The organism is Phaeodactylibacter sp. (assembly GCF_040219495.1).
Lineage (GTDB): Bacteria > Bacteroidota > Bacteroidia > Chitinophagales > Saprospiraceae > Phaeodactylibacter.
In genome coordinates this window covers 57672-110627 of record NZ_JAVJSK010000074.1, presented here as the reverse complement: position 1 = coordinate 110627, position 52956 = coordinate 57672, and the positions used below count along the sequence as shown (strand labels likewise).

43 protein-coding genes, 1 tRNA gene and 1 pseudogene (1 of these 45 cut by a window edge) are annotated in these 52956 nt (G+C 51.3%); 12 read left to right on the top strand and 33 right to left on the bottom strand.

Translation table 11 applies throughout. The annotated features are described in order from the left end of the window. Positions 1-353 precede the first annotated feature (353 nt). Together RIC19_RS11185 and RIC19_RS11180 are read right to left on the bottom strand one after the other, a co-directional pair. A tRNA-Asp gene (locus tag RIC19_RS11185) sits at positions 354-464 on the bottom strand. 262 nt (positions 465-726) lie between these two features. Then, positions 727-2127: a DUF819 family protein gene (locus RIC19_RS11180; RefSeq protein WP_350178403.1), complete on the bottom strand. Its 1401-nt coding sequence runs from the start codon at positions 2125-2127 to the stop codon at positions 727-729. Positions 2128-2209: 82 nt separating this feature from the next. Here RIC19_RS11180 and RIC19_RS11175 point away from each other — a divergent pair, with 82 nt between their 5' ends. After that, positions 2210-2680 carry a nucleoside deaminase gene (locus RIC19_RS11175; RefSeq protein WP_350178402.1) on the top strand — a complete coding sequence of 157 codons (471 nt, stop codon included), beginning with the start codon at positions 2210-2212 and terminating at the stop codon, positions 2678-2680. Further along, a complete protein-coding gene (gene lspA / locus RIC19_RS11170; protein ID WP_350178401.1) occupies positions 2680-3180 on the top strand; it encodes a signal peptidase II in 501 nt (166 codons plus the stop codon). The genes RIC19_RS11175 and lspA overlap by 1 nt, the downstream gene beginning before the upstream one ends. Positions 3181-3200: 20 nt before the next feature. Here lspA and RIC19_RS11165 read toward each other — a convergent pair whose 3' ends face one another. Then, positions 3201-3830: a trimeric intracellular cation channel family protein gene (locus RIC19_RS11165; RefSeq protein ID WP_350178400.1), complete on the bottom strand. Its 630-nt coding sequence runs from the start codon at positions 3828-3830 to the stop codon at positions 3201-3203. 147 nt (positions 3831-3977) lie between these two features. Between RIC19_RS11165 and RIC19_RS11160 the strand changes: the two genes are divergently transcribed. The 3 genes from RIC19_RS11160 (at position 3978) to RIC19_RS11150 (ending at position 5847) form a co-directional block, all read left to right on the top strand. Continuing rightward, entirely contained in the window at positions 3978-4901 is a 924-nt protein-coding gene (locus RIC19_RS11160) for a universal stress protein (protein ID WP_350178399.1), read from the top strand. 152 nt (positions 4902-5053) lie between these two features. Further along, positions 5054-5434 (top strand): hypothetical protein, encoded by a 381-nt coding sequence (locus RIC19_RS11155; RefSeq protein WP_350178398.1) that lies wholly within the window; start codon positions 5054-5056, stop codon positions 5432-5434. After that, positions 5431-5847, top strand: coding sequence for a CBS domain-containing protein (locus RIC19_RS11150; protein ID WP_350178397.1), 417 nt, complete (start codon positions 5431-5433; stop codon positions 5845-5847). The genes RIC19_RS11155 and RIC19_RS11150 overlap by 4 nt, the downstream gene beginning before the upstream one ends. A 91-nt stretch (positions 5848-5938) precedes the next feature. Here the strand turns inward: RIC19_RS11150 and RIC19_RS11145 are convergent, their stop codons facing one another. Further along, on the bottom strand, positions 5939-6280 hold the full coding sequence (locus RIC19_RS11145) for a hypothetical protein (RefSeq protein ID WP_350178396.1): 342 nt from the start codon (positions 6278-6280) through the stop codon (positions 5939-5941). A 113-nt stretch (positions 6281-6393) separates the two neighbouring features. On the opposite strand from RIC19_RS11145, the gene RIC19_RS11140 reads away from it, so the two are divergent. After that, complete coding sequence (locus RIC19_RS11140; protein WP_350178395.1) at positions 6394-7050, top strand: hypothetical protein; 657 nt, start codon at positions 6394-6396, stop codon at positions 7048-7050. Positions 7051-7320: 270 nt separating this feature from the next. On the opposite strand, the gene RIC19_RS11135 is transcribed toward RIC19_RS11140, so the two are convergent. The 14 genes and pseudogenes from RIC19_RS11135 to RIC19_RS11070 form a co-directional block, all read right to left on the bottom strand. Beyond that, complete coding sequence (locus tag RIC19_RS11135) at positions 7321-7764, bottom strand: SgcJ/EcaC family oxidoreductase (protein ID WP_350178394.1); 444 nt, start codon at positions 7762-7764, stop codon at positions 7321-7323. A 58-nt stretch (positions 7765-7822) separates the two neighbouring features. Then, on the bottom strand, positions 7823-8665 hold the full coding sequence (locus RIC19_RS11130) for a nuclear transport factor 2 family protein (RefSeq protein WP_350178393.1): 843 nt from the start codon (positions 8663-8665) through the stop codon (positions 7823-7825). Positions 8666-8780: 115 nt separating this feature from the next. Beyond that, the gene (locus RIC19_RS11125; protein WP_350178392.1) at positions 8781-9884 is read right to left on the bottom strand and encodes an NAD(P)H-dependent flavin oxidoreductase; all 1104 of its coding nucleotides are present in this window, start codon (positions 9882-9884) and stop codon (positions 8781-8783) included. 356 nt (positions 9885-10240) lie between these two features. After that, positions 10241-11200 (bottom strand): NAD-dependent epimerase/dehydratase family protein, encoded by a 960-nt coding sequence (locus RIC19_RS11120; protein ID WP_350178391.1) that lies wholly within the window; start codon positions 11198-11200, stop codon positions 10241-10243. 134 nt (positions 11201-11334) lie between these two features. Continuing rightward, a complete protein-coding gene (locus RIC19_RS11115; RefSeq protein WP_350178390.1) occupies positions 11335-11979 on the bottom strand; it encodes a sulfotransferase family protein in 645 nt (214 codons plus the stop codon). A gap of 91 nt (positions 11980-12070) precedes the next feature. After that, positions 12071-12847 (bottom strand): tetratricopeptide repeat protein, encoded by a 777-nt coding sequence (locus RIC19_RS11110; protein WP_350178389.1) that lies wholly within the window; start codon positions 12845-12847, stop codon positions 12071-12073. A gap of 47 nt (positions 12848-12894) precedes the next feature. Next, the gene (locus tag RIC19_RS11105) at positions 12895-13236 is read right to left on the bottom strand and encodes a hypothetical protein (RefSeq protein WP_350178388.1); all 342 of its coding nucleotides are present in this window, start codon (positions 13234-13236) and stop codon (positions 12895-12897) included. Between the two features lie 181 nt (positions 13237-13417). Then, a pseudogene (locus tag RIC19_RS11100) lies at positions 13418-13672 on the bottom strand (IS66 family transposase); the annotation flags it as partial. Between the two features lie 1119 nt (positions 13673-14791). Next, positions 14792-15916 (bottom strand): 4-hydroxyphenylpyruvate dioxygenase, encoded by a 1125-nt coding sequence (gene hppD / locus RIC19_RS11095; RefSeq protein ID WP_350178387.1) that lies wholly within the window; start codon positions 15914-15916, stop codon positions 14792-14794. 16 nt (positions 15917-15932) lie between these two features. Next, the gene (locus RIC19_RS11090) at positions 15933-16328 is read right to left on the bottom strand and encodes a GxxExxY protein (protein WP_350178386.1); all 396 of its coding nucleotides are present in this window, start codon (positions 16326-16328) and stop codon (positions 15933-15935) included. A gap of 816 nt (positions 16329-17144) precedes the next feature. Continuing rightward, on the bottom strand, positions 17145-18317 hold the full coding sequence (locus RIC19_RS11085) for a homogentisate 1,2-dioxygenase (protein ID WP_350178385.1): 1173 nt from the start codon (positions 18315-18317) through the stop codon (positions 17145-17147). A gap of 81 nt (positions 18318-18398) precedes the next feature. Continuing rightward, a complete protein-coding gene (locus tag RIC19_RS11080; protein WP_350178384.1) occupies positions 18399-18872 on the bottom strand; it encodes a MarR family winged helix-turn-helix transcriptional regulator in 474 nt (157 codons plus the stop codon). A 98-nt stretch (positions 18873-18970) separates the two neighbouring features. Continuing rightward, the gene (locus RIC19_RS11075) at positions 18971-20371 is read right to left on the bottom strand and encodes a patatin-like phospholipase family protein (protein WP_350178383.1); all 1401 of its coding nucleotides are present in this window, start codon (positions 20369-20371) and stop codon (positions 18971-18973) included. Positions 20372-20382: 11 nt separating this feature from the next. Beyond that, positions 20383-22470, bottom strand: coding sequence for an ArnT family glycosyltransferase (locus RIC19_RS11070; protein ID WP_350178382.1), 2088 nt, complete (start codon positions 22468-22470; stop codon positions 20383-20385). Positions 22471-22641: 171 nt separating this feature from the next. Here RIC19_RS11070 and RIC19_RS11065 point away from each other — a divergent pair, with 171 nt between their 5' ends. Together RIC19_RS11065 and RIC19_RS11060 are read left to right on the top strand one after the other, a co-directional pair. Next, positions 22642-26151, top strand: coding sequence for a T9SS-dependent M36 family metallopeptidase (locus RIC19_RS11065; protein ID WP_350178381.1), 3510 nt, complete (start codon positions 22642-22644; stop codon positions 26149-26151). Between the two features lie 154 nt (positions 26152-26305). Continuing rightward, a complete protein-coding gene (locus tag RIC19_RS11060) occupies positions 26306-29467 on the top strand; it encodes an ATP-dependent helicase (protein WP_350178380.1) in 3162 nt (1053 codons plus the stop codon). A gap of 88 nt (positions 29468-29555) precedes the next feature. Here RIC19_RS11060 and RIC19_RS11055 read toward each other — a convergent pair whose 3' ends face one another. Next, positions 29556-30086, bottom strand: coding sequence for a hypothetical protein (locus tag RIC19_RS11055; protein ID WP_350178379.1), 531 nt, complete (start codon positions 30084-30086; stop codon positions 29556-29558). A gap of 159 nt (positions 30087-30245) precedes the next feature. Here RIC19_RS11055 and RIC19_RS11050 point away from each other — a divergent pair, with 159 nt between their 5' ends. Next, a complete protein-coding gene (locus RIC19_RS11050) occupies positions 30246-31460 on the top strand; it encodes a BaiN/RdsA family NAD(P)/FAD-dependent oxidoreductase (protein ID WP_350178378.1) in 1215 nt (404 codons plus the stop codon). A 30-nt stretch (positions 31461-31490) separates the two neighbouring features. After that, complete coding sequence (locus RIC19_RS11045) at positions 31491-31733, top strand: GlsB/YeaQ/YmgE family stress response membrane protein (RefSeq protein WP_350178377.1); 243 nt, start codon at positions 31491-31493, stop codon at positions 31731-31733. Between the two features lie 583 nt (positions 31734-32316). Here the strand turns inward: RIC19_RS11045 and RIC19_RS11040 are convergent. The 5 genes from RIC19_RS11040 to RIC19_RS11020 form a co-directional block, all read right to left on the bottom strand. Then, the gene (locus tag RIC19_RS11040) at positions 32317-34380 is read right to left on the bottom strand and encodes a hypothetical protein (protein ID WP_350178376.1); all 2064 of its coding nucleotides are present in this window, start codon (positions 34378-34380) and stop codon (positions 32317-32319) included. A gap of 137 nt (positions 34381-34517) precedes the next feature. Further along, positions 34518-35267: a LytR/AlgR family response regulator transcription factor gene (locus tag RIC19_RS11035; protein WP_350178375.1), complete on the bottom strand. Its 750-nt coding sequence runs from the start codon at positions 35265-35267 to the stop codon at positions 34518-34520. Continuing rightward, on the bottom strand, positions 35267-37234 hold the full coding sequence (locus RIC19_RS11030; protein WP_350178374.1) for a sensor histidine kinase: 1968 nt from the start codon (positions 37232-37234) through the stop codon (positions 35267-35269). Before RIC19_RS11030 ends, RIC19_RS11035 begins: the two co-directional genes overlap by 1 nt. Before the next feature lie 127 nt (positions 37235-37361). Then, complete coding sequence (locus RIC19_RS11025) at positions 37362-37955, bottom strand: gluconate 2-dehydrogenase subunit 3 family protein (protein WP_350178373.1); 594 nt, start codon at positions 37953-37955, stop codon at positions 37362-37364. Positions 37956-37957: 2 nt separating this feature from the next. Then, positions 37958-39664 (bottom strand): GMC oxidoreductase, encoded by a 1707-nt coding sequence (locus RIC19_RS11020; RefSeq protein WP_350178372.1) that lies wholly within the window; start codon positions 39662-39664, stop codon positions 37958-37960. Positions 39665-40043: 379 nt separating this feature from the next. On the opposite strand from RIC19_RS11020, the gene RIC19_RS11015 reads away from it, so the two are divergent. Together RIC19_RS11015 and RIC19_RS11010 are read left to right on the top strand one after the other, a co-directional pair. Beyond that, complete coding sequence (locus RIC19_RS11015; RefSeq protein ID WP_350178371.1) at positions 40044-42911, top strand: T9SS type B sorting domain-containing protein; 2868 nt, start codon at positions 40044-40046, stop codon at positions 42909-42911. A gap of 12 nt (positions 42912-42923) precedes the next feature. Next, positions 42924-44003: an aromatic ring-hydroxylating oxygenase subunit alpha gene (locus RIC19_RS11010; RefSeq protein WP_350178370.1), complete on the top strand. Its 1080-nt coding sequence runs from the start codon at positions 42924-42926 to the stop codon at positions 44001-44003. Between the two features lie 45 nt (positions 44004-44048). Here RIC19_RS11010 and RIC19_RS11005 read toward each other — a convergent pair whose 3' ends face one another. From RIC19_RS11005 to RIC19_RS10965, 9 genes are all read right to left on the bottom strand, one after another. Further along, the gene (locus tag RIC19_RS11005; protein ID WP_350178369.1) at positions 44049-44672 is read right to left on the bottom strand and encodes an urease accessory protein; all 624 of its coding nucleotides are present in this window, start codon (positions 44670-44672) and stop codon (positions 44049-44051) included. A gap of 2 nt (positions 44673-44674) precedes the next feature. Further along, positions 44675-45802 (bottom strand): NHL repeat-containing protein, encoded by a 1128-nt coding sequence (locus RIC19_RS11000; protein ID WP_350178368.1) that lies wholly within the window; start codon positions 45800-45802, stop codon positions 44675-44677. Further along, positions 45796-46815 carry a hydrogenase expression/formation protein HypE gene (gene hypE / locus RIC19_RS10995; RefSeq protein WP_350178367.1) on the bottom strand — a complete coding sequence of 340 codons (1020 nt, stop codon included), beginning with the start codon at positions 46813-46815 and terminating at the stop codon, positions 45796-45798. Before hypE ends, RIC19_RS11000 begins: the two co-directional genes overlap by 7 nt. A 23-nt stretch (positions 46816-46838) precedes the next feature. Continuing rightward, the gene (gene hypD / locus RIC19_RS10990; protein WP_350178366.1) at positions 46839-47942 is read right to left on the bottom strand and encodes a hydrogenase formation protein HypD; all 1104 of its coding nucleotides are present in this window, start codon (positions 47940-47942) and stop codon (positions 46839-46841) included. 186 nt (positions 47943-48128) lie between these two features. Beyond that, positions 48129-48425 (bottom strand): HypC/HybG/HupF family hydrogenase formation chaperone, encoded by a 297-nt coding sequence (locus RIC19_RS10985; protein ID WP_350178365.1) that lies wholly within the window; start codon positions 48423-48425, stop codon positions 48129-48131. After that, positions 48403-50715 (bottom strand): carbamoyltransferase HypF, encoded by a 2313-nt coding sequence (hypF, locus tag RIC19_RS10980; protein WP_350178364.1) that lies wholly within the window; start codon positions 50713-50715, stop codon positions 48403-48405. The genes RIC19_RS10985 and hypF overlap by 23 nt, the downstream gene beginning before the upstream one ends. Before the next feature lies 1 nt (position 50716). Then, entirely contained in the window at positions 50717-51436 is a 720-nt protein-coding gene (hypB, locus tag RIC19_RS10975) for a hydrogenase nickel incorporation protein HypB (protein WP_350178363.1), read from the bottom strand. A 38-nt stretch (positions 51437-51474) separates the two neighbouring features. Further along, a complete protein-coding gene (locus RIC19_RS10970) occupies positions 51475-51846 on the bottom strand; it encodes a hydrogenase maturation nickel metallochaperone HypA/HybF (protein ID WP_350178362.1) in 372 nt (123 codons plus the stop codon). 4 nt (positions 51847-51850) lie between these two features. Beyond that, positions 51851-52956, bottom strand: partial view of a hypothetical protein gene (locus tag RIC19_RS10965; RefSeq protein ID WP_350178361.1) — the 3' portion only. It continues 403 nt past the right edge of the window; only the last 1106 of its 1509 coding nucleotides appear in the window; its start codon lies off the right edge, out of view — the gene reads right to left on this strand; the stop codon is at positions 51851-51853.

Here is a 52956-nt window from a genome sequence, read left to right as displayed (position 1 = left end):
CAAGCCATAAATCCTTGACACCCCAAGTTTCGTTCTTTTCCGCCTACTCTTCGTTGAAGAACCGCTCCTTTAGCTCGGGCTAAAGTCGCGAACCTTCGCCTTGATTAGTCGAAAAATAACTTCAACTTAAGTATCAGAGATTTATGACTTGAGGCACTAGCGATTTTTTCTTTAGCCAAAGCCTGCCCTGCAGCATGGCGGGATTCCCGACCTTAGTGGCGCTAAGGCAGGCGGTTCTTCAACGCCGGATAAAGGAAAAAGCGCTCTTGGGAAACCGACAGTTATTGATTGCTCGTCGCTTAGCATAAGAAATGGTGTTGACTATACCTGGACTAACACCATCCTGTAAACTGCTGTAAGGGCAGGACTCGAACCTGCACGGAGTGGTTTCACTGGTTAAAGCTAATCCCAAAATCTCCACCCCCGAGACGGGAGGGCGCGGCTGCCAATTTCGCCACCTCACAGTATTTTTAGAAATTTGCAACACTTTTGCTGCTTTCGATATTACAAATCTAAAACAAGCCTTGTTTTTTTGCAAACTTATCAATGAAAAATAAAAATAAATAGAAGGTGGTTAAAATAAAGCAGACTTCATTGACATATTCGCAATAAAGTCTGCTTCGAAAGATGGGTTTTTGATAATTTTAAAAAGAAGGTATTTTAGCTGTATTATATTTATAAGAAGGGGTTGTGTTTTGAATAGATAGCAATAAAAAACCTCTTTTGTTAGCCAACGGCTACCGCTTGCATGAGGAAGGCACAAATCAGGGCGCCATAGGTGCCTAAAGCATAGCCCAGTACCGCCATCAATACCCCCACCGGTGCCAGAGCCGGGCTAAAGGCTGATGCCACGATAGGAGCGGAAGCTGCACCGCCTATATTCGCCTGACTGCCCACTGCTACAAAGAAGAAAGGCGCCCGGATGAGCTTAGCCGTAATCAGCAAGGTGGTGATGTGAATCAGCATCCAAACGATGCCAATGGCAAACAGGCCAAGGTTTTGTAGGACCTCGCCCAGGTTCATCTTCATACCGATGGTAGCAACCAAGATGTAAATAAAGACACTGCCCCAGCGCGAAGCGCCCACACCTTCCAGCTGCTTTGCTTTAGAAAAGGACAGGCCTAACCCCATAGTTGTGGCAATGACGATCAGCCAGAAGAAACCAGACATCAGCGAATTGAGGCGGGCAGCTTCCAGTGCGGCTTTAAATTGGCTTACCATCGGCACGATTACGTCGGCTCCCCAGTGGGCGAGGGCCACACCGCCAAACGCTACGGCGAGCAGTATGAAGGTCTCCGTTGTGGTGGGGATCTTCGCTACACTGGCCTGATAGTCGGAGACCCGCTGCTTGAGGTCAGTAATGGCACTGTTGTCAGCTTTGAGGCTCAGGTCAAGCCGGTCGGAAATGCTGGCCCCGTAGAGCAGAAAGCCCATCCAGATATTGGCCACCACCACATCCACCACAATCATGGAGGCAAAGAGGTTATCCTTCACCTCAAAAATTTCTTTCATAGCGGTCTGATTGGCACCGCCTCCGATCCAGCTACCGGCCACAGTAGACAGTCCGCGCCAGAGCTCGTCATGAGTCACCGGGATGAGGTCGGGAAAAACATTGACAACGACCAACAGAGCGATTGGCCCACCAAGGATGATGCCCAGCGTAGCAGCAAAAAACATAATCAGGGCTTTAGGCCCCAGGTTGAGGATGCCTTTGAAGTCGATGCCCAGACAGAGGAGCAATAAACTGGCTGGCAGCAGGTAGCGGGAAGCTACAAAGTACAACTGCGACTTGACCACAAACCCTTTGAGCTCTTCTTTGGGGATATTCTGATCCATAATGATCTGCTTCAGCGTGCTCCAGGAAGCATGATCGGGCAGATTAGGGGCTATGCCGCTTTCGCGGAAGTGCTCCGCCAGTGTGCCGAGGTCGTACCAGCTGGGCGCGATGAGCCCCAGAGGCCAGTGCAGCAGGGCTGGCAGGAAGTAACAAAGCAGCAGGGGCGGAACATAAGTGTAGAATTTCTTCCAGCCGGGCTTATCGCTGCTGGAGGTCACAAAAACCAGGGCGAGCACAACAATGAGCAGCCCGAGAATGATGGCATCGTTGGTAAATAAAGGTTGTGTCATTTTGTTGTTGGATGTTCGTTGGCCTAAATATACCAATTTCCATCTCCCTGCGTAAATTGTATCTTGCAGGCAAAAATCCAGTATGTCAGATCAGGATTTTATGAGTGTGGCGATTGAGCTGGCTAAGGCAGGCGTGGAAGAAGGGCTGGGCGGCCCCTTCGGAGCCGTTGTGGTTAAGGACGGTATCATCATCGGGCGCGGGCAAAACCGGGTACTGGCAGATACCGACCCGACTGCCCACGCTGAGGTGGTCGCCATTCGGGCTGCCTGTACGCATTTAGGGAGCTTTCAGCTGGACGATTGTACGCTGTACACCTCCTGTGAGCCCTGCCCAATGTGCCTGGGTGCCATCTACTGGGCCCGCCCTGCCCGCATGGTCTACGCCTGCACCCGGGATGATGCAAGTGCAGTCGGCTTTGATGATGGAATGATTTATGAGGAGATCAATCGCTCCATAGAAGACCGGCGTATTCCTACCCAACAGTGCATGCGCACAGAAAGCCTGAAAGTAATGGCACTTTGGGCTAAAAAAACAGACAAAACTGAATATTAATGATGGATATCACGATCAATGGAAAGCGTATAGCACTGGTACTAGGCGTTGTTATTGCCAATATTGTGCTCGACCAGGTCACCAAAAGTATGGCCCGGGAGCAGCTTATGAGCGCCGGGCAGATTTCCTACCTGGGTGATTTCTTCCGCCTGTCCTTTGTTGAAAACCGGGGGGCGTTCCTCAGCTTAGGCGCTGATATGTCAGAACAGCTCAGGTACTGGGGCCTGAAGGTATTGCCGGTCCTGCTGTTGATTGGCTTGCTTGGGTACACCCTTTTTTCGCCAAACCTGAGCAAGCTGCAAATCCTGGCCTTCGCCTTCATTCTGGGTGGGGGTATCAGTAACGTATACGACCGATTGCTTTACAATCAGGTAGTAGACTTTATGAATATGGGTTTCCCCAGCCTCCGTACCGGCATCTTCAATTTTGCCGATGTCTCTATAATGGTAGGGCTGGGGTTGATGCTGCCCGAGCTGTTCCGGCGGCCGGCAAAGCAATAGCGGGCAGCCCCTGCTATGGATTAGCTGCCAGATGACGGGTTGGCACTGCGCCCGGCTTCGGGCAGGCCCCAGTGATAGCGTACGGCCCCGATGCGCAAGGCAATGATGAACAGGACGGTGCTCATCACACTGTAGTCGTACGCCAGTCCGGTTTGTTGCAAGATCAGAAAAAGCACTGCACCAGCAAGACAAGCCGTGGCATAAATTTCACTTCTGAAAATCAGGGGTTCTATATTGCAGAGGGTATCGCGTATAACGCCCCCGAATACCGCCGATACGGTGCCCATCATGACCGCGATAATTGGGGAAACCCCAAAATCGAGCGTCTTGGTGAGCCCCAGAATGGTAAACAAGCCAATCCCGATCGTATCGAATAGAAACATCGTACGCCTAAGCTTGTAGATATAAGGCTGGAAAAGATAACCAAAGGAAGCCCCGCAACCGATGGCGATCAGGTAGTTGAGGTCCTGCATCCAGCCCACAGGTGTCGCCCCGATGAGCATGTCCCTGACGCTTCCACCACCCACAGCTGTGATGAAGGCAATGACAAATCCCCCGAAGAGATCAAACCGCTTATTGGCTGCCGTTAGCATTCCGCTAATGGCAAATACGAACGTCCCCGCGATGTCTAAAGCGTAAATAAGCTCCATGCTGCCTGCTTTTATCGCAAAGGTACAGCCATTTGATAAAAGTCATCCTGCTGCTTTGATTATTGTCATTACAACTGATATGGACTAAGCCTACATTTGGCATAGAGAAAATTCCTAACCATTATGATGTCCTTAAGCCAAGCCACAATGAGTACAAGCAAAAGCCAAAGAATCGAACCTTTCCAGATTCGGCAGGGGATGCTTGCCCTGGAGCTGGGAAGCACCGACAACAAAACCCTGGAGTACCTGGACTTTCTGACCAATCAGGTGCCTACCGGGGCCATTTATTTCCTGCATGTGTTGCCTCGTTTTGATATCATCAACTCTGTGCTCGGCCGCGAAGCGGACGGCGTGGTCAGTAATTATGAGATTAACGATGAGGTCGTCACTAAGATGGACCGTGAAATCCGTGCTCGTATGAGTACGCATGAAGGTATGCATGTTGAATTTGACGTCAAAGAAGGCTCTCCACTGGAGCAACTGCTGGAAGATGCCAAAGACGTAGATTCCGACCTGGTCATCATTGGGCAGAAGAGCGGAGTAAGCCGTCACGGTATTTTGGCCAAGAACCTGGCCCGCCGTGCACCTGGCAATACCCTGATCGTACCCGACCGTTCCAAGGTGCAACTCAAGCGCATCCTGGTACCGATTGATTTCTCGCCGCATTCCATCAATACCATGCGCACGGCCTTGTCTCTAAACGAAAGCCTGGAGACGCCCGCTGAGATTATTGCGGTCAATATCTACGAGATGCCCAACCTCAGCGTGTACAAGATACAGCGTACCCGGGCTCAGTTTGAGGCTATGCTGCGGAAAGACCATGAAGAAGCCTTTGAGGCCTTCCTGAATACGCATTTCCCGGACCATAAGGATAAAATCCGCATCGAGCTCATCATGCAGGAATCACCGGGCATTGCCCAGTACCTGATGGAGTTCGCCACAGAAGAAAAAGCTGACATGATTGTCATGGGGGCCAAGGGGCATTCCAAAGTAGAGCTACTGCTCCTGGGCAGTGTAACGGAAAAGCTGCTTGCGATCAACGAGCATATCCCGACCCTTGTGATCAAATGATACAATACCTTAACCGGGTATAAAGACTCTATTTAGTGAGGTTAGTTTTTCGGGAGGCCGCCAAATTTTATTTTGGCGGCCCTTTCCTCAGCCTTTGCCAAGTTTAACCAAATCAGGTGCAGTCCAGGCGCTGCGCAGCAAAAGTCAATGCCATGATTATTTCAGATAGCAAAACCATACGGGACATCCAGGCCGAATTTCACCGGGAATTCCCCGGGTTAAAGATCGAATTTTATAAACAAGCGCACCAATCTGGTGAAGGCTCTCCGGTCAAAGAGCGCATTGATACCAACTTACAGCTCAAGTTTGTGCGGGAGGTCCACAATAAGGAAGATTTTGAAATCGACTCTTCCATGACCGTAGCTTCTTTTGAGCAATTGATGGCCGAGCGCTTTGGGCTCAACGTGCAAGTCTTCCGCAAGTCCGGCAACATTTGGATGCAAACCACTTCCACGGACCACTGGGCACTACGTGAACAGAACCGCAAAGGTGCTTCCTCCGAAAGCCACTACAACGAAAAACATAACGTATGACCACCTCCACGGTCGCTGTAAGCGATATCATGACCAGGAATGTCCTCTTTGCGAAGCCGGAACAAGGTTTCGCTGAAATCGCCCGGCTCTTCGCCGAGATGGATATTCATCACTTGCCGGTCACGGATAAGGCTGGCAAGCTGATCGGCATCATCAGTGCCAATGACGTGATGCGTGGTTTTAGCCGGCGGCTATTCAATAGTGCCGACGGCTCGATTCCTCTTGATCAGTCTCTGACGGTTGCTGACCTGATGACAAGCAGCCCTGTTTACCTGTGCCCGGCCAATTCTATTCAAAAGGCTGCAGAGCTGTTTGCGCGCCACCGTATTCAGTGCCTCCCTGTAGTGGAAGGTACTAAGGTGGTGGGCATCATCACTACGCGCGACTTGGTGAAACACTTCGCCGACATCTAAGATTAAATTGGCTTTTGCGACTAGGATGAGGGGCGGCTGCCAGTAATTGGTGGCTGCCCTTTTCTATTGGGGGCACTCCACAGCGATATGCTCACAACTCCAGCCCGCCCAAGTCCCCCAAATCCGGCTGCTGAAAGTGTTTTTTGGTATAGGCACGCTGCTTTTGGCGCTCCAGCACAAGGCGTGCAAGGGCCACATTGGCTGGTTCCGGACATTGGGGGGAAAGGGCGTAGTTGACCTTGGCTTCTTTTACGTCGAGGCGGTAAAGGTTACTGAGCAGCACCTCCAGGTTATACTCAATCATTCCGGCTATCTGATCGGCCAGCAGGCGCAGGAGGTCTTCTTCGGTGGCAATGGGCTCTTCGCCTTCCTGCAGGTCAAAATCGCGCAGGATGAGTTCCTTGGTTCCTTCCAGGTCTTCCGGTATCGTCATTAGGTTTAATCTTTGTACCCTGCAAGGTAGCACCATTTGGAATTTGTGCAAAAGACCAGCGACTTTATCCTCAAAACCGTTATCTTCAAGGAAACTAACCAAAAATCAAAGCCATGAAAAACTTACTATTTCTGGTTATGCTGTCTGGTCTCCTATTGGGCTGCAATGCCCAGGAAACGCAGGAAGTTGAAGCCAACGCAGAAGCTGAACCGGAAGACAGCCTTGTAGCTTACCAACCTATCGATTCTGATGAGGCGCTGATGGCCACCGCCCTGATGGCTGCCCCCGAAGCCAGCCGGGAAGGTGTGAAGGTAATTGGCTACAATATGGCTGGCGAATTCGTCACGTTCAAAGAAGGGAATAACGAATTCATCTGCCTGGTCGATAACCCCAAACAGAAAGGGTTCAATGCGGCCTGCTACCACCATAGCCTTGAGCCCTTCATGGCGCGGGGAAGGGAACTGCGGGAGGCAGGTAAGAATGCCAATGAAATTTTTGATATGCGGGAGGAGGAAGTAAAGGCGGGCAAGCTCGAAATGGGGGAGACGGGAGCCACCTTGCACCTTTACTACGGCCCGGAATCCAATTACGACCCGGCTACGGGCGAGGTGGATCAGGCGCAGTACCGCTACGTGGTTTATATGCCCTTCGCCACTGCTGCATCTACCGGACTGCCAGAGCGCCCTGTGGAGCCTCATCACCCCTGGATCATGAACCCGGGCACGCACCGGGCGCATATTATGATTACCCCTTTGACGGAGGGGGAGTGATTTGATTCGGGATGCCGCTAATGAAAAAGTATCTAGAGTAGGAAAACGACTTGCTAATACATGAAATTCAGCTAAATTCTATGTAGTAGGATACGAGAATTCCGCGTTTTTCTAAGCTTGGGCCTGGGCAGTGATGCCTGGAGAAGTGATAGGATTACTAGAGAGCGTGGTTGAAAACAGCCCTTTTTTCCGCTACACTGACCCTGGTATCTCAATTTATTGATGGCCGCCGTGCAGTTCCCTGTGAGTACTCCAACGGCGGCATTGGGCTTACTGCGGGCTCACCTTTAGGCGGCTCAACAGCCATCGGCCATCAACCTTTACAGCATGGTGGTCGAAATGGCCCTTGAAGGTCGTAGTCTCGCCGGTCTCCTTGTTGGTCATTGTTTGCGTGAAACTGCCTTTGGTGTTCGCTTTGCCGTCGGAAAGCAGGGTGGCGGCCATATCGTCAGCAAACTCAATAGTGCCTGTGTTGCCGGCAAAGGTTTTTGCCCAATTCGCTTCTATATCGGCACGGGTGACCGTACTAAGGCTGCCATCGGCGTTGACAATCTCCACCTTTTCAGCGTGTACTGCGGCCAGGGCGGCTGCGTCGCCGCGCTCGTAGGCGGCTTCCCAGGCGCTGCCTAGGGCGGCTATCTCAGTGTCGATAGTTTGGGCTTGCATGCTGACCGCGGTCAGGAGCAATGCGGTAAGCAAAATGAAATTATTCATAAGTTGAAAATTATTTGGTTTGAAAATGTGTGTTTTGTTGTGAAGCCGGGCCTAGGGATTACCGCACCGCTGCGGCGGCTTGTTTTGTATCCGTAAACTGCTGGAAGGCGATGATCTTGCCATCCCGCAGCGTCCACAGGTGGGCTGTTTGCGAGTCGATCGTCTTGCCCGTTGCTTTGTGCTTGGCATTGTAGCGCAGGGTGGCCAGCACTTTATTGCCAGACACGTCGTGCAGTTCGATGTCGGTCAGGTTCCAGTATTCCCACTCGGCGCCGATGCGGGCGAAGACGCCGTTCAGCACAGCTTCGGGGCCGACGTAGGGATTCTTATCCGCGTAGGGAAAACTCTCGGCTTCGTTCCAGACGATATCCGCGTCCATCGGTTCCAGGGCGGCGGGGATATCCCCCTTGGCGAAGGCTTGGTACAGCCCGTCGATGACCGCCACGTTTTCCGTTGCGGGATCCATCAGTACGGATTTGGCGATCTTCCACTCGCCGTCCTCTTTTAGCATGGTGTTGGCGTATTGGCCAGTGACATCAATCGCTATGTTGTAGACATTTGGGGTACCGTAAACTTCGTAAGTGCCTTCAGCGACAAATGCGTACTCCGCATCCGACCAGCGCAGCCTGTTCTGACGGACCAGTAGGGTGGCGTTATTTGCCCGTAGCTGTTCGGCCAAGGCGGCAGCGATGCTTTCGGGCCCCTCAATCCGCTTGCCTTCCGTATCGATGCGTACGGCGTCGTCCGTGTACATCTCTTGGAGGGCGGCGTGGTCGCCTGCATTGTAAGCAGCCATGTACTGGCGGGTGAGGCTATGCATCGCGGCTTCGTCCGTCGGGGATTGCGCTTGCAGCAGCGTGGTGCAGCCCAGCAGGGTGGCGCAGAATAATAGCTTTTTCATAGTTGTAAAGTGTTTTTGTTAAGTAATGGCACACCCAAGTTCCAGCGCGGACAGGTGCGCGTATTTCGCGGTGTTAAGAATATTGGCGGCCAGGACTTTGACCCGGTAGCCTTTTCTATTTATTTTCAAATTCTTTCCAAAGCCGTTCTATTAATTCAGCTGCAGTAGGAATATCGTTTATTTTACTTACGCCTTCACCCGCATACATACACATGCTTTCTAAATCGCCAGTATCACCTTCCACAGGCCTACGTCCCGAATACATTTTAATATCACCTCCCCAAGGTGTTTTTCCTATCACTTCTCCTTCTCTTGGCTTTTTTCCATTTAGAGGGCAACCTTCGGCTTCCCAATTGAGAAATGTGCTCGTTCTCAACACTCTATGCATGGCATTCCATTCCAAGTTGAAGCAATGGGTATAAACCGTACTATTCTCTCCGGCTTCAAGCAACTTTTGTCTGTAACCATCAGTTAGGTTACTTTCTTTAGTGGAGATAAATCGAGTACCCATAACAACTCCGGCGGCGCCATTATAGATAGCCGCCCTAATATCCTCTCCTGTACTGATACCTCCAGAAACTAACACAGGTACTTCTCCAGCTACTTCCAATACTTGAGGCAAAGCATATTTGTTGTATTGTGTTGCTTGTATGTGCCCACCAGCCTCTAGACCCTGACAAATCAGAAAATCCGGGCTTAATTTCAGGGCATTTTCAGCATTCTTTTTGCTTGAAACCTGTATGCCTAATTTTCCCCCTGCATTCCTGATTTGTGAAACAATTTCGGCGCTGGGAACCCCCCATGAAAACTGAAAATTCTTACAACCTGCTTCCAGAGCTTTATCCAATGATTTTGGCTCAAAATGGAGGACATAATTCGCGTAGTAATTCCCATCTGTTGCTTCATTCAGGCGTTTGGCCGTTTCGAAGGCATCCTCGGGGGACGTCCATGTGAATTGAATGCAACCCATTCCTCCTGCATTGGCAATCGCAATAGCCAAATTTTCACCACCAGGTGCTGCCTGGAAAAATGGATATTTTAAATCAAAAAGCGATAAAAGCTTTTTGCTGCTTTCGTTTAGGGCCCCGGACTCCTTTTCTTCGATTGGTTTTGATGCGGTACACGAAGACACTAACGCGGTGGACAACCCTAGTGCACCAACAGCGCTTGTTTTAATGAAATCCCTTCGGGAAGGTGTGTTAAGGTTCTTTTTTTTCATTTTGAGTGTTATTTGATTTCGGTTGCACCTAACTCAATGGTATCCGAAAACGGGCGCAAACCGGATTGTCGCATTAGCTCTTATTTTCTTGGTAAGTTTGACACCTGCGGCGTCAATTAAAAGAGGAGGCCTGTTTTTTACTAATGGTCGACCCCTATCGGGGGTCGTACATCAGTAAAACTTAAGCTTGAAATGTAGCGCCGACTCCAGCGGAGTCGCACTTTACAATCTTCACTTACCACTTGCGACAATTTGGTTTACGCCCCCGAAAACTACAGTGAAAAAGTTCAGTTCCCGGCTTTTTCGGTGCCCGCCTTCAGGCCTTCCATGCCCAGTCGTTTTCAGCATCCGGCCGATTAAGTGCTCGCCGCTTTCATAGCTTGCACATAGCGGGCAAAAGTCGTGCTCAATGGTTTGAACTGTACGCCCAGCTCCCGGGTAGCCATCGCGTTGCTGTACACCTGACGGGCTGTACCGGCGGGTGCCGACCCGTTCAACATCAATGAGATGTCGGATATGCGGTAACTCTCGCTGGAAATCAGATAGTTCTTGCCATGCAGTTTGCTGCGGGTAGCTGCCTGGTAGACCGATTCGGCCACGTCCGCTACGTCCACGTTCGCCCAGTACACATCCTGCTCGTAGAGCTTCTCGAGGAAGGGGTTCGGAGCGATGTTGTTTTTGAATAAATACTGCAAGCCCATAGAGGTGGAGTCTTCCCGCTGTGACAGCGCCACGCCCATGACGCCCACGGGCGAGACCGTGGTGATTTCAAAACCTGCATCGGGATTGTCGGCGATGAACTGCTCGACGGCCCGGTTGGCGAGAAACTTGGCTTGCGCGTATGGGTGATCTTCTTCTCTGAAATGGAAAGGATCCGCTTCACTGACCGTGTCCCCCTCGGATTTGCCAGCGGGCAACATCGGGAAGCTGGTATTCATAGCCGCTACCGAAGCGATGAACACTACTTTCGTTACACTTGGTGTTTCGCTGACCACCCGCAGGAAGTTCTCCGTACCTTTGATGGTGGGGTCGAACAGGTCCCGCTGCGGATCTTCCACATCCAACTGAAACGGCGTGCCCCCGTGCACGAGGATGTCGCAGCCGTTGGCAAAGGCCTTCAACTGGTCCAGGTGTTGAACGTCAAGCGGTACGAGCTCCATGTTCTCCGAATGGGGCAGCGCAGACAGATGCGCGTATTTCGCGCTGTTGGAAATGTCCGTGGCCGATACTTTAACTAGGAACCCATTTTCTAAAAATTGCTTGGTGACGTAACTGCCGATGAAGCCGGCGCCACCGATGATACCTACGGTTTGCATGATGTTGTGTTTTGGTGTAAGTAGCCGGGTACCATATTGGCACCCGGCTACTATGGTGATAAATTTTAATCTTCTGCTTCCTCTGAAGCGGCTTGAGCTTTTTAGGTGCCTGCCGACCAAACAAGCTTAAGGTACTACTCTGCCGCGGGGGTTGGCTTGGTGGCAGCGTTCACCAACTCCCAGAACTCCTCCCGGTTATTGGTGCGGGGAAAAGCTGTGGCAGGGGTCGCTACGCCCAAAAATTCGCATAACGGATCCCATCCTTCCTTTACCTGATATACCAGTAGTTGCTCAGATGGGATAAAACTCCGGACTGCCTGGTTGTGTGCTTCATACCGCTCTGCCAGCCCCTCGAAATCAAGGTTCATGGGGAAACCTGATTTACCAATCGCTTTCACCACCATATTGAGCCATTCCTGTACGGGCGCGGGAGCTTTTTCCCGCTCGGCAAGCAATTTGTAGATGGTAGAGCCAAAGCTTTCTGCCCATGACTTTTTGCTTCGGTGGGTTAAAATAAACCTGGCCTTCGGATAGGCTGCATACAGCTCCTTGTAAAAGGCAGCCGTAGGCCAATCAACGGCGCTTTGCATGCCTTCATAAATGGCCTCAAAGTTGGGCATATCATTCAATGCCGCATTCCACAGTGGCAGTTGCACGGGCATGTTTTGAGCCACGCGCTCCATGTGGTGGCAAGGCCCGAGTTGCAGGCTTTCCAGTGCCGTTTTTAGGGAATAGGTCCCGGTTCTGCCAAGGCCTAGTCCAATGACTTTCAAATCCATGATCTTAATTTTTGGTACCTGTTGTAATCGGTTTTCGGCTTTCCCGTTTTGCGCTGATCGGACGAGTTTACAGCGCCCGACCAGCGCTACTTTAATTTCCGGCTGCCTTCATAGCTTCCCGTGCCTTCTCCGCCCGTTCTTCAGCAAGTTCCATTCCCATTTTAGCGGCTTTATCGTAGTATTCCGCCGACCTGGCATAGTCCTTAGCTACCATGTAATACTCGCCCATGCTGTCGTAGGCATTGGGTTCGTTCGGGGACAGTTCGAGGTATTTGTCAAAAGCGGCTTTGGCTTTTTCCATCTCACCGAGTGCCATGTAGTTGTAGCCCAGCGTGTTATAGCTGCCTCCGAATTCAGGGCGTAGCTCAATGACCTGCTGTGTATACTTCACTGAAGCCTGCGGGTCTTTGCTAATCCAGGAAGCGGAAATAGCGGCGAGCCCATAGGCTTGCGCATTGTTGGGGTAGGCGTCGGTCAGGGAAGCCATAAATTTGGCCACATCGGCTTTTGGGTCTTTGTCCAATGTTTGCAAAGCCTTGCGCAGGATCAGTTCGCCTTTGTTGAGTCCGGTAGCATCAATGGCCAGAGCCGACTTGATGTGGGGGGCTGCTTTTTCGTATTGCGTAAAGGAGGTCTCCGCTATCGCCAGATAAGCGTAGGCCATGAAGAAGTCCGGATCTGACTTTAACGCGGTATTCATGGCTTCATAAAAAGTAGGCAGATCCGCGCTGTCGGTCGCCTGTATGCCCTTTATATACGCCGCTTTGGCCGCTTTGGAAGTGGTGGAGACGGGCAGGTACATATCCTGTGCAGACAGGAAGGACAGGCTGCCCAAAATCAGGGCAATGGAAAGGATTCGAATTTTCATAAAAGATGATATTTGATTGAAATGAATGAGTGAATGTCGGACAGGTACTACCTGAAGCGTGGGACTTCTACCAGGCGAGTAAGCTCTTCTTTAGTAAAGGTCAGATCGGCTCCGTGTAAGTACCACATCTCTTCGGTGTACTTATTCGGGCAACAGGCGTGCAGTTCAGCTAAATGCTGCAGGTAATTAGCGAATGCATCCTGAGCTATCTTTTTGGTCAGCCCGGAGAATTCTGCCTCAGCAGATGGTACCGGTGGTGCTACCCGATGCTTGAGTTCCAGAAGAAGGTCAGGGTTGTCAATGCACATTACCGGTTGGTTTCCGGCTTGTGGTTGAGCAGCAGCCGTAGTGGCCAGCAGGAGGGCTATGCCCCAGAATAGATTTTTCATTGCAGTGTGGTTTTCAGGTTGATTTGGGCCATGTAAAAAAGGTTACTCGCTCCGGGCACATTTTTTTATTTAGGGGCGGGTCCGAAAGAACTGATGGGTTTTTTAGAATTGAAGCATTGCTGTTGCTGAGCCTTTTAATGATCAGGTACTTATGTGTCCATTCAGGCTAAGACAGTGTAGCTTAGAGTTCTAAAAAAAACCACTTCAATGCCTTGAAGGAATTGACATTTTGTTTTCGAGCGGTGACGATAAAGCTGCGGGTTCTCGTGAAGAATTTTGCGCCATCGAAACTTCTGAAACAACCCGAGATTTTCTTATTGGCTTTCATCATTCGGATATCCCGTTCGGAGAGATTGTTGTCAAATGGCATTTTAAAACCGTAGAAGAACCTCAAAATATCGTCAGCGTAATCTTTAAAGTGTTCTATGAGGTTTCGAGGCTTTGTTTTTTGTCCATATTACCCCTCAGCAAGGGTAAATCTCGGTGAAACCAAGCTCATTCGCCTGCACTATTTTCCGAAGCGGGGGGGCTTTACCGAAGGAGCATCGGGTTTCCGCTTTTATCCCGGCTTTTTGGTTGCCGAGCTATCAGATAGGCGTATCTTTAAGGGGGGGAGTGGGCCCAAAAAACCGAAGGAATGCCTGGTCAAAGCAGGGGTATTGTCCCCCATGCTGCAGGTATAGCCCATGCTGCCAGTCGCCCATATACATTCATCGTTCTCGTTGTATGAAAAAAATCATCCACACCTTTTGTTGCCTCCTCCTCGTCCTGCCCCTCGCAGCACTACAGTCCACGCCAAACGCACATTTTCCATTTAGCCATAATCATAAAACACTGATTTTCAAAGATGAATTACCTCCAAACATACTCTTAACCGGATCAGAAGATCTTCTTTATCAAAGGGTTGGTGAGGTATAGGCATCAGCCCCGCATATTGGAACCATCTAATTTGTCTGACTATGTAGCCTGGGTAGTCAGTAAAAGGATTGGGATATGGCTGGACCGCTCGTCGCTTTTCAGGGGTTCGCAGGCCTCGATAGCCACTTTTTTGGGGCATCATGACGTTGCTGATGATGATGTCAGGGATGATCTCGAGTGCTTTTTGATACCTAATGCTCTGTTCTCAGCCGTATAGACTTTATAGATTTCGCTTATAATCGTGTGAATGCAGGTGATAATATTCTGGCCTCTTTGCTGTTGTCGGTTTGGCCTACCTGATAAAACCAGTCAAAAATACGGTCGAGGTCTGCTGCAGGGATGCCAATACGATTATCACAGTTACCTCTTCCGAATGGAAAAGGAGCCGATAGTTTTTTCTGTGTGGCAGCCGGGTAGAAAGACGCTGTGAGGTGCCGCAATAGGGAATGATACCCTATAATTCATCGTGTGGCAATGAGATAGTATCGGCTTGTAACAAGTCTGTTATTATGCGTTAGCGCTCCGGGGTAGATGTGTGTGGGGCGTTTGTTCACAGCTGTAGCGTAGTAAGCACCCGTACGGCAATTCCCGCCTTTGTAGTATGGGCGAAAAGCCGTACGGGGCATTTTAGGTTTTTTTACAATGTCCCTCTCAGTTCCTGCTCCCGCTCGATGGCTTCGAACAAGGCTTTAAAGTTGCCCTTGCCGAATGAACGGGCGCCTTCCCGCTGAATGATCTCGTAGAATACTGTTGGGCGGTCCTGTACAGGCTTGGTGAAGATTTGCAACAGGTAGCCTTCTTCGTCCCGGTCTATGAGTATATTCAGGCGCTTGAGTTCCTGCAGGCTTTCGTTGATTTTGCCTACCCGATCCAGTACCGTTTCGTAGTAAGTGTCCGGCACACGCAGGAAGTCTACGCCCCGGCGGCGTAGTTCGTCTACCGTATGGATGATATCGTCAGTAGCGATGGCGATGTGCTGTACGCCGGCACTTCGGTAATAATCCAGGTATTCTTCAATCTGAGACTTCTTCAGCCCCTGAGCGGGCTCATTGATAGGAAATTTGATGTAGCCATTGCCATTGGAGACCACCTTGCTCATCAGGGCGGTGTATTTGGTGGAGATATCCTTGTCATCAAAAGTAACGAGTAGTTTGAAGCCCATTACATCCTGGTAGAACTTTACCCACTCGTTCATCTGCCCGAGCTCGACGTTGCCTACACAGTGGTCGACATATTTAAGCCCAATCGGCTCAACTTCCATAGGGCTTTCCATCGCTATGAAACCCGGCAGAAAAGGGCCTTCATAGCTGCTGCGCTCCACGAAAGTGTGGATGGTCTCCCCATAAGTATGAATGGAGGCCGTAACGACGTGCCCGTTTTTATCCTCAATGCGCTGAGGCTCAGCGAAGGATTTAGCGCCGCGTTCTACCGCTATACGGTGTGCTTCTTCGGCATCATCCACCCACAGCGCCAGGACCTTTACGCCATCTCCGTGCTTGAGTACGTGTTTGGCCACCTCGTGGTCGGGCGTCATCGCAGCGGTAAGGACAAAGCGGATTTTATCCTGCTGCAGCACGTAGGAGGCGGTATCTTTCACGCCGGTCTCTGGTCCGCGGTAGGCAATCAGCTTGAAGCCGAAAGCCGTTTGGTAGTAATGGGCGGCCTGCTTGGCGTTGCCTACGTAAAACTCGATATAGTCCGTCCCATTGATGGGGAAGGTATCCTGAATCGTTTCAGTGGTTGATTTGGTTAGTGCATCCATGAATTACAGTTTTTTGTTAAAATACTTTTTTGTCGTTTGTCATAATCAGACGCCGGTGTTTGGGCTCCTCTCCAAAGTTCAGTAGTAACCCTACCTCTATGTCGGTGGCCCTCAGGTAGTTTAAGAGCTGAGCTTCGTGTTCGGGAGCTAAGGTTTTACAAGCTTTTAGCTCAACAATGACTTTATTTTCAACCAGCAAATCCGCATAATATTTACCGATTACCTGCTCTTCATAAAACACCTTGATGGGTTGCTGCTGAACAACGTGAAAAAACATATTATCAAGCTCAATCATCATGGCATTTTCATATACCTTTTCCAGAAAACCATAGCCCAGGGTATTGTAGACCTTGTAAAAGGCTTTGAGAATAGCTCCTGTCAGGGCGGAGTGGAGAAAGTTTTCATTGACCATTCCTTTTGTTTTTTGGGTGTTGAATTAGTTGGCAAAGTTATTTCCTGTAGATAGTACACTGATGACACTGATCCTGGCAATCCGGTACAGCCACACTAGCATGCCACCGCTCGCAATCCGTGAAAATCTGCGCAATCAGTCCAATCTGTGTTCCTACCCTCAACGTAACGCAATAGTACACTGATGACGCTGATCTGGCTGATGATACTGATCCTGCAATCCGGTGCCGCCACACTAGCATGACCCTGCTCGCAATCAGCGAAAATCCGCGCAATCAGTCTAATCCGTGTTCCTACCCTCAACGTAACGCAATAGTACACTGATGACGCTGATCTGACTGATGATACTGATCCTGGCAATCCGGTGCCGCCACACTAGCATGACCCTGCTCGCAATCAGCGAAAATCCGCGCAATCAGTCCAATCTGTGTTCCCCTCTCTCCACATACGGCAATAGTATACTGATGACGCTGATCTGACTGATGACGCTGATCCTGCAATCCGGTACCGCCACACTAGCATGCCACCGCTCGCAATCAGCGAAAATCCGCGCAATCAGTCCAATCTGTGTTCCCCTCTCTCATAGTACACTGATGACGCTGATCTGACTGATGATACTGATCCTGCAATCCGGTGCCGCCACACTAGCATGCCACCGCTCACAATCCGTGGAAATCCGCGCAATCAGTCTAATCTGTGTTCCCCTCTCTCCACGTACGGCAATAGTATACTGATGACGCTGATCTGGCTGATGATACTGATCCTGCAATCCGGTGCCGCCATACTAGCATGCCACCGCTTCCAATCAGTGTCCCACCTACTGGCTCTTCACCTCTTCCGGCAGCCAACTCTTATAATAATCCCGGTCCTCAATACCCACTGCATGCTCCGTCAACTGTAACGGCTTGAAGGTATCCACCATCACCGCCAACTCCTGCGTACCTTTTTTGCCGATGCTCTTCTCGACAGTGCCCGGGTGTGGACCGTGCGGAATACCACCGGGGTGTAGAGTAATCATCCCTTTTTCCACATGCTTGCGGCTCATGAAGTCACCATCTACATAGTAGAGCACCTCGTCACTGTCAATATTGCTGTGGTTGTAAGGCGCAGGGATAGCCAGCGGATGGTAGTCGTACAACCTCGGCACAAAGGAACAAATGACAAAATTGCGGGCAGCAAAGGTCTGATGCACGGGCGGCGGCTGATGCACCCGTCCTGTGATAGGCTCAAAGTTATGAATGCTAAAGGCATAAGGGTACACATAGCCGTCCCAGCCCACTAAGTCGAAAGGGTGGCTGAGGTAGGTGTAAGGGTAAATCTGATCCTGCTTTTTGATATAAAACAGAAATTCGCCCTGCTCGTCGTGGGTTTCCAGTAACTCAGGCTTTCGGATATCGCGCTCACAAAAAGGCGCATGCTCCATCAACTGGCCGTAGTCGTTGCGGTAGCGCTTAGGGGTCACAATAGGGCTCGAGGACTCCACTATTAGGAGGCGGTTGTCTTCCTGATCAAACTCAAACTGGTAAACAGTACCCCGGGGAACGACCACGTAGTCGCCGTATTCAAACTCCACGACGCCATACATCGTCTTCAGCCGGCCTGTACCTTTGTGGATGAAGATGCACTCGTCCGCATCCGCATTTTTGAAGAAATATTCCGTCATACTTTGACGGGGTGCTGCCAGGATGATCTTGCAATCGTCATTAACGAGCACTGGCTTGCGGCTTTTGAGGTAGTCGTCCTCGGGCGCTACTTCGAACCCCTTCAGGCTGCGGTGCTTGAGCTGCTTGTCCGACACCACTTTAGGGGCAACAGAGTAGGGCTCGCCCACCTGTACAATTTGGGTGGGAGCGTTGAGATGGTAAAGCAGGGAATGCAGATCGCTGAAGCCTTCGGTGGAAAATAGCTCCTCTTGGTAGAGCTCACCGTTGGGCTTACGGAACTGCGTATGCCGCTTGGGCGGTACTTGTCCTAAGCTGTGGTAATGCATGTTAATTCAGTTTTTTCAATGCATAAGGTGGAGCAGCTGGTAAAGCCAGGCTGCTCCTGTCCTTATGTGGGCAATGTGGTTCTATTTGGTATCCTCAGAGCTGAGGTTGTTGAATACGGTATTGAGCATGTCCATCAACTGATCAATTTGTTGATTTTCAAGGTTGCACCAGGCTTTGCGGCGCGCCCGGTGAATGATGGGCAGCACTTCGTCAATCTTCTGGTAGCCGCCGTCAGTCAGCTGAATGCGGAAGCGCCGCCGGTCGCTGGGGTCGGTCACCCGCTCCGTAAGCCCTTTCTGGCAAAGCAAGTCGATGATCCGGGTGATGGTGGGCGGGTCCTTAAAGGTCGCCCGGGCAATCTCCAGCTGGCTCAGCCCGTTTTGCTGGTTCAACGTCTGCAGGACCACCCATTGATCGATGGTGATCTCGGTGCCGGCCCCGGCCAGGGTTTGCTGGAAAAACTGCTTCATCCGCTTAGCGGTGCGCTCCAGCGTGAAGCCCGGCATATCGGGCCGTTCCGTGATGGATTCTGAGTGGGTTTGCGTACTGGACAAAGCTTCGGAATTAGTTTCTGTAAAAATAGTTGTTATACGAACTAATTCCAACTTTTATGCCCCTTTTCTGATAAGGCCGCACCGATATGGCCTGATGCTTACCGCAGTACGCTCTCAAGTTGGGGCTGCCGCAAGCGCACAATGAGCTGTCCGCCCAGTAACAACAACTCCTGCTCAGCGGGCTCGATGGTGTATTTTGTCCCGATATAAGTCAGCAATTCGTAGAGGGTTTGCTTATCCTGGTCCGATATCTCAGCGCCGGATTTCAAGAGCTGAATCAGCCGGGTCTGCTCAGCCTTGATTTTAATGACAGTGGGTGGCTCTGCGTCATTGTCTTCAAGCAGCACATTGAAGCCCAAAAAAACCGGCTCAATCCGAGCGGGCATACAAACATCCAGAATATCCCGGATCAGGGTAGCCCGGCGGGCATCGAGGCCACTGGAGGGCAAGCGGGCAGCAACACCAAGGGAAAACAGGGCGCCTTCCTTCTCTGAGAAGGTGTAGCGATTGCCAACAGCATCGGCATCAATGATGATTAATATTTTTTGCGGGGCAGCTTCTTGCTTGAGTACCTGCAGGGCCGTATAGTACCCGGTGTTGTCTGTCATCGCTCCATCAAAGAGGTGCAAAAAGGGGCGCTCGCTACTAAGGTTGCTGATGAGGGTAGTGTTCGAGATGAGCACCGGGAAGCTGCCGCTGGATTTGATGCCTACGGAGAGGGGCACGGTATAGGAAGCCAGGAATTCATGGACTTGTTTTTGCATGCGGTGGGTGTAGCCAACAACACCATAGGTTTCCAGCACATCAGGTGTGAAGGGGAGGATCTGCATGGTATTGACCGTAGAGCTATTGGTGATGTGCATGGGCAACTGTACGGGCAAATCTGAGCCCTGAGGGATGAACATATCCCCCAACTGTATACTTGGTGTTTCCGACCCCAGTTCTTTACGCCGGTTCTTGTAGCCCAGTACCTGATCGTCAATGGCGCGCTCCAGGGCGTCCCCATCGTCTACGTGCGTAAACCAAAGCCGGGGGTTGAAGTTGGCCCTCAACAAGGCACCGGCATAGGAATAAGCCAGGGCTTCCTGTATGCGTTCGTTTACATAGTCTTCAAAACTAAAAGGCTCATTCGGCCGGAAGCGGTTGTGGTCATAGAGGGTGGTAACGTAAGCCCCCCCTGCAAACCCGCCACCAGACACCGTGGAAAGATAATCGACTTCTTTAAGCAGGTTCTGGTAGCCTTGCCCTTCGAAGTCTTCCAGCCCAAGCATGATGCCAACACCAAGGTTAGCAGCCCGGGAGCCACCGCCGGAAATGGCAATCGCGACGGCTAGGTCTGGGTTTTGCCCAGGGCGTAACTGTACGCTCTTGTAGGTACTAAGGTCTACCGTAGGCGCCAGTTCTCCATCCTTGATAAATTGACTGCGGTCCGGGTACAGGGTTTTGCTGCAGCTGCTGAGCATAAGGCTGCCAAGAAGCAGCATGAGGGTAATTCGCATGAGGTTAACTTTTAGCGGGGTGAGCTTTTTTTCCAAATGACCTGAAAGTCATCGATAAAGATAGTATCCTGTGGGCGTTTCCAGAAATAGAAGGCAAGGGTGTCAGAAGGGAAAGAAGGGGGGATGCGAAAGCTTCCTTCATGGCGCTGCCAGCCTTTCCCGGTTGCTGAAGAAGGGTGGATTTGATGAGTGAAGTGGAACTGACCGGCATCGGGGGCTGAAAAAACGAGCCTGGTCGTGCCTCCATCCTGCCTGTCCTGTAAGCGGTATTCGAACTCGTCAAAGGGTGCTACCGGAAACACCCGGTGCGTAAGCCCGTACTCTTGCCCCGGAGCCATACCGTAGGCGAATGTACCGTTGTAACTGTTTGGATAAAGGCTTGTTTTTTCAGTGCTCCTCAACTGGACAAAGCCGGGCCCTTCCGGCCATCCGTCAGGCTCCATTTCGTAAACCATTGTATCACGGGCAGCCCATTCCGGTCTTTGCAGGAGGAATATGGTATCCTTTCCTGGTGGTAAAAGGCGCTGAAACGGATAAACCGCAACCGGGGTGTAATTGTGGTAAGGCCCAAAGCTAACTACGTAGGTATCCTCTCCGACAAACCACCAGCTTTGAGCATAGGGCAGTTTGGGCCGCAGGGGGCCTGTTCGGTACCAGCCGTTAAATTCAAAACCGCCATCAATTTTTTCAGCTGGAATACCTCTTTCCAAAGCCTCATTCAGCGCTGCCCACCGGGCCCGGTTCCAAGCAAAATAATCATGAGTACCGGCTGTAGAGAAGCCAAACAACAGCAATAACAATACTGTCGTTGTTGTCCTTTCCCAGGGATGGATATGGCTTTTAGGGCGAATAATCAGCAGGCCGCTCAAAAGTACAGGCAGCAGGTAGCGGTCAAAGTGTACATAATTAACCAGTAGGAACAAAACATAAGGCAGCAGGAAACCACAAAGCCCAAGGCGCAGGGCCTGCCCAGGATTTAATCCCGGCCATCCGTTGTTTCGAAACAGGATAAACTTCCGCATCAAATGGATTATCCGGGTGCTTCCATGGCTGATGAGGAGGAGCAGGCCGGAAACTCCCAGCAACCTCGCTGGAAAACCCAGCCAGGCAGGAAGAGAGGGCCAGTGGCCGTTATGATGGACGCCCTGCAGAGGGATCGTCCCCAATCCACGGTGGTGGAGCGTGTTGCCAAGCAGCCCTTCTTCCCACGATAGGGCGATAAGGGCTAAACCGATAGCACTCAGCAGGCCGGTGAGAGCCCATGCGCTTTTTTGACGGGGGCGGCAGCAGCTGAGCAGCAATACCGGGAGCAGCATAAAGCCTGCATACATCAGGTACAAGCCGCCATAATTCTGTATACTGGCTACCAAATGCTCCGGAGTAAGCATATGCCGTATGCTGCCAGGCTGACTGAAAGCACCGGGAAGACCGGAAGGCGTACTCTGTTGCCAGAGGATATAACCTTGCAGGCACAGGTATACAATGGCAGTGCTCAGGAATGCCAGTCCAAGTCTCCGCCAGCCGGGCCTGCCCACGAATCCGGCAATGCCCATTGCGAGGGGAAGGAGCAATGCGGGTTGGCGCAACAGGATGGCAAGGCTGCTGAAAAGAGTGGCCGCGCCCCACCATCGCCATTGGTCTTTCTCAAACGCCCGCAGATAGGCATATAGGCTCATGGCCATCAGGCTAAGGAAAGGGATGTCCGTCATAAAGGTGAGAGACAGCTCAAAAAAGACCGGGTTGAAAACCAGGGTGAGCAGTGCTACTAACTGCCACCAACCGGGCAACTCCAACCGGGCCATGGTTTTCTGAAAAGCAAGAATGCCCAGTGTGCCGAGGACGAGCGTGGATAAGCGCAGGCTGTAAAAAGAAAAACCAAAAACTTTGGCAAACAGCCCGCCCCATATCACCTGTGTGAATAACGTCATGGCTGGCCAGTCGCTGACCCAGTACTCGCCCGTATCCACCCAGTGCTTTACCGCTTCAGCGTAAGACCAATCGTCATCAAGCGGAAAATCACCAACGGGCCATACCATAAGTACAGCCAACAGCCAGAAGATAGCGAGCGCCCGCAGGGGCTTTTGAGAGAAATTAGGCATAGCCGTAAAGATACAGTATACTGATAGTTCGAGTAAAGAAAGAGAATGGTAAAATAAGCCTAAAGTGTCAGCCGCCTTTCAACAAAATTAGACTTGGATTGTCCTCCAACCGTATTCTCCGTAGTATCTTTTGGCATTTCCAACCTTTTACATTATTAACCTTGTGATTGTATGAAAAACATCTATTTGCCCATCTTCTTATGGGTTTGCCTAATGGGCACCGCTTTGACTGCCCAAGTGGCAGAGCCTGGCCAAATTACCGCTCGCTATCTTACACAAGCGCGCGAAAACTTAAAACTTGATCCGGCGGATGTAGCGGATTACAGTATTGCTAACACCGTAGTCAGCCGGCACAACAAAGTGACCCATGTGTACCTGCAACAACAACATGCAGGCATCCCGGTGCGCAACGCCATTATGAACCTCAATATCCTGGAGTCCGGTGAGGTCTTCAGTGTGGGCAATCGCTTTGTTTCTGGCCTGGCCAGGCAGGTGAATACCACACAGCCACAGATTGATATGGAGACCGCCGTGCGCAAGTTGATGGCATTTGCAAAAGTCAGTAATAGTGCGCCACTCTACATGGACCGGGAGCTGGGGCCCAATCATGCCGTTTTCAGCCCTACCGGACTTGCCCTGGAGCCCATTGAAGTACACCTGGCGTATCAGCCGGTGCGTGGAGCTGTGCGCCTGGCGTGGAATGTTACGTTTTATGAACTCAGCGGACAGCATTGGTGGGACGCCCGCATTGATGCGCTGACCGGCGATGTGCTGGATGCCTTCGATCAGGTGTTGCACTGCGAATTTGGCCCGCATGCCTCAGCCGACGCACACCTGGAGACGGGTTATACCGCACCAGTCCTGCCACAAAGCCCACTCCTGTCGCCTCTGCCGCCCTCTACTCCCGAAGATGGCAGTCAGTACCGGGTTTTCCCACTTACCGTGGAAAGCCCTAATCACGGCGACCGTATACTGAAGACCAGCCCGGGCGATTCTCTGGCCTCCCCTTTTGGCTGGCATGATGAAGATGGAGTGCCGGGGCCGGAGTACACCATTACCCGCGGTAACAACGTACATGCCTACCACGATATCTTCGACCTGAACAGCTCCATTGGTGATGAGCCGGATGGTGGGGATTCCCTCAACTTTGATTTCCCACTCGACTTGTCCACCAACCGGCCCTTCACCCAGATCGACCCACTGGTTACAAACCTGTTTTACTGGAACAACATCATGCACGATGTCTGGTACTATTATGGCTTTGACGAGGCAGCCGGCAATTTCCAAACAACGAATTACACTGGGTTTGGGCAAGCCGGTGATTATGTACGTGCAGAAGCTCTTGACGGCAGTGGCACCAATAATGCCAACTTCGCTACCCCTGCTGATGGCAACCGCCCCCGTATGCAGATGTACCTCTGGGGTGGTGCATTGCCCAACCTGAATACTGATGCACGACTGACCGTGACAGATACAGCCGGGAACGCTTCAGATTACACTTTCTTACAGGCTGGCTTTGGTGGTGCATTACCGTCTGCGAGCGAGCCACTAATAAGTGAAATAGTACTGGTGGAAGACGAAGCAGCTCCAACTACAGATGCCTGTGAAGACCTGGTCAATGGCAGTGCCCTGGCAGGTAAAATTGCTGTGATCGACCGGGGAAGTTGTGAGTTTGGCGTTAAAATCCTAAGTGCAGAGAATGCTGGTGCCATCGGCGCAATTATCTGCAATAACGTAGCCGGCGACCCTATCACCATGGGTGCGGGTGCTGTAGGCGATCAGGTCACAATACCCTCTGTAATGATTACTCAGGGCGACTGTGCAATTCTGAAAACACTACTGCCTGGCGCTACGGTCACCCTTTCTGCTCCTGAATTTCAGGTCCCCAACCCGGGCCCTTCCGGCCTGAGCAGCGACCTGGATAACGGCGTGATTGTGCACGAGTACACCCACGGTATTTCCATCCGCCTTACCGGTGGCGCGGGCAACAGCGGCTGTCTGGGCAATTTCGAACAGGCCGGCGAAGGCTGGAGCGACTGGTATGCACTGGCTATGACAACGACTTCCGAAAACACGGCAGACCAGGTACGGGGCATTGGCACCTACGTAGTCAATGAACCAACTAACGGCGGCGGTATCAGAACCTATCCCTATACTCGTAATATGGACGTCAATCCTCATACTTACGCTAATATCAATGGGGAATCTGTTCCGCACGGCGTAGGCTCGATATGGTGTGCCATGATTTGGGATATGTACTGGAACCTGGTCGATGAATACGGCTTTGATGACAACCTTTACACCGGCACCGGTGGCAACAATATGGCAATGCAACTGGTCACCGATGGGCTGAAACTACAGCCCTGTAGTCCGACCTTCCTTGAGGCACGTGATGCCATACTTGAGGCCGATATGCTCAACTACGATGGCGCCAACCAATGCCTGATCTGGGAAACCTTCGCCCGCCGGGGGCTGGGCGCGAGTGCCATAGCCGGGGGCGTGGAAGCCTTTGATGTACCGGATGCCTGTAACTTTACTTTCCGGGTGAACAAAACCGGGGTGACAGAGGCCGATGCTGGTGATGTCATCACTTATAACCTCGAAATTATCAACGGCCGTACCGTAGCCGTGGAGGACGGTATCGTTACGGACCTTTTGCCGGAAGGCACCACTTTCGTGGAAGGCAGCTCCAGTTGTCCGGCTACTGTGGAGGATGGCGTGCTGACCTTCGACCTCGGTGCAGTGGAAAGCGGTGCAACTATCAACTGCAGCTATCAGGTGGCACTGGATGACGACAAAGGCACCTATGCGGTCTTTGAAGATGGAGCGGAAGAAGGGCTGGATAACTGGACTCTGGAAGCACCGGTGGGTACGAATAACTGGCAGGTCACTACCGTAGATGCCAATACGGATAATTCGTCCTTTTTTGCAAGAAACCTGGCTTCTGCTACCGAACAGCGTATGACTATCGAAGTGCCAATGCCCAGCAACGGGCAGCAGCGCGGTATTTCCTTCTGGCACCGTTACGATACCGAAGATGGCTGGGACGGTGGTATCGTCGAAATCTCTCCAAATGGTATCTTCTGGCTCAATGCCAGTGGCTATATCCTCGAGAATAACTACAACGGGTCATTGAACCCCGCTGCTGATCATGCCCTGCCCGGGGAACAGGCCTTCACCGGTGATAGCGATGGCTGGATACAAACTACTCTTGACTTGGAAAACATCGACTGGAGCAATATCATTGTCCGTTTCCGCTTCGTCTCTGATGGAGAAATTGGTGGCAATGGCTGGTATGTTGACGATGTTCGCATTCTGGGCGAGTTGTACAGCATTACCAACGTAGCCTGTGCAGGCGAGGGCGAAGAAGCCCTCTGCGATGAAACCACAACAATCGTCAATATTGAAAATCCGGTAGCTACGCGCGAGCCGGAGCTGCAAGTAGCCATGAAGCTGTCACCCAACCCGACCAAGGGCAAAGTGGTGCTTGCGCTTGACGAGCCTTTGACCACAAGAGTTGACCTGGAAGTGCTGTCCGCCGATGGCCGTCAGCTTCGTTCCGAACAATTCGATAGCCTGGAGAACCACACCCTTGATTTCTCGGGGTACAGTGCCGGGGTTTACCTGGTCCGTTTGCGCACCAAAGACGGCGTAACTACCCGTAAGGTGATTGTGCAATAAATCCAGGCAAAGGGATAACTTTAGCAAAGTGTGGCTGCCCTGAATGTGTTTGGGGCAGCCACACTTGTTTTTGGATGGCTTGCGGGGTGATCCATTTTGCAACCCAGAGAATGCTCAAAAAGCCTTACCTTTCTCCAAACCACTGGATAGACACATGGCAGGTACCCAACAGCAGCGGGAAAAATATAACGAAGCATTTCAACAAATCCTGGAGCAGCTGAATCCTCAGCAGCGACAGGCGGTAGACCAAATCGAAGGGCCGGTGATGGTCATTGCCGGCCCGGGGACGGGCAAAACCCATATTCTTTCTTCCCGTATTGGCCGTATTCTGCTGGAAACGGACGCACAGGCGCATAACATCCTTTGCCTTACCTTTACTGATGCAGGGGTGAATGCCATGCGGGAGCGCCTGTTGCAGTTCATCGGGCCGGAAGCCCACCGCATTCCCATTTACACCTTCCACTCCTTTTGCAATAGCATCATTCAGGACAATCTGGAGCGTTTTGGCCGGCAGGAGCTTGAGCCGCTCAGTGACTTGGAACGCGTGGAGCTGGTGCGTAAAGTGCTGGATACCCTTCCGCCTGATCACCGCCTGCGGCGGGGGCGCAGCGATGCCTACGCTTACGAAACGCAGTTACAAAACCTTTTTCAGCAGATGAAAGCCGAGCGTTGGACCGTAACGCTCATGGAAGAGGCCATCGATGCCTACCTGGAAGACCTGCCCAACCGGGAGGAATACATCTACAAAGTCAGCCGAAAGGGGCAATACCAAAAAGGAGACCTCAAAACCAGTCAGATCGAAGAAGAAGTGGAGCGTATGGAACGCCTGCGGGCGGCAGCACAACTGTACCCGGGCTATCAGAAAGCCATGCAGCGCGCCAACCGCTACGATTACGACGATATGATCCTCTGGGTGCTCGACGCCTTTGAGCGTTTCCCCAACCTCCTGCGGTCGTATCAGGAGCGCTTCCTCTACATTTTGGTAGACGAATACCAGGATACCAACGGGGCACAAAATGAGGTCATCCGTAAGCTGGTGGCCTATTGGGAAATGCCCAACCTGTTCATTGTAGGGGATGACGATCAGTCCATTTATGAATTTCAGGGCGCCCGGTTGAAGAACCTTACGGATATCTATGAAGCTTACCGCAATGGCATTGAACTGGTGGTACTCGAAAACAACTACCGTTCTGCACAGCCTATTCTGGATGCCGCCCGGGAAGTGATCGGGCACAATGACATCCGCATCGTCAACCGCCTGCAGGAGTTGGGCATTCAAAAGGTGTTGAAAGCGAGCCACCCGGCAGTACAAGACCTGCCGGCAGTGCCCGAGGTCAGCGTCTTTCCCAATCCTATGCAGGAAGAAGTCTGGCTGGCTGGCGAGCTGCAACGCCTGCGCGGGGAAGGGGTGGCGCTCAATGAAGTAGCCATTATCTATGCGAAGCACAAGCAGGTGGAAAGCCTGATGGAGTTGCTGGAAAAGCAGCACATCCCGTACCAAACCCGCCGCCGGGTGAATGTGCTGAACCTGCCCCTGATCCGCAATCTGCGGCAGATGCTGGAGTACTTTGCCGCCGAATTTCACCGCCCGACGAGCGGAGAATACCTGTTGTTCCCGATCATGCACTTTGTCTTTATTGGGTTGCACCCCGATGATCTCTCGGCGATTAGTCAGCATCTGGGCAGGCAATCGGGAACCGGCCGGACCTCCTGGCGGGATTTCCTGGCAAACGAAGCGAACTGGCAGCCCCTGCACCTAAAGGATGAGGCAGCCCTGCAGCGCTTTATGGCGTTTCATCATCACATGATCCGTCACTACAACAGCCTGAGTGCCCCCGCCTTTGTCGAGCAGATGATCAACCGCAGTGGATTGCTGGGGTACGCATTGGAGCAAAATAATAAAGCCTGGCTGCTGCAGGTGCTCCGGTCTTTTCTGGACTTTGTACACCGGGAGGCCGCCCGCAACCCCCGCCTGACTATTGGGGGGCTCCTCGACTTGCTGCGCAGTATGGATGCCAACCGCCTGCCGGTAGGGGCGAGCGAGGCGGTCTACGCGCAGGAGGGCGTACAGTTGCTGACGGCTCACAGCGCAAAGGGCCTGGAATTCCGGCAAGTCTTTCTGCTGGATGTCACGCAGAAGCCCTGGGAGCCCGGTTCGAGAGGCAGCAGCTTCCGCTTCAAATTGCCCGATACGCTGACCTATTCCGGCGAAGAAGACCCGCTTGAAGCCCGGCGCAGGCTCTTCTACGTGGCTATTACCCGCGCACAAGAGCGTTTGCACTTGTCCTATGCGGTCAATGATATGGAGGGCAAAGCGACACCGCGTGCGCAGTTTGTAGACGAGCTGCTGGCGCAGGGGCTTGCAGAGGTGGAGGAACGAAGTTTGCCCCAAGCCCTCTTGTTAGAAGCAGAAGCCCTGCGCCTGACGGAGCAACAGGCGCCTCGTATCCCTGCCCCGGATCATGCTACCGTAGCTGCCCTGCTGGAAGGGTTTCAGCTTAGTGTTTCAGCGCTTAACCGGTACCTGAAGTGCCCACTTGGATTTTACTACGAAAATGTACTCCGAGCACCGGTCCTGATGCGAGAGGCTGCTCACTACGGTACTGCTATGCACTATGCCCTGGAGCGTTACTTCGAGCGTATGCGCGCTCACAAAGAACTTGAATTTCCGGCAGCGGACGTTCTGCTGGAAGGCTTTGAGCAGGAGATGGAGCGCCGCCGTGGCTTTTTTGCCCGCCGGGAGTTTGAGCGCCGCTTGGAGGTCGGACGGTACAATTTGCAAAAGTACTACGAAGCCCACCGCAGCAGTTGGAAAACAGAAGTGCTGATGGAGTACCGCCCCCGCAATGTGGAGATTGATGGCGTGCCGGTCACAGGGAGTATTGATCAGCTGATTCAACTGAGCAGAGAGCAGGCAAGGGTCGTCGACTTCAAAACTGGCAGCCAGCAAAAGAGCAAACTCAGCCGGCCGACTAAGAAAAACCCGATTGGCGGGAACTACTGGCGGCAGTTGGTCTTCTACAAATTGCTGTATGAAAACTACCCCGGCAATACCCGCACGGTAGTTTCCGGAGCTATTTCCTACCTCGAGCCCGACAAATCAGGAGAGATGCCGGTATCCGAAATCAGCTACCGGCCTCAGGATACTGACACGGTCCGCAAGTTGGTCCGGGAAGTCTACGCTGCGATTCAGGCACACAACTTCTACACTGGGTGCGGGGAAGCAGATTGCCCCTGGTGCAACTTTGCCCGCGAACACATCATACCGGATACCTTTGCACAAGCGGATATCGAGGCGCTGGACGATGAGGGGTGATTTGGAATGAGTTTGGAAGTGTTTTTGTACAACGTAAAGGGTGCTCCGGGCAAACGCTTACTCCAAACCTGTACTCTGGCTCCCAGAACTAACTATACTGCGCAATGAGCGCTCTGACCTCCTGCTCCTGATTTTCAAAATACCGGCTGATAGCCTCCTTGGTGGGGTCGATGATGTAGCGTGTTTGATCTCCTTTCAAGCGGAAAGCCACTTTTCGTTCGACGTATACGACGATCCCGGATTCTTTGTCGACTGAGCGGATTTGCCCCGCTTTTTCCATTTCTTTATAGCCTTTAGAGTTGAGGCGGTTGATAATGCGGCGGTTTTTTTCGTGCACCTCCACCTGATAAACGATAAGCTCTGCCGTGCTACCAATGGGCTGGCTTTCAATCACCCGTACTTGCCCGTATATGGCACGGGCGGAGCCGTTGTTAGCCAGTGGGTAGGTGGTAAGGGCATTTTCTGAAACCAGCTTTTCGTTGACCTCTTCCAGGTTGCCGTCAGAAATGCCTGAATAGATACGTTGAAGTTCAGATTGTACCTTGCCGCTATCGGTACTATTGCAATTGTGCAGTAGTAGGGCGGTCAACAGAAAGAAAAAGTACTTAGTGTATTGCATCGGAAAAATGGATTAACAATGGGCAGCCTGCTTGTGCAAGCTTACTCAATAGACAAGTAAAAACGTAATTGGGTTGGCTTTAGTGTAGAGCAGCGGCAAAAGTAGCATTATCTTAGCAAATGCCTACCTTTGCGCTGACTGAGTTCATAAAACAATTTGATGAAAGTAGCCGTTATTGGCGGTGGTGCCGCTGGTTTTTTCGCAGCCATTGAGGCTAAGCGCAATCATCCGGAAGCTGCCGTAGTTATTTTTGAGAAGTCCCGAAAACTGCTGTCCAAGGTGAAGGTCTCGGGCGGCGGGCGCTGTAATGTTACCAATGGTTGCACCTCTATTGCCGAGCTATCGAGGGCGTACCCCCGGGGCAGCAGGCAGCTGAAGAAAGCCTTCCGCACCTTCAATACGGTGCACACGATGGACTGGTTCGAAAGCCGGGGCGTTGCCCTGATGACGCAGCCGGATAATTGCGTGTTTCCGGTCTCTCAGGACTCCCAGAGTATTATCGATTGCTTTCTGAAAGAAGCCCGGCAGCTGGGAGTACAGATTGAAATGGGGGTGGGGATTTCTAATCTGGAACCGGTGGGGGAGGGGTTGAAACTACATTTCCTTAAAGCGGCTCACCCGCCCATTTTTTTCGATAAAGTTATTGTTGCCACCGGCGGTTCCCCAAAACGCAAAGGGCTGGAGTGGCTGGAAACTCTGGGGCATCAGATTGAAGACCCGGTCCCTTCCCTTTTTACTTTCAATATGCCAGAGGAGCCCGTAACGGAGCTCATGGGCGTGGTGGTGGAACCGGTGCAAGCCAGCATTCAGGGCACCAAACTCAAATCTGACGGACCGCTGCTCATCACCCACTGGGGTATGAGCGGGCCGGCTATCCTCAAACTGTCTGCTTTTGGTGCGCGGGTGCTGAGTGAGCTGGGATACGCCTTCAACGTACAAGTGAACTGGGCTAATGAGCAGAATGCAGAGCTTGTAGCAGACCACCTTCGCCGCATCGCCGGGGAGCACTCCAGAAAAGACCTGAATAACGAGCGCCCCTACGCGCTGCCTAAGCGCCTGTGGGCTTACCTGCTGGCGAAAGCCGATCTCCGGGAAGATAAAAAATGGGGCGACCTGGGCAAAAAGGGGTTACATAAACTCACCCATTTACTGACCAATGATGTGTATCAGGTACAGGGCAAAACGACCTTCAAGGAAGAATTCGTAACCTGCGGTGGCGTGAGCCTGCAAAGTGTAGATTTTAAGACAATGCAGAGTAAAGCGTTTAAAAATCTGTACTTTGCAGGAGAAGTCCTCGATATTGACGGTATCACAGGCGGCTATAATTTTCAGGCGGCCTGGACGACTGCGTATATTGCAGGGCAACTTAACTAAGATTCTATTACCAAACGAAAAATTGAAATTATGGACTTACTCTACACTTTAATCGTAGGCGCCGTCGCAGGATGGCTGGCAGGAAACATTATGAAAGGAGCTGGCTTTGGTCTGCTGATCAATATCGTTTTGGGTATTGTTGGGGCTTACGTCGGTAGCTGGCTGTTCGGTCAACTGGATATTAATATCGGTACTGGTATTTTTAACACCATCATCACAGCCACCGCCGGTTCTGTAGTGGTACTGTTTATTGCAGGACTGTTTAAGAAGTAGGTATGTGGCTGCTATAAGCGGGCGAAGCCGCCTGCATTATAAGCTTACAATACATTCTGATAGCATATACAGGCCTGGCTCCTTTCGAAAGGAGCCGGGCCTGTTGTGCTAAGAGCGTGTTGGGACTTTAGTAATCGGTCTGCAAACTACACTTTTTTGCTTATACTTCGTCCCGAAAATCCTCATTTAGCTAAGGATAAACTCCGGTTTTCGTGCCTCGTCTAATCAAAAAAGTGTTAGTTTTCGACTAGAAGACAAAAGTCCCAACACGCTCTAAGTGCAGCGGAGTTTGGTGTGGCTAATCCGGAATAGTGTATCGTGTTTCAGGCTTTGAAGTTTTGGGTTTGCTGAACTCTTACGTTCAATGACTTCCGGAATACGCTCTAATGCTTTGTCAAGCATGAAACAACGGGTAATCTGTGGCATCTTTTTGCCCAGTTCTACGTAGGAGGACCGCTCATGGGGCCTACGAGGGAAAGGGATTAAAAAAACGCCTTTCTGGAGTTGCTCGCGAACCGCCGCCGCCGTTATTAAGCGGGTCAGGCTTTGATCTGAACATAAACCTGCCAATTGCGCAGGAGGGCTAGTGCGCTTCAGAAATTGTGTATATCGAAAATGGTGACGTAGTATTAGCGTCGCTATACAGAACCTCTTGGCGATTCAGCTCCAGGCAAATAGCTACTTTACGGCTCGTATCGTACAGATGAATGGCACTGTCTTCTTTTTTAATTTCCTCGTAGGTGAACTTGGTTTCCCCCTCCGTATCCGTTTCTATCCAACTGCTGGTACCATCTTTCAGGTCCAGGAAGTAGCCCACCAAAGTTCCGTTATTATCTACGCATGTTACCACCGTCACCCCGGTATTAGAGGAGTCATCGTGGTCCGCCTCTCCCTGATGCTTATCTTCTGTTGCTGCCTCTACCCGACTGTCGTCGCCGGTATTGGTAGGAGCAGATATATCCGAGATAGTGTAAAAGAAACCTTGATTTCCTCCGGTAACACCAATGTTCGGACCTTTTTTAAAGTTGGATTGATCTTGCTGCACCGGCACTGCGAACCGTCCGTCTGCCATCCTTCCGTAAGCCCAAACGTTAAGCGCTTTTTGCTGAAAAGCAGCTTCCACCTCTGAGCTGGATGCCATTTCCCAGCCATTCTGCTTAGCCATGGCCTGCGCCTCCGCCAGGGACAAGCTATTTTGAGAATGGAACAGCACTTCTTTGACAGCTGCCGCATCACTTGCATTGGAATTATTACTTGTTGTTTTCCCACCACTTTGCGCAACTGACGCTACATGGGGGCAATCGGGGTCACCGGCCAGATAGTTGGTTTGAATCGAAAAGTCATAGAAGTCTTCTATTATCAGCGTGCTTTCGACTACTTCTTCTTTAGGCTTTCCGTCAAATAGGACAGGTACCAACTTACCAGCGGCCGTAATGGAGTCTATTTTGACGAATGTTTTAGTAACCCGATAGTACTTGGTTTGGGGGATACCTAATATTTCGATTACGATCGTACAATTATGAGGCTTAGGGACAGCTGCGCTCGCTTTAACAGCGGTGGTAATCGTTTCTTCGGTGGCTTTCCCGGTGGTTATCGTATTTTGGACCATGGCTTCAATCTCTACCGTCCACGTGACATCAGTAATCAGGTAATTTGCTGCAGTTTCAAAAGAGTTGGTCACGCTCAGGCCAAGCGTCGTACTGTTACTTACGGTTTCCGTCACACTCGCGGTATACGATACGTTGGATTCTGCTGTGATTAGACCGTCCGTTGTTCCCTCAGTCACGGTTTTACTACCTAACGACCTTCTTCTACTTTCACTTTGGCCGTCATTCCTCGCTTCCACCTCTTCGATCAGAACTTCCTTCAGACCCCATTTGGTTTCCATCACTCTAACCGAGCTGATGTTCTCGCCAAACCCATAGTCTTTCAGGTTCCACAGGGTGCCTCTACCTTCGTGCTTGTCATAAAACACGGTTCCCCGATCGAAGTTATTCGCCCCACTAAAATTCACGCCACCCCAAACGTAGACGCGGACATCACCTTTTACAAAAAGGTAGTTATAAGAATCCGCAGCACTTAGCTCCTGGGCTGAAGAGTACTCCCCATACCTTAAGCCTTCGTAAGATTGATAAGCAGACTCTTTATTATCTTTAGAACCGTAGAAGTAGGCGCAGTTCTCCAGTCCCTTGTCTGGATTGTAATTAGGCATCGGAATGATTTTTATAGAGGATGCCATGTCCTTAGCGTGCCACAGGTTGACGTAAAGCCCTTCGGTAAATACGTATTTCTTACCTTGATATCCTTTTGACTGATAGAGCTCTACGTAATAGCCTTTGGGGACGTACATCCCGTGCGCTTTATCTCCTATAGCAGGCTTCAGGTTATTAAGGTTAGGAATCTCTTTCTTAGCACCAGGCGCTACTTTGATATAGGCCACCGGATAATCATTGCGGCCATACCAGTCCCACAGGATAACGGTGTTCGCGTGCTTATTATCTAAGCCTTTCTTGGCGGCAGGCCAGATATCGTCGAAAGCATAAGCCTCTTGAGCCGTGAGACTCAGGCTAGCCAGGAAAAATAGCGGGAGCAGCACAAGGCGTTGAGCCAGACCGGAATAAGGGAGGTGCTTAATATTCGTTTGCATAGTACCTATATTTTGTAGTTTATAATTAATGAATACTACAAAACTAGGGCTGCTGAGGGTAGTCTCCCGGATTAGTCTCTAAACGGCGGGCTACACTTTCTAAACGGTAAATTTTAGCATTTAAGCGGGGGGGATGGCTAAAAAAGCCGCAGTCGCCTCAGTAATTCCGCCTTAAAACGACGACTGACAGGAATATGCTTGTTGCCGCCCAGGGTGAGCGTTTCCTGATTGTCGTCTAGTGTTTCGATTTTGGTGAGGTTGACTACATACGAACGGTGAGTACGCATAAAAGCATTATCTGGCAGGCTCGCTTCAAGGGTCTTTAGCGGTACTGTGAGAATGTACTCCTTGTCTGGCGTCGTGATGAGGCAATAGCTACCGTCGGCCTTGACAAATAAGATATCTTCAATAACTACTTTGACCATCTGGTCTTTGTAGCGTACAAAAATACGGTCGCTTAGGATATAAGAGAAGTCGGTGTTTTTTTCTGTTGGTTTTTGACTTTTGTCTTTGTTGAGTCGGCTCACTACTAATTCTAACGCTCTTTGCAAATCCAGTTTTTTATACGGCTTAGTCAGGAAGGCATAAGGCAGGGTGCCTTTAGCTCGGTTAAAGGTAGCCTCATCCGCATTAGCAGTAAGGAATATGATAGGGATGCTTGCCTCTTCATTCAGGAGATGTGCCAGTTCCACTCCATCCATTTTTCCTTTGAGGTTAATATCCAAAAGTACCACATCAGGAGGCGTTTGTTGGCAGTGCACAAGCGCCTGTTCCGCTCTGCCGACCATGCCCGTCACTTCGTAGCCCAGTTCATCGAGCTCTACCGATATCCTGGCCGCAATCACCATTTCGTCTTCGACGATTAACACTTTAATCGGACTTTCCATTAATTCAAATTTGCTTTTTCCAGGCAGAAAGACCACTGCGTACCATGCTTAAAGTCAGTTTTTAGCGTTCCCTGCAATTGGGCGGTTAACAGTTTAATCAACTGCGTTCCAAACCCCGTTCCTTTCGCTTTGACGTCTGTTGGGATACCGATACCGTTATCAGCAACCAATAAATGCAACTGCTGATTATCCATTTCTTTCAAGCTCAAAGTTACGGTACCTTTTCCTTCTCCGGGGAAGGCATACTTCAGGGTATTCGTTAGTAACTCATTTACAATCAAGCCAATTGGGATAGCGGTGTCCACGTCCAGTTCTACGGGGGGCATATCGTAAACAACTTCGACCTGCTCATTGGCCCCAAAAGCATCTAAAGTGTTTTCACCAAGGTTTTTAAAGTAGTCCAACATCTCAATGGTAGCCAGATTCTTGCCCTGATACAGTTTCTGGTGGATGATCCCCATCGACTGAACCCTGCTTTGACTGGCCAGCATCACGTCTTTAGCAGCGGCATCATTGGTCTTGACCGATTGAAGTTTCAAAAGGCTGGAAACCATTTCGAGGTTGTTCTTTACCCGGTGGTGGACTTCTTTCAGCAGGAGCTCGTTTTCCTGATTCTTTATATTGAGTGCCGTATTTGTTTGCTGATTCTTCCTGAAATAATAGAACAAGGTCAGTAGCAGTACCGCCATTACACTAGTTCCAGCAATCGTCAGCTTTTGGACATATGCTTTTTGCGCCAAATCCGCTTCCTGAGAAGCAAGGAGCTGATCTTTTTTTTCTGTTTCATATTTAGCAAACGTTTCTTCTTCCAGGGTAGCTACTTTTTCTGCGTAGACTTTATCTTTCAGGGCGATTACTTCATCCTGGTATGCTAATGCCTTTTCATAATCACCTAATGCTTTATAGCATATTGCCATTTCCTGATAGTAGCCGGTCGTGGCTTCACTCTGTTGCTCTAAGTCTTTAGTTAATTGAGTAGCGGCGAGTAAATGCTCCAGGGCTTCTTCGTATCTTCCTAAATACCGACAGGCAATACCCATTTCGCCCCGCCAACCGGCTGATATATACTCGCCATAGTCCGCTACGCTCATTTCCCAGGTTTTGGTATAGTCTTCCAGCGCACGTTCATAATCCTGCCTGGCAATAGATATATTCCCACGAAAAGAGTAAGCCCTGCCCGCTATATCTCTTCCCGAAAAACCGCGTTCCATCGCATCAGCGGGGACCTTGGTTTCGCACAATTTAATACACTCGGTTGCTGCTTGGTAGGCCTTGTCGTACTGCTCAAGTAGCGTATAACTACGTATGTGTCTCAAATAAGTCATTGCCATGGCGATATAATCATCTGCCTTTTTGAATAAAGCCATAGCTTGGTCTGCATACTGAATGGATCGTTCAGGTTCTTGCATACCAAGAGAAAAAAGAGAAAGACTTTGATAAGCCCTCGCTATTCCCGCTTCGTCTCCTAATGTTTCGTAAATAGCTAGTGCGCGGAACAAAGCCTCTTCTCCCTTTTTAAATTCACTCATGCCTAAATAATCCATCGATAGGGTATTATTCAACTGAGCTACTTTTTGCAGATTATCGATTTTCGCATAGTATTCAATTGCCTTTAGGCCATGATAGATAATGGAGTCAAACGTAAACGCTTTCGTGGCGTCATGGAAGTTTCTAAGCAGCTCGTGTGCCTTTGCTATTGTCGCATCGTCTTTAGTAAAGTAGGCTCTGTTGATCGCTTGTACGCCTATCGCATGGGCCCTGAGATTGTAAGCTTTGTTGTCCTGGTAATCGTAATTTTCAATCCAGACAAAGGAAGAATCCAGCGGTAAATCCTGAAACGAGGCTTCAGTGGGCATTTTCACTAATCCCACCTGCGCAAAAAGCGGAACGAGCAATAACTGAAAAAACAGGCTAGAGACAATCCGGAAGGTTTTGTTTTTCCGCATAGGTTGAACTCGTTTGGGCATGAGTGAGTTGTTTTTGAAGGCAATAGGGTTAGAAGCCCGGGAAAACCAAGAGCCCAAAGTGTAAAATCCAAACAAGCTCTCCGTTCAAAACATGTTTGTAGCGGAGGGCTTAGGTAGGGCCTCCAGCCTAATACGTCCACGCCGGCTGCCCGGCCTCGTAGGGCATGCAAGGCTTGTACTGCCCCGGTAAGGGCAGGAAAGCGGTTACTTCTGTGCCGACTTTCTCAGAAGTGAAGTAGCCCAGTAAAATGAGTTGTTTCAGTTTGAGAAAACCGGAGAGCTCCTGCTCTTCTTCAATATCGGAATAGACGATTTCAGCTTCTCTCGCTTCAGTATCGATGTGGTTGAGCAGCGACAGGCGCGCTTCGGGAGGGAGGTCCGGAAAGGCTTTGCCATGTTCAGCTTGTGCACGGCCTTGAATATCAGCCAGGCTCTGAGTAAGGGTTTCCTGTTCCTCTTTCTTAAGGCAGGTGGCAGTCAGGCGGTCTATGAACTCCGGCACACCCACGTCTTTTGCCCCCGGCGTATCGGTAGCCGGGAGGATGGTTTCGGCTACCTCAGACAGGGTGGCTGCCTGATCGGCATCAAAAAATTGGGGCACCCAGGCTGCTTTGGTTGAAGCTTCTGCCTGACAACCCTGCATTACGGCGGTAATGGTAGATGCAGAAAGCGCCGCACCGGTCAGTAATACTGTTCTTTTTATAGCTGCTCTTCTGTCCATGATCAAAGGTTCAGTTTTTTGAGTTCCTGCACGGCGTGGTCAGCAGCGCGTGCTGTTAGTGCCATGTAGGTTAAAGAGGGGTTTTGGCAACCTGCAGAAGTCATACAGGCTCCATCGGTAACAAAAACATTCGGGCAGTCCCAAACCTGATTGGTGCCGTTCAGGACGGAGGTTTTGGGGTTGCGGCCCATACGGGCGGTGCCCATCTCGTGTATGCCCAGTCCCGGGTAAGAGCCTGCATCATAGGTTTGCACATCGCGGAAGCCCGCCGCGTCCAGCATCTCCGCTGCTGAGTCCATCATATCCTGCCGCATGATACGCTCGTTTTCTTTAAACTCACAGTCGATAGTCAGGGTGGGCAGCCCGTGCTTATCCGTCACCTCCTTGTTGAGTTTGACGTGGTTTTCGTAGTAGGGCAGGCATTCGCCAAAAGCGCCCATGCCGACTTGCCAGGGCCCGGGGGTAATGAGTTGGGCTTTGTATTCGGCACCGAGCCCTTTTTCCATCTCCTGAATACCCCGCACCCAGTTTTGGCGGCTGCCTGCACCCTGATAGCCAAAGCCCCGGATGTAGTCCTTGCGCTCGGTACGCTTGTCGAGGTTGCGGAACCGGGCAATGTAAAAGCCAACCGGCCGCCGGCCTTCGTAGTAGCGGTCGCCAAAGTCATCATGTATGCCCTGCGCACCGGCGCGGAAGTGGTGGTCCATCAGGTTGTGCCCCAGTTGGCCGGAGCTGTTGCCCAGCCCGTCCGGATTGTACTCATCAGCGGAGTTCATTAAAATAAAAGTAGAGCCCAAAGCTGAGGCGCAGAGGAAGACAATCTTGGCGTAGAACTCCATAGCTTCTCCGGTTTCTGCATCGAGCACCCGTACGCCCTTGGCTTTTTTCGTTTCGGGGTCGTAAATGACGGAGTGCACCACAGAATTCGGGCGCAGGGTCATATTGCCGGTAGCCTCCGCTGCCGGCAGCGTAGCTGCATTACTGCTAAAGTAAGCCCCGTAAGGACAGCCACGGATACATCGGTTGCGAAACTGACAAGCTCCCCGGCCGTGAATGGCCTTGGTTAGGTTGGCGGTGCGGCCGATCGTCAGGGTACGGCCAAAATTCGCCTTCATGCTGTCCCGCAGGTGCTCTTCAATACAGTTGAGTGGAATGCCCGGCTGAAATTGCCCGTCGGGCAGGTGGGGCAGCCCTTCAGCGGTACCCTGAATACCGGCAAAGCGTTCCACGTAGTCGTACCAGGGTGCCAGGTCTTTATAACGCACCGGCCAGTCCACCCCGTAACCGTCTTTGGTATTGGCTTCAAAATCCAAGTCGCTAAGGCGGTAAGAGTGGCGGCCCCACATGATGGAACGCCCGCCTACGTGGTAGCCCCTGATCCAGTCAAAGCGCTTTTTCTCCGTATAAGGGTGCTCCGTATCTTTGACCCACCAATGCTGTGTGGAAGGAGCCATCGTGTAGCCCGTCCGCTGTTGTTTGGGGTAGTCCCGGAGTTCTTCCTGTGTGAGGTGGTTACGATTGGGCAGCTCCCAAACTTCCTTCATAGCGGTCGGATAGTCGCCGTGGCGCACCATACGGCCGCGTTCCAGCACAATCGTTTTGAGCCCTTTTTCGCAAAGCTCTTTGGCGGCCCAGCCACCGCTGATACCGGAGCCTACCACGATGGCATCGTAGGTGTTCCCGGCGTTCCCTTTACTGTTAAAATACATGTGTTGTTTCTGGTTATTTAGTAAGGCCCTCTGAGGCAGTTGGCTAATTTATCAAAAAATAGTTGTTAACTATCCAGCATCAATTGAAAAACGCATTTTCTGTCTTTGTTTGCTCCAATCCTGAAGGGCGAAAAGACAGAAAATGATCCGCCACCTTTCGGTACCGGTTTGTCACCGGGCATTTTCTGCCATTGGCTTAGCAAAAGGAAGGGCCGAGACAGGTACAGTCACCTGCAAAAGCGTTAAAAACAGCCCCGGAGGGCGAAACTGATTTTCAAATCGTTATATTTTGATCGGACCAAGTTCCTGTTTTTCCACAACCCTGCCTGCAACCGGTAAGTGAACGGCCGGTGGGCCACTATAATTGAAGTTCTGGCATATGAATGCAAACCTAACTCGACGGCCACTGAGGGCCTTGCTGCCACTGTTGTTTTTGTTGGTGCCCGGCACGAATGCCTGGTCGCAGGACTTCACGATTATCGCCGAGAACCAGAATCTGTACTCGGTGGATATTGATGCCTGTGAAGTGACCTTTCTGTCCTCAATCTCACCTCCTTCGGTGAGTTTTACCGATATCACCTACACGCCGGATGGCCAGCTTTGGGGCATCTCTGCCGATGGCCGGTTGTACCGGGTAAGCCCTAATACGGGCGCCACGGTCCTGATGACTACGATCCCACAGGGCAGTTTCTCTTTTTACACGAGCCTGGTCGCTGACCAAAACGGCTTGATCTATACCGTGGGCTCCAATGGTAATGTGTATACCTACAATCCGGCTACGGATACAGCCGAGTTTCTGGGACAGTCGAATTATGGCTCCGCAGGCGACCTCACGTTTGTTGACGGGCAGCTGGTGATGGCGGGTATCTCTAATCAGATGATCGAAATAGACCTCGATAACCCCGGGAACAGTACGCCGGTCCTTAACTTTAGTGTAGGGGGCTCTATTTTTGGTGTGGTTACCTTTGTAGAAGATTGCGAGAATACGGTTACCTACGCCAGTAACGACAGCTGGCAGGGGGCCATCTTTTCTATCGACTTCGTCAACGGCGACCTGATTCCGGTTTGTAATGCCGGTGTGGTCATCTACGGTGCGGCCAGCGAGCTGGAGTTTTTGGCCGCAGCACCTTTGGAACTGGAGACCCTGCAAATAGTGCCGACCTCCTGTGCAGTGCCTTTGGGCGCGGTTACCGTCGAGATATCTGGTGGCAACGGCGGGTTAATGTACAGCCTGGACGGGCAGGGGGCGCAGTCTTCAAACGTTTTTGATAGCCTCCTGCCGGGGACTTACACCATTTTGGTGGAAGATGACTTCGGGTGTACACTGGAAGTGGAAGCAGAGGTGGAAGCGATTGGCAGTGCACCGGTAATTGAGAGCGTGGAAGTGGAGGGGACGACCTGCGGGGATACCAATGGCAGCCTGGCCATACTGGCAGAGGGAGGAGAAACACCCTACGAGTTCAGTATCGATGGGGCCACTTTTGGGAACGCAAACCTGTTTAGCGATTTGCCCTCCGGGACCTATCTCGCTACCGTCAGCGATGCTCAGGGCTGCACCGATGAAGTAGAAATCGAGATTGACAGCAGCTCTGCCCCCCTGATTAACGGGATTGATATAGACCCCTGCGAGGCAGCAGGCGTGCGCCTGACCATTTCGGTCCTCAATGGCATAGCACCTTATACATACAGTATCAATGGGGTGGATTTTCAGTCCGGGCCGGTCTTCAATAATATCCCCAGCGGTACATTGACAGTGACCGTAAGGGATGAAGCAGAGTGTGAAAGTATGCTCGATATTGAGGTGCCGGAGGCAACGCCCCTCCCTACGCTTTCTACCACCACCACTCCCGTGAGCTGTACCAATGACGGAGGCACGGTCACCGTCAATACCGGGTCGGCAACGGGGTTAGCCTTCAGCTTGGATGGCAGTACATTTGCAGATAACCCGGTGTTCGCAGCCCTGCCTGCCGGTACTTATACGGTGACTGTGCAGAACGAATTGGGCTGCACCGAAAACTTCGAAGTCACCGTAGAAGACTTGGAAGATGGGCCTCAGGTAGCTGAATTAGAGATTGAAAACACGACTTGCGGGGCAGGCAATGGCCGCCTGGAGTTGTCAATCAGTAGTGGCACGCCCCCGTTTACCTATCAGTTAGGCACAGGCGCACCGCAGCCTTCCCCGGTCTTCGAAAACCTGAGCCCCGGCACCTATCAGCTGAACGTGGAAGACGGGCAAGGCTGTACCTTGGAGGTCGCCGCCGCTATTGGCGAAAGCCTGCCCCTAAGCATCAATGTTGCGGCAGCGCCCTGTGGTGCCGGTGCAAGCACCTTGTCCATCGAAACCACCGGAGGCAGCAGTATGGGGCTGGAATATCGCCTTAATCAGGGGATATGGCAACCCGATCCCCTGTTTGACAGCCTGGACCCCGGTTTGTATACGGTAGAAGCCAGAGACAGTGGGGGCTGCATGGATAGCCGGGAGGTAGAAATTGCAGCAGTGCCCGCGTTGACCCTTGATCTTGATTTTGTGCGGGGCTGCGGGCCCGGCGAAAGCGCCCTTAAGGTCAGCGGTAGCGGTGGCAATGGCGGCTTACGCTATCAGCTCAATAGCGGCGCGGTGCAGACGAGCGGGGTGTTCACCGGGCTTTCTGCCGGGAGCTATCAGTTGTCGGTGGTGGATTCGGCGGGGTGTAGCTCAGAAGACCTGCAGGTAGACGTGCCCGGCGCTCAACCACTGCAGCTTAGCGTTCAAAGCACGCAACCTGCTCGCTGTGCGGAACCTAATGGTACGCTCACGCTAGCAGGCAACGGCGGCACACCACCCTATGCGTACGCCGTAAACGGGCAAGTTCAAAACGGCTCGTTCTTCGAGGGGTTGCCCACCGGTATAGCCTCACTACTCCTTACCGATGCTGAAGGCTGCACCCGCGCAGACAGCCTGGAACTGGTTTCGGAATGCCCGGTTTATGCCCCTTCCGCCTTTTCTCCGAATGGCGATGGCCGCAACGACCGTTTTGAACTTTTCTCCGGACTACCGTTCTTTGTGGTCAGGTACCAGATCTTTGACCGCTGGGGCGGGCTGTTGTACGAAGCGGCTGGCTTTGATTCCGACACCAGAAGCTTGTATTGGGACGGCACGGCTGCTGGTGACCCGGTCAATACCGGTTACTATACCTACTATATTGAAGTGCTGGATGGGCAGGAGAAGCCGTTGGCATTCAAAGGAGGTGTGATGCTGGTACAGTAAAACCAACACGATATGATTGAACCCGATATCCGCAAAGCGCAGACCCTTGAAAGCCGGTTTTACCGGGATGCGGGCATATTCGAGGCGGCCAGGGACCGCATTTGGGCCAAAGCCTGGCATTATGCCGGGGATGCCGCTGCTTTAGCAACGCCCGGTTACGCCCACCCCTTTACGTTGTTGCCCGGAATACTGGACGAGCCGTTGGTAATCACGGCTGATCAGGCGGGGCAGCGGCGATGTTTGTCCAATGTATGCACCCACCGTGGCAAGATTATCGTTGAGGAATCAGGTCCTGTCCGGCAACTTTCGTGCGGCTACCACGGGCGTTGCTTTCGTCTTGATGGCACGTTTAAAAGCATGCCAGCGTTTGAGGAGGCTGTAGGTTTTCCTGCTGCGTCCGACCATTTGCCCAATTTGCCACTGGAGGAATGGCTGGGGCTGTTATTCACCAGCCTGGAGCCCTATGCTGATTTTAGGGAAGCTATTGCTCCAATACAGGAGCGGATCGGTTTTTTGCCTTTATCACAATTGCAATTTGCGGAGGAGGGGAGCCAGGATCACCACGTGAAAGCACACTGGGCGCTGTACTGCGACAATTACCTGGAAGGTTTCCACGTACCCTTTGTGCACCCGGCACTGAACACAGCACTGGACTTTGGAGCTTATGATTACGAAACCTTCGACTGGTGTAATCTTCAGATCGGGATTGCCAGGCCCGGGGAGCCGGCCTTCGATTTGCCGGAAGGCCACCCCGACTATGGGAAGCGGGTATACGCCTACTACTTTTTTCTATTCCCTAACCTGATGTTCAACTTCTATCCCTGGGGGCTTTCCCTCAATATCGTAGAGCCGCTTACCCTCAGTCAGACCCGGGTGCGGTTCCGGTCGTATGCTTTTCCGGGCACTGCTTTTGACCGTGCAGACAACAATATTGACCAAACAGAGCTGGAGGATGAAGCTGTGGTGGAAAGTGTGCAGAGAGGTATTCAGTCCCGCCTGTACAAGCGAGGGCGGTTCTCACCGAAGATGGAACGCTGTGTGCACCATTTTCACCGATTGGCTGGTCAGGCCATGAAAGGGGAGGCCGGTTAGGTCTTTTTAATCCTTGCAATACTCCCCAAGACAACAAGCCTGTAATCAGATCCTAAAATTTTCGAAGATTACATAACCCCCATAACCAATGCAAAGTGCGCTTGACAAGATAATGAGGATGAGTTGCAAACTCCCCTGGCTAAGCATCCAACGTGCAAAAGGAAGGCTCAATGCACCAGCCGCTACCAGCATTCCAGCGGCAGAACTTAAGCCAAAGATTAACAAATAAAGTAAGCCTTCCCAGGTCCCGGTTACATTAGCCAGTACCAATAGAATCAGCGCCCCTGATCCTGCTAAACCGTGTACTAGTCCTACGCCATAGGCCAGGCCGTGGGTGTGGTTGTCATCAATCGGGGTGCCCTTTTGATCATGGTTTTGGTAAGCCTGAAAAAGCCTGCGCAGGCCTAAAACAACCAGCATCAGGCCAACGGTGGCTTCAAGGTATCCGAACACCGTATCCGATATGGCCGCTCGCCCCAGAATGACAGCCATACCGATCAACATGATGGTTGAGCTGTGTCCCAGTCCCCAATATACCCCATCCTTCATGGCTAAATTTACCCGGTCCCGACGGGTCACCAGATTGCCAACTGCAACGAGATGATCCGCCTCAAATGCATGGGTGAAGCCGATAATGGCGGCTAAAAAAATAGTCAGTTCTTCGGTCATGATCAATCAACTTTGTGTAGTACGACCCGGTGATTACCCGTATCGGCAATGGCTAATATGCCTTCATCAATGGTAAGGTGAAATGGCCAGTATAAGCTATGCTGACTGGCCTTGATGCTGTTGCGGTTTTCAATGCCCAGATTAAATGTTGCCTGGCCCAGTAATGAACTGGCGGGCTGATTGTTTTGGTGCGGTAAGGTGTCAAAACGAAGTACCCGGCTATTACCTGTATCGGCTACGTAGAGGCCATTCTTGTAAAAGGCGGTATCATAGCACCAATTCAGGGTGTTGGCTTCGGGGAACCAGCGAAATTGATTCTGTCCGTTTCCATCGATTTCCGCCTGTCCGATGATGATTGGCGAAGTTGCTGGGTCGGTTGCCGCCGCAAGGTTTTCAAAAAGCAGCACCCGGTAGTACTGGGTATCTGTAATGGCAATCTCTCCTCCGGGGCCTACCTTGACAGAGTAAGGCCAGATGGGTTGTGTATGATCATAATCCCGGTCTGTAAAGTGCTGTTTACCGATCAGCTGATCGGCCGCTGCAAAATGCTCTGTGGGGAACTGGTTATAGACCAATACCCGTCGATTTCCGGTATCAGCCACAAATAGTTTCCCACCGGAAAAGTCTATTCCGTACGGCCAGTTTAAGCTGCGGGCGGAAGGCGTTGAGCCTACGCCCTCTACATTGGGTTGGTTGTGATTGAAGTCCGGCTGGCCCAAGACAATATCAGCGGGCTGCCCATTGGTGGTAGGCCATTGGTTCCAGATCAATACCCGGTGGTTCCAGGCATCACAAACCACCACGCGGTTTCCGTCACTCCACAAGCCTGATGGGTACATTAAAGTTGATGCGGTCACCTTTCCTCCTGCATTTCTGTCGGTATCCGTTTTTTCTATCTGCCCCAGCACGACATCTGGTTCCTGGTGGCTTTGAGTGGGCATTTCGTTCCAGATGAAGACGCGGTTTTGACCGGTATCGGCGATGAGCAATTTTTTATTTACCAGGTGTACGCCCCTGGGAGCGAGTAGAGGATTGTCATTGCCCCCTAAGAAAATCTGACCATCAGGTTGATCATTTATGGTCTCATCAGGCTGTTCTCTGTCGTTAGCACGGGCTGGAGTATCTAACATATTCGAGGAAGTTGTTCTCCGGTAAGCATACTGACCACACGCTTTCCGCCGATGCCGGAAGTCATCACGACCTTTTTGGGGTGTTGTGCGGTAAACGTTCCGATTACTTTGGCAAAACGACCGGCAGGGTTAGCGTGGCACTTCGTCAAAAAGAGGTCCACAGCTTCTTCGGCAACCACGGCCAGGAATAATCCTTCATTGGCTACGTAGAGGGGGTCCAGCCCCAGTAACTCACAAGCGCCGGCAACTTGCTCATTGATCGGCAGATCGCGTTGCGCAATGCTGACGCCCAGGCCCCGGTCTCTGGCGATTTCATTTAAGACGGTAGCGACCCCGCCCCGGGTCGGATCCCGCAGGAGTTTAATATCATTCCCAACTTCATCTAGTAACTCCTTTGCTAAATGGTGGAGCGGTTGGGTATCGCTTTCAATTTGGCTTTCAAATTCAAGGCCCTCCCGAACAGACATGATCGCCATCCCGTGGGCGGCCAGTTCGCCGCTAAGAACGATTTTATCACCCGGTTCGATGCGGGTCAGGTCAATAGCGGCATCGGGGTGTACTTCGCCGACCCCTGTTGTATTGATGAATATTTTATCTCCTTTGCCACGCTCCACTACTTTCGTATCACCGGTAACGACCTGCACACCAGCGGCGAGACAAGCATCACGAATGCTTAGGAGAATACTCCAGAATTCGGTCATGGGTAGCCCCTCCTCTATGATGAAGCTCAGGGAGAGGTAACGCGGGATAGCACCACACATCGCCAGGTCGTTCACTGTGCCATTGACGGCTAATTCACCGATATCGCCACCGGGGAAGAAAATTGGCGAAACGACAAAACTGTCGGTGGTAAAGGCCACCTTGCCCTTAAGGTCGAGTATCGCACCATCGTGCCGCTTGTCCAGCAAGTCATTTTTTAAGACCTCGAATACGCCACTGTCCAAGAGGATGTTGGTTAGCTTACCGCCGCTACCGTGCCCCAGGGTGATGGTTTCAAAGTCAAGTTTTGGCATCGGGCAACTAAGGTTCATTTTACTCATACTTCCTGCTCTGCTAGTAGTCCGCTAAAATGGTAATAAGCGGCACAGGCACCCTCTGAGCTCACCATAGGCGCCCCTAAAGGCCGCTCGGGTGTACACTTTGTCCCAAAATTCGGACAATCATTCGGCTTGGCCAGCCCTTTCATAATAGCTCCTGATATACAATCCGGGTTTTCAGGTGCTTCGGCAATATTGACACTGAATTTCCTGGTGGCATCGTAAGCGGCGTAAGCGGCTTTGACCTGGTAGCCACTCTCAGGGATATTGGTCATACCCCTCCAGGTCCGGTCAGTCACTTCGAATACCTGGTAAATGGCCTCCATTGCATTATGATTGCCTTCGGGCCGTACCATTCGGGTATATTGGTTTTCCAGCTTTGCTTCACCGGCCTCCAATTGCCTGACGGTCATCAGAATACCTTGTAGCAGGTCGATCGGTTCAAAGCCCGTAACCACCATTGGGATATTATACGCCGCGACGAGCGGATGGTATTCACTGGTCCCCATGATGGTGCAAACATGGCCAGCGGCCAGGAAGGCTTCAATTTTACTTTCCGGGTCATCCATTACGGCTTTAATAGCGGGCGGAACGAGGACGTGACTCGCCAAAATGCTATAATTGCTTACTTCCATTCGCTCAGCGTGCAAGACTGATAATGCGTTAGCAGGTGCTGTGGTCTCAAAACCGACCGCGAAAAAGACGACTTCCCGGTCAGGGTTTTGCTCCGCAATCTTTACGGCCTCGAGGGGGGAGTAAAGAATTCGGATATCCGCTCCGTCTGCTTTGGCTTCCAACAGGCTTTTGCCTGATCCCGGCACCCGTAACATATCACCAAAGGAGCAAAGGATCACATTTTTCTCTTCCGCCAGGTAAATGGCTTTATCGATCAGGTTGGTCGGCGTTACGCAAACCGGACAACCCGGACCGTGAACCATGTTGATCTCTTTAGGCAACATATTGAGGATGCCATTTTTGACCAAACTATGGGTTTGTCCACCACAAACCTCCATGATGGTCCAGGGTTGGGTGACGGTCTTCTTTATTTCTTCCAGATAGCGCATGGCTACTTCCGGATCTCGGTATTCAGATAGGTATTTCATGAATTTCAGTTATAAGTGCTAACACATCTTCACGGTATCATTCCAGTCGGGTGAATTTTGATCCTCAACGGGAAAGAAGACCAAGTGCGATCGCCTAAAGGCCACTGTAGGAATAGACAACGGTTGTACTAAAAAGGCTTTCTGACCAATCTTGAAGCCAGAGGATAATGAGTAGGGTAGTGCGAATCAGGCTTTTCGCCAACCAGCGGCCTCTACCTGGCCGGGCACGTAGTCCCCTTCGGTCAGCTCATCGGTTTCTCCCATCTGTTCGAGGTACTCAAAGACCCTTTTGGCTTCCGTTTCATCGACTAAGCTGATCGCGACACCTACGTGAACGAGTACGTAATCCCCTACTTCTGCCTGTGGGACCATATCCAGTGTAGCATCTTTGATAATCCCACCAAAGGATACCTTCGCCATTTTGATTTTCCCGTCATATTCGTGGCGAATCGATTGTATTTTACCCGGTATAGCTAAACACATGTTGTTCTTTTTTATGATTTTCCACCCGCTGTTTAATCGTGTAATGCGCTAGTTGACCCAGGGCCACACATTCGTCATTGGGTGATACAAATTTCTGAAAATGAACTTGATAAGACTTATTGAGTTTTTCCGTCAGCAATTCTACCAATAAGATATTTTGAAATACGCCGCCGCTAAACGCGATTTCCTTTGTTCCCCACTTCAGGGCGGACTGCTCGACCAGGCTCACCAGTGTCAAGTGAAAACGGGCAGCTTTGATTTCGGCACTGTTTTCATCCTCTAATATAGCCTTAATGATCGTTTCGGCGGCAAAATTCCCGGAGTGATCCAGGCGTACTGCGTATCCCCCCAGGAGTTGGGCGTCAGCCAGGCCTTTTCTAGCGATTGCTTCCAATCTGCTGGCCGCCATGCCTTCATAACTTTGTTGGTCGCAGTACCCTAGCAGACTTGCTACAGCGTCAAACAACCTGCCCATACTGGAGCACCCGCGTTTCGTACTAGTCCTTAGCTGCTGATATATACGGTATTCGGATGGCGTAAATTTTTCTTCAACTGCGGTACGGGCAACAGGGAGGTCACCCGCAATAGCCAGGGCTGCCAAACGGGGCTCCTTTGCTAGCTTATCCCCCGCGAAGTGTGGGTAGTAAGTCAACTGGCCGACCCGCGTGAAAGTGCCGGCCTCAAAGACAAAACTTTCTCCGCCCCAAATCTGTCCGTCGCTTCCATATCCGGTACCATCCCAGATGATTCCCAGGACAGGGGTATTCCGGACCTTCAACAAATTGTTTTCTAATAATACCGCTGCAAAATGAGCTTCGTGGTGCTGAATCCGGACCAGGGGAAGGTTATTGGCTGTAGCGTAGGCTTCTGCAAGCTGACTGGCCGCGTAGTCGGGATGCAGATCAGCTAAAACCAGGCTGGGTACTGCTTGTAACAGTTGCTGGAGATGGGATAGGGTTCGCTGGTAGTTTTGCTGGCTACTGTAGCTACCCAGATCACCCAGGTACTGGCTCAGGTAGGTATTGCTACCGTGCTGAAGCGCAAATACAGATTTTAAATCCGCGCCGGTGGCCAGTATATCCGTTTCCGGAAGGTCCGTGTTTGTGTGAACATAGGTTGGGGCATATCCCCTGGACCTTCTTAGGAATACAGGATGCTGATGACGGGAAAAAGCGACGACGCTATCATCCTGCGGTACAAGTACCTCCCGGTTGTTGGTGATAATAAGATCTGCGACTGAGCCAAGCCTGTCTCCGGCTTCTCTATCTTGGTATACAATAGGTTCTCCGGAGAGATTGCCACTCGTTGCGATGATCGGGCTACCAAAAGCCTTTAGTAGCAGGTCGAATAGCGGTGCACAGGGCAGCATTATTCCAACCCGGTCGAGCCCCGGGGCAATCGCTTCTCTTGCCAGGGGCAATTTATTGGCGTTGACTTTATCTGATAGTAAGACGATTGGGGCATTGAGGCTTTCCAGTGCTTCGGACTCTTCTTTACGGAGTTCGAAATGTTTTGCCACTTCACCGGTACTGCCGAACATAACCGCGAGGGGCTTGTCCGGCCGATGTTTGCGGAGACGCAGTGTCTCGACAGCCTCCACGTTGGAGGCATCACAGGTCAGCAAGAACCCCCCGATGCCTTTTAGAGCGACTATTTTTCCTTGCCGCCAGTAAGTGGTTACCGCCTTTAGTATTTCTGGTTGACCAAAGGGTTGGTTATCCCCATCTATACGCAGTTGGACCGCACATTTCGGACAGCTGTTTGTCTGGCTGAAAAAGCGTCGATTGTCAGGAGAATGATATTCGTCGGTACAGGCCGGGCACATGGCGAAATCTGCCATTTCAGTTCGGTGCCGGTCATAAGGCAGGCTATTGATAATGGAGTAGCGCGGCCCGCAATTTGTGCAAGTCGTAAAGGCATAGCCCGCTCTACGTCCGCCCTCTGTCTCAAGGTCTGCTTTACAGTCTGGACAGATACCCAGGTCCGGGGTCAGCAGCAAGTCCGTTTTTCCCTGCCCCTCACTTTCGACGATCGAGAATTTCTTAAAGGCCTGCCATTCGGTTTCGTGGTAGGTTACCCGTATGATCAAGGCTGCTCGCGGGGCCTCATTTTTAATTTTTGTGAGGAATGATTCAAGCTGGCCCTCATTTGCATTCAGCGTTATCCGGACCCCATCTACTCCGTTTGATACATGACCAAGCAGGTCTTCCGCTTGTGCAAGACGGTATACAAAGGGTCGAAACCCCACCCCTTGTACCTGACCTTCGATATGTATTTTCCAACTTTTCACCTTAGGTTTTGGTCAGGCTTCCCGCCTTTTTTTCAGCCGTTTTGGTTAGTAGCCAGTCACACCAGGCATCCATGCCGTCTCCCTTGAGACTGGATAATTCGAGTACATCAATGGTGGGGTTGATATCGAGTGCATCCTTGACGACAGCATCTACCGAAAACGGTAAATAAGGCAACAAGTCGCATTTGGAAATCACCATCACTTCGGAAGTCAGGAACATCCGGGGGTATTTTTTGGGCTTGTCATCTCCTTCCGTGACCGCAATGAGTGTTACCCGATAGTCTTCCCCCAGATCAAAAGCTGCCGGGCAGACCAGGTTGCCTACATTTTCAACGATTAGCACGTCGGTATCACTCAAATCGAGTTGTTCCATCGCCTGCCAAACCATTTGAGCTTCAAGGTGACAGATGCCTCCGGTGACAATTTGCAGGGCATCGAGCCCAACCTCTTTTAGCCGGTCGGCATCCCGTTCGGTCTCGAGATCCCCCACCAGTACTTTCATCTTTATCCGGTCACCCAAGCGTCGGGCCGTTTCCTGTAGCAAAGAGGTTTTACCACTTCCCGGACTAGAGGTGATGTTGACCAATAGGATTTGTTTTTCAGCTACCTGCTTTCGGATTTGCTCCGCCACGAAATCGTTGGCTTTGAGCAGGTGCATGGTGGTATTGTCGCAGTTGACGGAACCGCGAGCCATCCGATTAGATTTTTGGGTAGTATTCATGATGATTCTTTTTGAATGGACAAGATAGCCTGGAAAAATTAACCAGTAGCAGGAGATGTGATGGGGTCTGCAAATTCTACCTTATGGATTAATAATTCATTCCCCTGAATGACGTTACTGGTGGGCCTGCCACAATTGGCGCAGGCAAATTTGTAGTCGTGGATCTCACTTTCGTGGGTACAGACTTCGCAGCGCACCCGAACCGGCAGGACCTCAATTTGAAGGCGGACACCTTTAAATTTCCCTTCTCCTTCCTGTACTGCAGCAAAAGCATTTTGCATCAGGATCGGCTGTACATTAGAAAGCACCCCAACGCGCAAACTGATCTCCGTTAAGCGGGATAGCTCTTCTTTGGAAAATTCGGTTTCCAGGGTAGCGGATATCGTTCTGACCAGTGATACTTCATGCATAATATCAAGCGTAAGCAGCTTTAAGCTGATGTAATTTCTGTAAGTGGTTTTCTGCTTCAACGACCAACTCCGGGTTGGGGGAAATAGCGATGACCTCCTTTGCTTTATCTACCATATCATTGAATCGAAGCTCGTCGAAGGTGTCCTCGGGCATCCCTAAAAACCATTGCCCTTCCAGGTAATTCAGCAGGGTTATTGACCTTTCCAGTGGCATGGAACCCGCCGGCCTGAGTTTCAGGGCTTCCTGATAAAAGTAGAGCGCCTTTTCTACATTATCCGTCAACTTTGCTTCCGGATATTTGATAAGTGCATTACCGTAATGATTACAAACCATGGCGTACTCCCGAGGATGCTCTTCCTTGTTTAGAATACTCAGCGCTTCCTGGAAAGCTGTACTGGACACCGCTGCCCAGATCCCCTTCTTTTGCTCCTCATCAGGAATCTCGGTGTAAATAAGGCCTAATTTTTGTTGAATATCTGCGTAGATCATCGGCGCTTTTTCGCGGGTGAAGCTCTTAGCAGCCTTTTGCAGAGCCTCTGCGGCTTTACGATAGAACTGAGGGTTGCCATCTTGCGCCCAGCTGAAGAGTAAACTTCCCTTGCGCAGGTAAGCATCCGCGACTATTAGTGCCGCCTGCTCTTCTTCTTCCAATAGTGTGATTGCCCGGCTCAGATAGCCGAGTCCTTCGCTCCAGCTTTTTTCGTGGTGGCAGATCGTTCCTGCATCCATTAATACCATAGCGGTATCCATTGGGCGGTCCTGCTTTTCAAAGGCTTCCAGTACCAGCCAAAGATCATGCTTGATCTCTTCCAGCTGATTCGTATCGAACGCCGGGCCGACCAGGGACATTCGTGCCTGGCACAACGAATAACGCAATGCCGTTTTTCCAGCTTCGGAAGCTACGCTGGCCAGTCCAATCCGCAAGACGCGAATCGCATCCTGAAATTCTCCCAGATCCATCAACAGCATCCCGAATTGCCGAGCCGTATATGCAAGATGTTCTCCGCCCGGAGCCGTTTCCAGTGCTTGTAGGTAATAGTACTTGGTTTGCTCAGGGTCTACTTTCTCCATCCCGTAATGGCGAATTACCGCATGGTTATGCATCAGGC

Excerpts from the sequence above, each read along its gene's own strand:
- RIC19_RS11180 (WP_350178403.1), bottom strand. The coding sequence starts at position 2,127 with ATGACACAACCTTTATTTACCAACGATGCCATCATTCTCGGGCTGCTC.
- RIC19_RS11175 (WP_350178402.1), top strand. The coding sequence starts at position 2,210 with ATGTCAGATCAGGATTTTATGAGTGTGGCGATTGAGCTGGCTAAGGCA.
- lspA (WP_350178401.1), top strand. The coding sequence starts at position 2,680 with ATGATGGATATCACGATCAATGGAAAGCGTATAGCACTGGTACTAGGC.
- RIC19_RS11165 (WP_350178400.1), bottom strand. The coding sequence starts at position 3,830 with ATGGAGCTTATTTACGCTTTAGACATCGCGGGGACGTTCGTATTTGCC.
- RIC19_RS11160 (WP_350178399.1), top strand. The coding sequence starts at position 3,978 with ATGAGTACAAGCAAAAGCCAAAGAATCGAACCTTTCCAGATTCGGCAG.
- RIC19_RS11155 (WP_350178398.1), top strand. The coding sequence starts at position 5,054 with ATGATTATTTCAGATAGCAAAACCATACGGGACATCCAGGCCGAATTT.
- RIC19_RS11150 (WP_350178397.1), top strand. The coding sequence starts at position 5,431 with ATGACCACCTCCACGGTCGCTGTAAGCGATATCATGACCAGGAATGTC.
- RIC19_RS11145 (WP_350178396.1), bottom strand. The coding sequence starts at position 6,280 with ATGACGATACCGGAAGACCTGGAAGGAACCAAGGAACTCATCCTGCGC.
- RIC19_RS11140 (WP_350178395.1), top strand. The coding sequence starts at position 6,394 with ATGAAAAACTTACTATTTCTGGTTATGCTGTCTGGTCTCCTATTGGGC.
- RIC19_RS11135 (WP_350178394.1), bottom strand. The coding sequence starts at position 7,764 with ATGAATAATTTCATTTTGCTTACCGCATTGCTCCTGACCGCGGTCAGC.
- RIC19_RS11130 (WP_350178393.1), bottom strand. The coding sequence starts at position 8,665 with ATGAAAAAGCTATTATTCTGCGCCACCCTGCTGGGCTGCACCACGCTG.
- RIC19_RS11125 (WP_350178392.1), bottom strand. The coding sequence starts at position 9,884 with ATGAAAAAAAAGAACCTTAACACACCTTCCCGAAGGGATTTCATTAAA.
- RIC19_RS11120 (WP_350178391.1), bottom strand. The coding sequence starts at position 11,200 with ATGCAAACCGTAGGTATCATCGGTGGCGCCGGCTTCATCGGCAGTTAC.
- RIC19_RS11115 (WP_350178390.1), bottom strand. The coding sequence starts at position 11,979 with ATGGATTTGAAAGTCATTGGACTAGGCCTTGGCAGAACCGGGACCTAT.
- RIC19_RS11110 (WP_350178389.1), bottom strand. The coding sequence starts at position 12,847 with ATGAAAATTCGAATCCTTTCCATTGCCCTGATTTTGGGCAGCCTGTCC.
- RIC19_RS11105 (WP_350178388.1), bottom strand. The coding sequence starts at position 13,236 with ATGAAAAATCTATTCTGGGGCATAGCCCTCCTGCTGGCCACTACGGCT.
- hppD (WP_350178387.1), bottom strand. The coding sequence starts at position 15,916 with ATGGATGCACTAACCAAATCAACCACTGAAACGATTCAGGATACCTTC.
- RIC19_RS11090 (WP_350178386.1), bottom strand. The coding sequence starts at position 16,328 with ATGGTCAATGAAAACTTTCTCCACTCCGCCCTGACAGGAGCTATTCTC.
- RIC19_RS11085 (WP_350178385.1), bottom strand. The coding sequence starts at position 18,317 with ATGCATTACCACAGCTTAGGACAAGTACCGCCCAAGCGGCATACGCAG.
- RIC19_RS11075 (WP_350178383.1), bottom strand. The coding sequence starts at position 20,371 with ATGCGAATTACCCTCATGCTGCTTCTTGGCAGCCTTATGCTCAGCAGC.
- RIC19_RS11070 (WP_350178382.1), bottom strand. The coding sequence starts at position 22,470 with ATGCCTAATTTCTCTCAAAAGCCCCTGCGGGCGCTCGCTATCTTCTGG.
- RIC19_RS11065 (WP_350178381.1), top strand. The coding sequence starts at position 22,642 with ATGAAAAACATCTATTTGCCCATCTTCTTATGGGTTTGCCTAATGGGC.
- RIC19_RS11060 (WP_350178380.1), top strand. The coding sequence starts at position 26,306 with ATGGCAGGTACCCAACAGCAGCGGGAAAAATATAACGAAGCATTTCAA.
- RIC19_RS11055 (WP_350178379.1), bottom strand. The coding sequence starts at position 30,086 with ATGCAATACACTAAGTACTTTTTCTTTCTGTTGACCGCCCTACTACTG.
- RIC19_RS11050 (WP_350178378.1), top strand. The coding sequence starts at position 30,246 with ATGAAAGTAGCCGTTATTGGCGGTGGTGCCGCTGGTTTTTTCGCAGCC.
- RIC19_RS11045 (WP_350178377.1), top strand. The coding sequence starts at position 31,491 with ATGGACTTACTCTACACTTTAATCGTAGGCGCCGTCGCAGGATGGCTG.
- RIC19_RS11040 (WP_350178376.1), bottom strand. The coding sequence starts at position 34,380 with ATGCAAACGAATATTAAGCACCTCCCTTATTCCGGTCTGGCTCAACGC.
- RIC19_RS11035 (WP_350178375.1), bottom strand. The coding sequence starts at position 35,267 with ATGGAAAGTCCGATTAAAGTGTTAATCGTCGAAGACGAAATGGTGATT.
- RIC19_RS11030 (WP_350178374.1), bottom strand. The coding sequence starts at position 37,234 with ATGCCCAAACGAGTTCAACCTATGCGGAAAAACAAAACCTTCCGGATT.
- RIC19_RS11025 (WP_350178373.1), bottom strand. The coding sequence starts at position 37,955 with ATGGACAGAAGAGCAGCTATAAAAAGAACAGTATTACTGACCGGTGCG.
- RIC19_RS11020 (WP_350178372.1), bottom strand. The coding sequence starts at position 39,664 with ATGTATTTTAACAGTAAAGGGAACGCCGGGAACACCTACGATGCCATC.
- RIC19_RS11015 (WP_350178371.1), top strand. The coding sequence starts at position 40,044 with ATGAATGCAAACCTAACTCGACGGCCACTGAGGGCCTTGCTGCCACTG.
- RIC19_RS11010 (WP_350178370.1), top strand. The coding sequence starts at position 42,924 with ATGATTGAACCCGATATCCGCAAAGCGCAGACCCTTGAAAGCCGGTTT.
- RIC19_RS11005 (WP_350178369.1), bottom strand. The coding sequence starts at position 44,672 with ATGACCGAAGAACTGACTATTTTTTTAGCCGCCATTATCGGCTTCACC.
- RIC19_RS11000 (WP_350178368.1), bottom strand. The coding sequence starts at position 45,802 with ATGTTAGATACTCCAGCCCGTGCTAACGACAGAGAACAGCCTGATGAG.
- hypE (WP_350178367.1), bottom strand. The coding sequence starts at position 46,815 with ATGCCAAAACTTGACTTTGAAACCATCACCCTGGGGCACGGTAGCGGC.
- hypD (WP_350178366.1), bottom strand. The coding sequence starts at position 47,942 with ATGAAATACCTATCTGAATACCGAGATCCGGAAGTAGCCATGCGCTAT.
- RIC19_RS10985 (WP_350178365.1), bottom strand. The coding sequence starts at position 48,425 with ATGTGTTTAGCTATACCGGGTAAAATACAATCGATTCGCCACGAATAT.
- hypB (WP_350178363.1), bottom strand. The coding sequence starts at position 51,436 with ATGAATACTACCCAAAAATCTAATCGGATGGCTCGCGGTTCCGTCAAC.
- RIC19_RS10970 (WP_350178362.1), bottom strand. The coding sequence starts at position 51,846 with ATGCATGAAGTATCACTGGTCAGAACGATATCCGCTACCCTGGAAACC.